This window comes from Streptomyces kanamyceticus (assembly GCF_008704495.1).
Classification (GTDB): domain Bacteria; phylum Actinomycetota; class Actinomycetes; order Streptomycetales; family Streptomycetaceae; genus Streptomyces; species Streptomyces kanamyceticus.
The window spans coordinates 6391578-6448114 of sequence record NZ_CP023699.1 but is presented as its reverse complement, the minus strand read 5'-3'; the positions used below and the strand labels follow the sequence as shown (position 1 = coordinate 6448114).

Genomic DNA, 56537 nt, shown 5'->3' with positions numbered 1-56537 from the left:
ACGACCGCCAGCTGACCCACCCGCTGCAGCGCATCCAGGCCCTCGCCGAGTCGCTCGGCGCGGACGTGAAGTCCGACAAGGTCGTCAGGGCGAAGAAGCGCTTCGAGGCGGCGTCCGAGCGGCTGCGCAAGGTCGCCAAGGCGCACAAGGACATCAAGGTCCTCGTCGGCTCCGCGAGCCAGGACCTGTTCTACGTCTCCGGGTCGAACCTCTCGGTCGACCTGGAGTACTTCAAGGCGCTCGGCGTGAACCTCATCGAGCCGCCGGAGAAGGCGAAGAAGGAGTCCGGCGGCTGGTTCGAGAGCCTCAGCTGGGAGAACGTCGACCAGTACGACGCGGACCTCATCATGATGGACAACCGCACCTCGGCGCTCCAGCCCGCCGCCCTCGACAAGTCCAAGCCGACCTGGCAGAAGCTGCCCGCGGTCAAGGCCGGACAGGTCATCCCGCGTGTCGCGGAGCCCATCTTCTCGTACGACAAGTGCGCGCCGATCCTGGAGGACCTGGCGGACGCGATCGAGAAGGCGAAGAAGCTGAAGAAGTAGCCCGCCCGGCGCGAAACGAAGCAACTCGCCCGGCGCGAAGCGAAGTACGCGGCGCGAAACGGGGCAAGTCGCCCCGGCACAAACGGAGCCACCTCGTCCAAAACGGACCAGGTGGCTCCGTTTTTGTTACGCGGTGAGACCGAATGAACCCCCCGGGTTCAATGAAACGGATGCTTAGGTTAGGCTAACCTTAGTTTCACCGCGCCCTCGCCTCCCCTCATTCCTGTCCCCGAGGGCGCGGTTCTAGTCCCCTCAACTGGAGGACAGTTCATGCGCTCGCACCTGCTCAATGACACCACCGCGGAGCGATACCGCAGCTCCGTGACGGAAGGAGTCGAGCGGGTGGCGGCCCAACTCGCCACCACCACCCGTCCGTTCACCGGGATATCCGTCGACGACCTCGCGCCCCGCATCGCGGCCGTCGACCTGGACGAGCCCCTGCACGACACCGTCGCCGCGCTCGACGAGCTCGAAGAGCTCTATCTGCGCGACGCGGTCTACTTCCACCACCCCCGCTACCTCGCGCACCTCAACTGCCCGGTCGTCATCCCCGCCGTCCTGGGCGAGGCCGTGCTCTCCGCCGTCAACTCCTCCCTGGACACCTGGGACCAGTCGGCGGGCGGCACCCTCATCGAACGCCGCATCATCGACTGGACCACCGAGCGGATCGGCCTCGGCCCGGCCGCCGACGGCGTGTTCACCAGCGGCGGCACCCAGTCCAACCTCCAGGCGCTGCTGCTCGCCCGCGAGGAGGCCAAGGGCGAGGACCCCACCAGAATGCGGATCTTCGCCTCCGAGGTCGGTCACTTCAGCGTCCAGAAGGCGGCGAGGCTGCTCGGCCTCGGCGAGGACGCCGTCGTGGTCATCCCCACCGACCACAACAAGCGCATGCAGACCGTCGCCCTCGCCCGCGAACTGGAACGCTGCCGCCGCGACGACCTCTCCCCCATGGCCGTCGTCGCCACCGCGGGCACCACCGACTTCGGCTCCATCGACCCGCTGCCCGAGATCGCCGAACTGTGCGCGCAGTACGGCACCTGGATGCACGTCGACGCCGCGTACGGCTGCGGTCTGCTCGCCTCGCGCAAGAACCGGCACCTGCTCGACGGCATCGAGCACGCCGACTCGGTGACCGTGGACTACCACAAGTCCTTCTTCCAGCCGGTGAGTTCATCGGCCGTCCTGGTGCGCGACCGGAGCACCCTGTCCCACGCGACGTACCACGCCGAATACCTCAACCCGCGCCGCGCGGTGCAGGAGCGCATCCCCAACCAGGTCGACAAGTCCCTCCAGACGACCCGGCGCTTCGACGCGCTGAAACTGTGGATGACGCTGCGCGTGATGGGCGCCGACGGCATCGGCGCCCTCTTCGACGAGGTGTGCGACCTCGCCACGGAGGGCTGGCAGCTGCTCGCCGCCGACCCGCGCTACGACGTCGTGGTGGAGCCGCAGCTCTCCACGCTCGTCTTCCGCTACATCCCCTCGGCGATCTGCGACCCCGCCGCCATCGACCGCGCCAACCTCTACGCCCGCAAGGCCCTGTTCGCCTCCGGCGACGCGGTGGTGGCGGGCACCAAGGTGGGCGAGCGCCAGTTCCTGAAGTTCACCCTGCTCAACCCCGAGACCACCACCGACGACATCACCGCCGTCCTCGACCTGATCGCAGGACACGCCGAGCAGTACCTGGGAGACTCCCTTGACCGCGCTTCCTGAGCCCCTCGACTTCATCGGGATCGGCCTCGGCCCGTTCAACCTCGGCCTCGCCTGCCTGACCGAGCCGCTCGACGAACTGAACGGGCTCTTCCTGGAGTCCAAGCCGGACTTCGAGTGGCACTCCGGAATGTTCCTGGAGGGCGCCCACCTCCAGACCCCGTTCATGTCGGACCTGGTCACCCTCGCCGACCCCACGTCCCCGTACTCGTTCCTCAACTACCTGAAGGAATCGGGACGGTTGTACTCGTTCTACATCCGCGAGAACTTCTATCCACTGCGTACCGAGTACAACGACTACTGCCGCTGGGCCGCCGCGAAACTCTCCTCGATCCGCTTCGGCACGACGGTCGCCGAGGTGTCGTACGAGGACGAGAACGAGGTCTACGTCGTACGCACCACGGCCGGTGAGTTCCTCCGCGCCCGCCGCCTCGTCCTCGGCACCGGCACGCCGCCGCACCTGCCCGAGACCTGCGAAGGACTCGGCGGGGACGCGATCCACAACTCCCGCTATCTACAGAGCAAGCAGGAGCTGCAGAAGAAGGAGTCGATCACGCTGGTGGGCAGCGGCCAGTCCGCCGCCGAGATCTACTACGACCTGCTCGCCGAGATCGACGTGCACGGCTACCGGCTCAACTGGGTCACCCGCTCGCCGCGCTTCTTCCCGCTCGAATACACCAAACTGACGCTGGAGATGACCTCTCCGGACTACATCGACTACTTCCACGCGCTACCCGAGCCGACCCGCTACCGCCTGGAGACCCAGCAGAAGGGCCTCTTCAAGGGCATCGACGGCGCACTGATCGACTCGATCTTCGACCTGCTCTACCAGAAGAACCTCACCGGGCCCGTGCAGACCCGGCTGCTCACCAACACCGCGCTGAGCGACGCCAGTTACGACAGCGAGACCAGGACGTACACGCTCGGCCTGCGCCAGGAGGAGCAGGAGAAGGACTTCCGGCTCGACACCCAGGGCCTGATCCTCGCCACCGGCTACCGCTACCGCGTCCCGGACTTCCTCGCCCCGGTCCACGACCGCATCCGCTGGGACGGCCAGGGCCGCTTCGACGTCGCCCGCAACTACAGCATCGACACCACCGGGAACGGCATCTTCCTGCAGAACGCCTCGGTGCACACCCACTCGATCACGAGCCCCGACCTCGGTATGGGCGCGTATCGCAACGCGTACATCGTCGGCGAGCTGCTCGGCCGCGAGGCCTACCCGGTCGAGAAGTCCATCGCGTTCCAGGAGTTCGCCGCTCCGGAGGGGACCCTCGCATGACCGACTTCGCCTTCCGTCCGCTCGACCCCCTGACCGACGCCGAGCTCGTGCACGGCTGGGTGACCCACCCCAAGGCTGCCTTCTGGCTGATGCAGGAGGCCACGCTGCCCGAGGTCGAGCGCGAGTACATGTCGATCGCCGCCGCCGAGCACCACGACGCGTTCCTCGGCCTGCACAAGGGCGTGCCCGCCTTCCTGATGGAGCGCTACGACCCCGCGCACGTCGAACTCGTCGGCCTGTACGAGCCGTTGCCCGGCGACGTCGGCATGCACTTCCTCACCGCGCCCACCGACGTCCGCATCCCCGGCTTCACGCGCGGCGTGATCACGGCGGTTATGCGGGAGCTCTTCGCCGACCCGGCGACCGAGCGGGTCGTGGTCGAACCCGACGTACGCAACACCGCCGTGCACGCCCTCAACGAAGCCGTCGGGTTCCGGCCCGAGGGCGTCATCCAGAAGCCGGAGAAGGAAGCGCTGCTGAGCTTCTGCACCCGCGAACAGTTCGAAGCAGCCGTACGTGAAGCTGCGGCAAGCGAAAGGGAATTGGCGATATGACCCTGTCCGACACCGTGGCGCACCTGTCCCCGGAGCGCTGGGCCGCGGCCAACCGCCTGCTCATCCGCAAAGCACTCGCCGAATTCGCCCACGAACGCCTCCTCGCCCCCGAGCCACTGGGCGACGGCGCCTACGCCGTCCGCAGCGACGACGCCCTCACCCGCTACCGGTTCACCGCCCGGGTCCTGCGCCTCGACCACTGGCAGATCGACGCGGAGTCGATCACCCGCCACCGCGACGGCGGCGAACTCCCCCTCAACGCCCTGGAGTTCTTCACCGAGCTGCGCGGCGCGCTCGGCCTGAGCGACACGATCCTGCCGGTCTACCTGGAGGAGATCTCCTCCACCCTCTCCGGCACCTGCTACAAACTCACCAAGCCCGCGATCCCGGCCGCCGAGCTCTCCCGCTCCGGCTTCCAGGAGATCGAGACGGGCATGACCGAGGGCCACCCCTGCTTCGTCGCCAACAACGGACGGCTCGGCTTCGGCGTGCACGAGTACCTCTCGTACGCCCCCGAGACCGCGAGCCCGGTACGCCTGGTGTGGCTGGCGGCCCGCAAGGACCGCGCGGCGTTCACGGCGGGCGCGGGAATCGACTACGAGTCGTTCCTCCTCGCCGAGCTCGGCGAGGACACCCTGGACCGCTTCGAGAGGATCCTGCGCGGTCAGGGCCTCGACCCCGCCGAGTACCTGCTGATCCCGGCCCACCCCTGGCAGTGGTGGAACAAACTGTCGGTGACCTTCGCCGCCGAGGTCGCCCAGCGCCACCTCGTCTGCCTCGGCGAGGGCGACGACGAGTACCTCGCGCAGCAGTCGATCCGCACCTTCTTCAACTCCACGACCCCCGCCAAGCACTATGTGAAGACGGCGCTCTCCGTCATCAACATGGGCTTCATGCGCGGCCTTTCGGCGGCGTACATGGAGGCGACCCCGGCGATCAACGACTGGCTCGCGGGGCTCATCGAGAACGACGCGACGCTGCGCGACACCGGCCTGACGATCATCCGCGAGCGCGCCGCGGTCGGCTACCGGCACCTGGAGTACGAGGCCGCCACCGACCGCTACTCCCCCTACCGCAAGATGCTCGCGGCGCTGTGGCGCGAGAGCCCCGTGGAGTCCATAGGCGAGGGCGAGCAACTGGCCACGATGGCGTCGCTGCTGCACGTCGACCGGGACGGCGGCACCTTCGCGGGCGCGTTGATCGAACGCTCGGGCCTCGCCCCCACCGAGTGGCTGCGCCGCTACCTGCACGCGTACCTGACGCCGCTCCTGCACAGCTTCTACGCGTACGACCTGGTCTTCATGCCGCACGGCGAGAACGTGATCCTGGTCCTGAAGGACGGCGTCGTACAGCGCGCGATCTTCAAGGACATCGCCGAGGAGATCGCGGTGATGGACCCGGACGCGGTCCTGCCGCCGATGGTCGAACGGATCCGCGTGGAGGTCCCCGAGGACAAGAAGCTCCTGTCGATCTTCACGGACGTCTTCGACTGCTTCTTCCGCTTCCTGGCGGCGAACCTCGTCTCCGAGGGCCTGGTCGACGAGGACACGTTCTGGCGGGCGGTCGCGGAGTGCGTGACCACCTACCAGGAGGCGACGCCCCAACTGGCGGACAAGTTCAAGCAGTACGACATGTTCGCCCCGGAGTTCTCGCTGTCCTGCCTCAACCGGCTCCAGCTGCGCAACAACGAGCAGATGGTGGACCTGTCCGACCCCTCGGGCGCGCTGCAGCTGATCGGGACGCTCAAGAACCCGATCGCATAAGGCCGCCCCACAGAACCGACGGGCGCCCCGGAGACGGTCCTCCGGGGCGCCCGTCCTCAGCTCACTTGCCGGGCCACGGCACCTGCGGCGACTTGTAGTAGCCGATGCCGAGTGCGTCCCAGCGCGGCGCCTGCGCGGCGAGCCGCACCTTGTACGCGTCCCAGTCGTGCGTGGCCGCGGGCGACCAGCCGAGCTCGGCGATCCCGGGAAGCCGCGGGAACGCCATGTAGTCGAGGTGCGCGGAGGTCGACAGGGTCTCCGTCCACAGCGGCGCCTCGACGCCCATCACCGAGTCGGCGGGCGCGCCCTGGAGGTAGGTCCCCGGGTCCCAGTCGTAGGACCGTTCGACCTCGACGTAGCCCGCCCAGGACAGGCCGAGCGGGGTGTCCTTGGTGTACTTGTGGTCGATGTAGGCACGGTCGGCCGGCGAGAGGACCAGCTTGGTGCCGTTCTTCGCGGCGTTCACGACCTCCTCGCGCTCGGCGGCGCCGGTCTTGTCGTAGCCCCAGTACTGCGCGACGGCCCCCTTGACGGGCTTGGCACCGGCCAGCTGGTGCCAGCCCATGACCTTCTTGCCGTACTTGGCGACCACCGGCTGCACCTTCTCCATGAACGCCACGAAGTCCTCGTGGCTGGTGGAGTGCGCCTCGTCGCCGCCGATGTGGATGTACTCGCCGGGCGTCAGGGCGGCCAGCTCGCGGATGACGTCGTCCACGAAGTCGTACGTGACGTCCTTCTTCACGCACAGCGAGCTGAAGCCGACCTCGGTGCCGGTGTAGAGCGGCGGCGCGACGCCGTTGCAGTTCAGCTCGGCGTACGAGGCGAGGGCCGCGTTGGTGTGCCCCGGCATGTCGATCTCCGGGATGACCTCCAGATGGCGCGAGGCGGCGTACGCGACGATCTCCTTGTACTGCGCCTTCGTGTAGTAGCCGCCCTTGCCGCCGCCGACCTGCGTGGATCCGCCGTACGTCGCCAGGCGCGGCCAGGAGTCGATGGCGATGCGCCAGCCCTGGTCGTCGCTGAGGTGCAGGTGCAGCTTGTTCATCTTGTAGAGCGCCGCCTGGTCGATGTAGCGCTTGACCTGGTCGACGGTGAAGAAGTGCCGCGAGACGTCGAGCATGGTGCCGCGATAGGCGTAGCGCGGGCTGTCCTCGATGGTGCCGCCCGCGATCCGCCACGGGCCGCGCTGCTTGGTCTTCTTCTCCAGGGCCGCGGGCAGCTGCTGGCGCACCGTCTGGATGCCGTGGAAGAGCCCGGCGTCCGACCAGGAGGTGATGGTGAGCGAGCCGCGCGTGGAGATGACCCGGTAGCCCTCGGCGCCGAGGGCCTTGTTCGCGGGATCGGCGCTGATGCGCAGGCGGATGCCGTCACTGCCGCCGCTGTCGGTGACGGGCAGCTTGTAGCCGGTGGCGGGACGCAGCACGCCCGCGAGGTACTCACCGGCCCGGCGCTCCGCCGGATTGCCGCTGTCGACGCGGATCCGGGTCTTGGCGGTGATCTCGAAGCCGGGCCCGCCCGGCACGGCCTTCAGGGGCGCGGGCACGATCTGGCCGAGTGGGGTGACCGCGGGGCGCTCGGCCTTCCCGGCGGGCGCCGCGGCGAACGAGGAGATTCCGGCGGCCGCCACGAGCAGCAGCGAGCCGAGTATGCGGGTCGTGCGGGTCGTCTTTCCGTGCGATCTCACAAGCGGTTCCCTTCGACGGGCGGGCGCCGCGATGGGGCACGAGTGCGGCGCGCGTCTGTGGTGGCGCAACTGTGGTGCATCGCAATCGAACGGTCCCCATTGGTAACCCGGTCACTACAAGGGGTCAAGGGTGTAGACCTTTTCTCCAAGGGGTCGGTGCGAGAATCCACGCATGGCGGAAATCATCCAGCGGGACGGGACCTGGACCTTCGACGGCGAGGCGTTGCGCCTCGTGCCGGGACACGACAAGAGCGTGTCCCTGCTGCGCAAGACGCTGGGAGAACTGACGGTCCCACTGGGGGCGTTGGCGGGCATCGCCTTCGAACAGGGCAAGAAGTCGGGCCGGTTGAGGCTACGACTGCGCGACGGCTCCGACCCGCTGCTCCATGCCACGGGCGGCAAGCTCACGGACTCCGCGGACCCGTATCAGCTGGTCGTGGAGCCGGACCGGTACGGCGTCGCGGAGTATCTGGTCGACGAGGTGCGCAACGCCCTCCTGATCGAACAGGTCCCCACGACCGCCTGCCCGGCCTACCTTCTCGCGGGCCCCGCCGTACCCCTGTCGGTCTCGGCGGGAGACGGCACGGCGAGCTTCGACGGGGAGCGCGTGCGCCTGGAGTGGAACTGGAAGACGGAGGACGCCAAGTCCGCATCGGGCACCCGTTCGATCGCGCTCGACGACATCGCCGCGGTGGACTGGCAGCCCTCGGGCGGCCTGGAGAACGGCCACCTCCGCTTCACCGTCAAGAACGCGCCGACCAAGGCCCCGCCGAAGTACGACCCGAACGCGGTCGAGCTGTGGGGCTTCAAGAAGGACCCGCTGATGGCGCTGGTCGCCGCGGCGGTGCAGGCCCGCCTGCCGCACCCGTCCGGCGCCGCTCCCCTCGCGGTGGAGCAGGCACCGGCCACCCCGGCGCCCGCTGCCGCACAGGCGCCGGTCGAGGACCACGACGCGCTCCTGCGGCGGCTGCGGGAGCTCGGTGAGCTGCACCAGGCCGGGATCCTCACGGACGAGGAGTTCAGCACGGCGAAGCAGGCGGTTCTGAAGCGAATGTGAGCCCGCGTGGCCCGATCCGACACGAGCCTGCCCGATTCCGGGCAGGATTCTTGCGAAAGGGCATGCGATACCCCAGGATCATCGAATGCACGACGACCTGGTGGACCACCTCACCCGCAGCACCCCGCTCCAGCGGGGCGAAGCGCTGCGGGTCATCCAGGACGTGCTCGCCTACTTCGACGAGACGACCGAAGCGTTCGTCCGTCGCCGCCACCGCGAACTGCAGGGTCAGGGCCTGCTGAACGCGGCGATCTTCCAGCAGATCTCGGCGGATCTCGAATACCGCGCGGTCGCGCCGCCCGAGCTCACCCTTCGGCAGCTGCGCCGCATCGTCTACGGCTAGGACACCCTTTTATGTGCGGAATCGTCGGATACATCGGCAAGCGTGACGTCGCCCCGCTCCTCCTCGAAGGACTCCAGCGCCTGGAGTACCGCGGCTACGACTCGGCGGGCATCGCCGTCACCAGCCCCAAGGCCGCGGGCCTGAAGACCGTCAAGGCCAAGGGTCGTGTGCGCGACCTGGAGGCCAAGGTCCCGGCCCGCTTCAAGGGCACCACCGGCATCGCCCACACCCGCTGGGCCACCCACGGCGCCCCCTCCGACGAGAACGCGCACCCCCACCTGTCCCAGGACAACAAGGTGGCCGTCGTCCACAACGGCATCATCGACAACGCCTCCGAGCTGCGCGCCAAGCTGACCGCCGACGGCGTCGAGTTCCTCTCCGAGACGGACACCGAGGTCCTCACCCACCTCATCGCCCGCGCCCAGGCCGACACCCTGGAGGAGAAGGTCCGCGAGGCCCTGCGCCACATCGAGGGCACCTACGGCATCGCCGTCCTGCACGCCGACTTCAACGACCGCATCGTGGTCGCCCGCAACGGCTCCCCGGTCGTCCTCGGCATCGGCGAGAAGGAGATGTTCGTCGCCTCGGACGTCGCCGCGCTCGTCTCGCACACCCGCCAGGTCGTCACCCTCGACGACGGCGAGATGGCCACCATCAAGGCCGACGACTACCGCACGTACACCACCGAGGGCTCGCGTACGACGGCGTCGCCGACCACCGTGGAGTGGGAGGCCGAGTCGTACGACATGGGCGGCCACGACACGTACATGCACAAGGAGATCTTCGAGCAGCCCGAGGCCGTGGACCGCGTCCTGCGCGGCCGCATCGACGACCGCTTCTCCACCGTGCACCTCGGCGGCCTCAACCTCGACGCGCACGACGCCCGCAAGGTGCGCCGCGTCAAGATCCTCGGCTGCGGCACCTCGTACCACGCGGGCATGATCGGCGCCCAGATGATCGAGGAGCTGGCCCGCATCCCCGCCGACGCGGAGCCCGCGTCCGAGTTCCGCTACCGCAACCCGGTCGTGGACCCCGACACCCTCTACATCGCGGTCTCCCAGTCCGGCGAGACCTACGACGTGCTCGCCGCGGTCCAGGAGCTCAAGCGCAAGGGCGCCCGCGTCCTCGGCGTGGTGAACGTGGTCGGCTCGGCGATCGCCCGCGAGGCCGACGCGGGCGTCTACGTCCACGCGGGCCCCGAGGTCTGCGTCGTCTCCACCAAGTGCTTCACCAACACCACGGTCGCCTTCGCGCTGCTCGCCCTGCACCTGGGCCGCATCCGTGACCTGTCGGTCTCCGACGGCAAGCGGATCATCGAGGGCCTGCGCAAGCTCCCCGGCCAGATCTCGGAGGTCCTCAAGCAGGAGGACGAGATCAAGAAGATCGCCAAGCAGTACGCGGACGCCCGCTCGATGCTCTTCATCGGACGCGTACGCGGCTACCCCGTCGCCCGCGAGGCCTCCCTCAAGCTCAAGGAGGTCTCGTACATCCACGCCGAGGCGTACCCTGCCTCCGAGCTCAAGCACGGCCCGCTCGCGCTCATCGAGCCCGCGCTCCCCACGGTCGCGATCGTCCCGAACGACGACCTCCTGGAGAAGAACCGCGCCGCTCTGGAGGAGATCAAGGCCCGCAGCGGCAAGATCCTCGCGGTCGCGCACCAGGAACAGGAGAAGGCCGACCAGACGATCGTCGTCCCCAAGAACGAGAACGAGCTGGACCCGATCCTGATGGGCATCCCGCTCCAACTCCTCGCGTACCACACGGCGTTGGCACTGGGCAGGGACATCGACAAGCCGCGGAACCTCGCCAAGTCCGTGACGGTGGAGTAGAGGCACCCCGATCAGGGGCGCCCCGTAAGGGGCGCGGGGAACTGCGCGATCAGCCCCCACGCCCCCGCAGGAAGCAGACAAACGGGACGGGCCCCATGCGTGCCACCAGCACATGGAACCCGTCCCCCAGAGGGCCGGGGTCGCCCATTACCCCGGCCCGCGCCCAGCGCCCGCTCAGCCGGCGACCGTCACCCCCCGGCCCGCGGGGCGCCCCGGAAGGGCCGTGGGCCAGTTCGCGAGGGCGGCCGTCGCGCCGTACCAGGCCAGGAGCCCGCCGGCCGCGGCGAACCAGCCGCCCGCCTTGCCCAGGCCCGCGCTGTCGCCGAACCGCGCGAGGGCGAGCAGGAGCAGCGCCACGAAGAGCAGCCCGTACGTCCCGCGCGTGAGCGCTCCCGCACCCGCCGCCCCGAGGGTCAGGCTGAGCGCGACGAGCGCGAAGAGCAGCAGGAAGAGGCCCGCCGCGTTCGCCGAGACCGGCGCGTCGGCCGCGGTGCCCCAGGTGAACCAGAGAGCGCCGAGCGCGGTGAAGGCCGTGCCCGTGGCCGCGTCCTTGTCGCGGAACGCGAAGAGACCGGCGGCGAACAGGGCGACGCCGCCGACGTAGGTGGCGAGGGAGACGGCGTCCGCCGCCGTCACGCCGTCGATCACTTGGGTATGACCGAGGCCGAAGGCCAACAGCGTGAGTCCCAGGGCGAGGTGGCCGAGAGTCGAGGTGGTGCTTCCCGCAGAGACGTCCTTGTCCACGGCGGGCTCCCTTCCTGTGCGGTGGAGCGATGGTGCGGTGGTGCCGCGCGATGCCGGTCCCGCACTCCGTCTCCGTAGAACGGGTGCGCCAGCGACCTTTATGTACCCTTCACAAGGGAGCAAACCACCTCTACGCGCGAGTAGATTTATCTACTCGTGCCACCACCCACCGGGCCTCCCCGAAAAAGGAGTTGAAGACTCGACTTCGCCACCCCACCTGCCGCGAGGGCCCGTTACGGAATGTCCCCGTTACGGAATGACGATGACGGGACGCTGCGCCCGCCGCGCGAGCCGCCCCGCGACGGAGCCGAAGATCCGGCCCACGATGCCGTGCGTGGAGCCGACGACGATCGCGTCCGCGCTGTACTCGCGGCCGACCTCCTCCAGCTCGTGGCAGATGTCGCCGCCGCGCTCGACCAGGATCCAGGGCACCTCGGACAGATAGTCCGCACAGGCCAGTTCGAGTCCGAGCACCTCGGTGCGATGGTCCGGCACGTCGACGAAGACCGGTGGCTCGCAGCCCGCCCACACCGTGGTGGGCAGCCGGTTGGCGACATGCACGATGATCAGGCCCGAGCCCGAACGGTGGGCCATGCCGATCGCGTACGAGAGCGCCCGCTCACTGGACGTCGAGCCGTCGAAGCCGACGACGACGCCATGTCGGAATGCGGGATCGCAGGAATGACGTGTTTCTTCCGCCGCCAGGGGGGTCGCTGTCGGATCGGCGACCTGCCGCTTGCGGTCCGCGGGTTCGGAGAATTCGTGACCGGCCATCGGTGTCTCGGCGAAGGAGTCCTCTGTGGGAGGGTCGGCTTGTTCGGGTGGTACGAAGGTCGTGGTACGAAAGGTTCTGGTACGAAGGTTCAGTACCTGGAAGGTCGTCCGGGAATCATCTTCCCAACCCCATACCCCCAAGGGTACGGCGACACTCCTCTCCTGCCCAGAGCCTGCGAAGACCCCCGTACGGGCGTCTCCTGCCGGGCCGCGCAGGGGCCTCCGGCGTTCACCGGAGCATGCATGAGCCTCGCCCGTATGGCAATGGTTGCTGCCCCGTACAGGCGGTTTGCGCACCCGTCCGGGCCCTTCTGCCGCACGACCCGTGACCCTGGCGACTCCCGGCCGCGCGACGTCCCGGCGCGCGCATCCGGCGGCACGGCAGTGACCGGCCGGACGACCGCGCGTTGAACCTCCGTACGCCACCGCCACAGGGAGCACGCCGTGCCTGGACCCTCGACCGCGTCCCCACCCTCCCCCACGCTCACTCCTTCACCCGAGCAAGGGGCACACTCCGCGACGCACAGCCGTCGGCGCCCGCCGGAGGGCGCGCCCGAGCGCCGCGCGTCGCGGGTGCCCACGCCCCGCGCCCAGGAGCCGGGGGACGCGCCCGCGCAGGACTCGGCGAGCGACGTGGTCCGCTGGGCCGCGTTCAGCTGCGTCCTGGTTCCCGTAGTCCTCGTCGGCTACGGAACATCGCTGGCGGGCGCCGCGGGCGCGGCGCTCGGCCTGGTGGCCGTCACCGGGGTCTGCCGGGTGCTCCTGCGCCAGTCCGAACGGGGCGCCGCGCGACTGCTTGCAGAACAGAACGCGGGGCACCGCGGACGGCACGGCAGGACGGCCCCGGGGGCGCACCGGGGGACCCGCCACAGCGTCGATGGCGCACCGGTCGACTGACCGATTCGCACGCACGCTCCCGTAGCTTTTCAGCCAACTTCCTACAGGCACGCATTCCTTGGCCGAACGGGCCCCCAACCCCCGTCCGAGCAGGGCTGAAAGGTGCCTTGAAGCCGCGCGCACCCTGCGGGGACCGGCCATGGCGACGAGGCGCACTTCCCAGCACGGCCCTTGAGTGCAACGCTTCGTGATCGAAAGCTTCACGCCAAGTTGCCATGTCGACAATCTGCCGGGTGCTGAACTGGTCACCCCGGTAGCACGGGACACAGTAGATTCGATCTTGACTGTATTACGGCGGGGGACTGGTGGAGGACCGAGGGGAAACGTGCAGGAGCGACAGGCCCAACAAGCACGTCAAGAACAGGGAGCCGAGACGCCCGAGGGGGGTTTAGCGCCATGAGCCACGACTCCACTGCCGCGCCGGAGACCACGGCCCGGAAGCTGTCCGGACGCCGCCGCCGGGAGATCGTAGCGGTGCTGCTGTTCAGCGGTGGCCCCATCTTCGAGAGCTCCATACCGCTCTCGGTGTTCGGCATCGACCGGCAGGACGCCGGCGTCCCCCGCTACCGGCTGCTCGTATGCGCCGGTGAGGAGGGGCCGCTGCGGACCACCGGCGGTCTTGAACTGACCGCGCCTCACGGCCTGGAGGCGATCGGCCGCGCGGGCACCGTGGTGGTGCCGGCCTGGCGGTCGATCACGTCGCCGCCGCCGCCGGAGGCTTTGGACGCGCTGCGCCGCGCACACGAGGAGGGCGCCCGCATCGTCGGGCTCTGCACCGGGGCGTTCGTCCTGGCCGCCGCCGGACTCCTCGACGGGCGCCCGGCGACCACGCACTGGATGTACGCGCCGACGCTCGCCAAGCGCTACCCGTCGGTCCACGTGGACCCGCGCGAGCTCTTCGTGGACGACGGCGACGTGCTGACGAGCGCGGGCACCGCGGCCGGAATTGATCTCTGTCTGCACATCGTGCGCACGGACCACGGCAACGAGGCGGCGGGCGCGCTCGCCCGCAGGCTCGTGGTGCCGCCGCGCCGGGCCGGCGGCCAGGAGCGCTATCTCGACAGGTCTTTACCTGAGGAGATCGGCGCCGACCCGCTGGCCGAGGTCGTCGCCTGGGCGCTGGAGCACCTCCACGAGCAGTTCGACGTGGAGACGCTGGCCGCGCGCGCGTACATGAGCAGGCGGACCTTCGACCGCAGGTTCCGTTCGCTGACCGGCAGCGCGCCGCTGCAGTGGCTGATCACCCAGCGGGTGCTGCAGGCACAGCGGCTCCTGGAGACCTCCGACTACTCCGTCGACGAGGTCGCGGGCCGCTGCGGCTTCCGCTCACCGGTGGCGCTCCGGGGCCACTTCCGGCGCCAGCTGGGCTCGTCCCCCGCCGCCTACCGGGCCGCCTACCGCGCCCGCAGGCCACAGGGCGAGCGCGCGCTGGACCCGGTGCCGGTCACGCCGCAGGCCGTACCCGTCCTGGAGGCGGGCCCGGTCCCGACGCAGACCCGGCGTACGGCGGCCGCGAGCGCGATCGGTCCTTCGTCGGCCTCCGTGCCCGCGTCGGATCCCGGCAAGCCGCACTCGGACGCGTACGCGCCAGGCCGTCCGCCTCTGCCCGGGCAGAGGAGCGCGCCGTAGGGTAAGACGCATGAACGATCGCATGGTGTGGATCGACTGCGAGATGACCGGGCTCTCGCTGACGGATGACGCACTTATCGAGGTGGCCGCACTGGTCACCGACTCGGAACTGAACGTGCTCGGCGAAGGGGTGGACATCGTGATCCGCCCGCCGGACGCGGCGCTGGAGACCATGCCCGAGGTGGTGCGCACCATGCACACCGCCTCGGGTCTCCTCGACGAGCTGCCCGGCGGAACCACGCTGGCGGACGCCGAGGAGCAGGTCCTGGCGTATGTACGTGAGCACGTCAAGGAGCCGCGGAAGGCTCCGCTGTGCGGAAACTCGGTCGGCACCGACCGCGGCTTCCTGCTCCGCGACATGGGGACCCTGGAGGAGTACCTCCACTACCGCATCGTCGACGTCTCCTCCATCAAGGAACTGGCCCGGCGCTGGTACCCGCGGGCGTACTTCAACAGCCCGGACAAGAACGGCAACCACCGCGCGCTCGCCGACATCCGCGAGTCCATCGCCGAGCTCCGCTACTACCGCGAGGCGATCTTCGTCCCGCAGCCGGGGCCGGACTCGGACACCGCGAAGTCGATCGCGGCGAAGCACGTCCTGCCTGCGGAGTAGCCCCGCGGAGCCCCTGTGTACAGGGTCTGGAAAACGTGTGCGCGAGCACCCCTTCGGACCCTGTACACTTTTTCTCGGCCGGTCGGAAGAAAGACAAACGACCGGACATGGTGGGTGTAGCTCAGTTGGTAGAGCACCTGGTTGTGGTCCAGGTGGCCGCGGGTTCAAGTCCCGTCACTCACCCTGATCGGCGAAGGCCCGGTCCGCGCAAGCGGGCCGGGCCTTCTTCGTGCGGTGTCTCCCCACGGACCTACTGGGCCGACCCGGGCAGCCGGAGCGTCCGCGCGAAGTCGTCCAGGGGCTCCACGGCCGCGGCGATCACCTCAGGGTCGTCGTGGTGCCCGCGGAGGCAGACGTCGGGGATGCCGGGCGGGGTGTGCCAGTGATACGTCACCGAGGTCATCATGATGGTGCTGTCCGCGGGATAGGAACGGGTGACGCGGACCCCGTCCTCGCCCAGGTGCGGCGAGGCGAAACCAATGCTTCCGGTTCGTTGCTGCCACTCGGGGATGTCCGGGTGCGGCACGGTGAGCGCGGCGACTCCCTCGCAGGAGGCCGCGTCAGGGGCCTCGCAGTGGAAGCGGGTGGCGTGCATCACCAAGGGCATGCAGGTCAGCGGAACGGGGTGGTAGACGAACGCCTCGTCGGCCTGGACCTTGTCCCTGAGCGTGACCAGCGTCCGCTCGTAGAAGTCCTTGTGGAATCGGCGGAGCTTCCGCGTGAGTTCGATGTTGTGGATGGCGGCGAGGCCGGTCAAAGACTCGTTCAGCCACTCCTTGAAGGTCTTCTTGTCCGTCTGGAGCCAGAGATAGCCCCAGAGGCCTTGGTTGGCATCCGTATCGATGTGGAGCGCACCGAGGTCGGTGCTCCACAGGGGGCTGTCGGACATGGGTGATCTCTTTCGTCGGGGCGCGACGGACGGGAGCCGTCGCTCAATAGCTCCATCGGAAGGTGCTCATGACGGCGTCGAACAGTTCCACGAGAGTGTCGTAGAAGGCGGGGTCGGAGTCGGGCGCGATCACGGCGCTGAAGGAGAAGGTGAGGTACAGGTCGGGGGCGCTGTCCGGGATCGGCACGAAGTACTCGACCTGGCGGTGAGCGAAGTCGATGCCCTGGGCGGCATCGTCGGGGACGTCTCGCTCCGAGCGCAGCGCCGCGGTGTCGTCGAGTTCCCGCATCTCGGCTCCCGGAGTCTCGGAAGCGAGCGCGAGCAGGACGGCTTCTGGGCCGCGGTCGGGCGTGACCCTCGGAATTTCGATCGGCTCGGCGGCGACGATCGAGACGGGCAGCGCGACGCCGTGGAGGCGTTCGGTGGGGAGGTAGAGAGTCATCCCCCCTTTGGCCCTGGCCCGGCGGACGACCTTCTTCATCTCCTGGGTGAGCTTCAGCCGGGCCTTCGGGATGTCGTCCTTGGGAAAGCCGACGGGCAACTGCGCGACGGCCCTGCGGACGATCCGGTCCATCGCCTCGTCGGTCCCCGTATGCAGCGGAATCACGTCCCAGCCGGGCGGCGGCACCAGGTTGAAGCCGGTGGGGGCCCGGCGGTGCTCAGCGGTGGCCACGGTGCTCCCGCATCTCTTCCACGGCATAGGCGACGCCGACGAACAGCGCCCACGCCGGGGCGGCGATGATGCCCGGCCAGAAGCCGAGCATCAACGAGGGCAGGAAGAAGCCGCCGCCCATGGCGAGATCCCGGGTGAGGTAGGGCGGACGGCCCGCGTACCGGGGGTACTTCACGAAGACCCAGACGTAGTGCAGGAGGCAGCCGATGATCCCGGCTTCGTAGGCGATGAGAACGTCGTTCCTCAGGAACTTCGGCACCAGGATCATGATCCCGATCACCGGAAAGACCAACGGCATTCCGATGAACAGGGTCAGCCGGAGCCGCCGGTTGGGGCCGGTGCCGAGTCCGGTGCGTGCGGCTTCCGCCTCGGTGATGCGTTGTGCCGAGTGCAGGTCCATGATCGTTCCTCAGGGCTGAAGTGCGGACGAGGCATCGGGATACGTTGTGCCAGGTGATCCGCCGCGCTACCAGTGGGTATCGGGGGCGGGCTTCAGAGTGTTGTCCTTCCAGTCGGAGTACCCCTGGTTGTACGGCTTCTCGCCGGACCCGAGGTTCTCGTGCGTCCAGCTTGTCAGGTCGCTCTTGCCCAGCGTCTTGTCCGCGACGTCCATCCCCATGCCGGTCCAGGCGATACCCAGGCCCGCCTGGTAGGACTTGTACGCCTTGTCCGCGGCGGCCCCTGCGGCCGCCGGGAAGGTGGCCTTGTTCGCCTGCAGCATCTTCGCCATGCCCGCCATCTCCTTGTCGCCGAGATGCACCAGCGTCGACAGCGGGCTGACCCTCAGCGGCGCCTTGACCACCTGGCCGACGTTCTGGGAGATGGACTTACGGATGGAGTTGCGGCTCGTCGCGACGACCTGCCGTCCTGGCCCTTGCGGCATTTTCGACATGGCCCGCCCCATGTCGTCCATGACGCCCTTGACCCCGCGGAGCCCTCTACTCAGGCCGGCGGTCCGGGCGGTCTGAGCGGCCCCCACGGTGGCCTTGGCGCCGCTGGCGAGCTTCGCGGCGGCCCCGAGGCCGCCGACGACGAGCAGCCCGCCCACGACGTCGAAGATGACATCCGTCCAGGTGGCATCGCCGGATGCCACCAAGAGGAGTCTGAGTCCGATCGTGAGCGCGGCGATGCCCAGGACGAGCAGGTTCAGGCCGGGAATGGCTAGCGCCAAGAAGCCTGCGAAGGTCGCCACCCAGCCGAGAACGTCGATGAAGGCCTTGATCAGATCGGCATTGTCATGGGCCCAGCCCTTGACGTTGTCCCACCACGAGTCCTCGATGATGTCGTCGATCTCATCGTTGATTTTGCTAGCGCAGTGGTTGGAGTCACTGTCGCGGTCCCCGGTGACGGTGCCCAGCCGGGTTCTGTACGTCTGCAGCGGATCGTCATCGGCCCCGCCGCTCGCCGACGGTTTCGGCTTCTTGTCCCCGTCCGCCTTCTCGGCGTCCTTGGCCTTCTCCCGCTCGACCTCCGCCTGCTTCTCCTTGGCCTCACGCAGAATCCGGTCGGCGTCGCCCTGGTGGTCCTCCAGTTTGTTCGCCCACGTGGTGAGGTGCCCGTGGACCCGCTCGTAACGGGAGGCCACCTCCCGCATGTGCTTCTCCAGCGTCCCGGAGTCTTCGCGCAGACGTTTAACGTACTTCCCCTTGAGCCTGTCCTCGTCCGAGATGGCTTTGAGGTTTGCCGCCTGCTTACGCAGCTTCTCGGCGACCGAGACCATGTGCCGGACCTCTGCCCGGATCTCTGCCGGGTCGCCGGGTACCGGGTCCTTCTCGCACAGCGGCTCCCAGTCGGCGGGGCGACGCTTCGACACAGCGGTGCTCACTGGCCCTTGCCCTTGCCCTTGCCGTCGCCCTTGCCCTGCTTGGCGAGCTCGTGGTCCAGGGACTCGAACGACTTCTTCGTCTCGGCGACGAGTTTGCCCGTCGATTCCAGGCCCTCGACAAGCCTGGTGCGGTAGTCGTCCCAGTTGTCGACGAAGTCGTCCATGGCGTCCGCGATGTTCCCGGCGCCCCAGTGCTTCTCCATGTCGTCCCGACGGTTCTCGATGTTCTTGAACGTCGTGCGCAGGTTGCCGAGTTGACGTTCGCAATCGTTCAAGAACTCATAGTCGACCGTGAGATCGCTATCGGACACGGCTCTCCCTCCCGTGGCCTGACCACTGTGCTCGGCAGGCCGCAGCGCATGTTCGGTACATGAGGCGGGTCACCCACACCATCCGGACCAGTACCGGCGAAACTCCGGGGGATAGTAGCCGACACGGCTGGTCCGATCATCTGCGGCAGCCCGTCGACCGAGCCGGAGAGGTCTGAGCTGCCACGAGCCACCGGGGCACCTTCGCAACTTTGCGCGAGCACTCACCCTCGGGCGGACGTCAGCCGCGTGTTCAAGAAGTGTGGCGGCGTCGGTAGCGGCGGGCCGACCACGTGCCCGCGGCGAGCCCCGGCACCAGGCCGCCGAGGACGTTGATCGAACCGCCTCGATCCGCCACCGCCCAGGCCGCCGCCACCAGGACCAGTGCGGTACAGGTGAGGGTAACCAGGGTGCCGAGCAGGATCTCGGTCCACCAGTTGCGAGGGGTGTACGCCGTTTTCACGGGTCAACACCTAGCAGGATCGGTTCCATCTTGCACATCTCGTACATCTTGCCCCCACCCTCCCCCCCGGGGGGGGGTGGTCAGGACGACGCCCGCGTCACCAGTTCCGTGGGCAGCACGATCTGTGGGCGGTACAGGCGGCGCACCCCCGCCGGGCGGTCGTCGGCTATTTCCGCGAGGAGGACGGCCGTCATGGTGCGGCCCATCTCCGCGATCGGCTGGCGCACGCTCGTCAGGGGCGGGTCCATGTGGCGGGCGATCGCCGAGTCGTCGAAGCCGACCAGGGCCACGTCGTCGGGTATGCGGCGGCCCGCCGTGCGCAGGACCTGGCGGGCGCCCGCCGCCATCACGTCCGAGCCCGCGAAGACCGCGTCCAGGGCGGGGGCCCGCGCCAGGAGCTCGGTCATCGCGCGGCGGCCGCCCTCCTCGGTGAAGTCGCCCCGGGCGATCAGCGCCTCGTCGACCTGGTGGCCCGCCTCGGTGAGGGCGTCGCGGTATCCGTCCAGGCGGCGCTGGGCGCCGTAGACGTCGAGGCGGCCGGTGATCGTCGCTACGGTGCGGCGGCCGCGGGCGACGAGGTGTCCGACGGCCGCCCTGGCCCCCGCGAAGTTGTCCGAGTCGACCGAGGCCAGGGTCTCGTCCGCCGATCTGCGGCCGCTGATCACCGCGGGGATGTCCAGCTGCTCCAGGAGGTCGGGCAGGGGGTCGTCGGCGTGCACCGAGACGAGCAGGACGCCGTCCACGCGGTGCGCCGCCAGGTACTGGGCGAGCCGCCTGCGCTCCCGGTCGCCGCCCGCGAACGCCAGCAGGAGCTGCATGTCGGTGTCGGCGAGGGCCGCGCCCACGCCGTGGATGATGTCCGAGAAGTACGGCTCCGCGAAGAAGCGCGACTCCGGCTCGGGGACGACGACCGCGATCGAGTCCGTACGGTTGGCGGCAAGGGCCCGTGCCGCCGTGTTCGGGACGTAGCCGAGCTCGGCCACCGCCTCCTCGACGGCGGCGCGCGTGCGCTCGCTCACCCGGGGCGAACCGTTGATCACCCGGGACACGGTGCCGCGGCCCACCCCGGCGCGGGCCGCCACCTCCTCAAGGGTGGGACGCCCCCCGCTCCGCCCCTTGGGCTGACGAGTCCCCATCTCTGCCTCCCGACGACGCGAAACGACGCGAATCTAACAGCAGGGCACACGAACGGCTCCGGATGCCTACAACTCTTGGCGTCCGCCGCCTTGACACCCCCGCAGCGAGCCGCGACTCTTCAAGACATCACACATGGGAGCGCTCCCACCGTACCTGGCTCTTACACGACCCGCACGTTCCCCGCCCGAGTTGATTTTCCCCAACTCGCAGTCCCAACACCCCAGTTGACCGAGGGCGGTCGGCACGTTCAGGGCACGAGGAGGACGCAATGCGCTACAGGACTCGCACGTATCGCAAGGTGACGGTCCTCGCGGCCGTCGCCGCCCTGGCCGGGGGCCTGCTGGCAGGCTGCGCCGAGGACAAGGAGGATCCGGGCGCCTCCTCGGGCGGCGGCGGAGGTGACGGCGGAGGCGGGAAGACCACCCTGACGGTCGGCGTCTTCGGGGCCTTCGGTCTGCAAGAGGCCGGTCTCTACAAGGAGTACGAGAAGCTCCACCCGGACATCTCCATCAAGCAGAACTCCGTCCAGCGCAACGAGAACTACTGGCCCGCGCTGCTCACCCACCTCAGCAGCGGCAGCGGCCTCTCCGACATCCAGGCCGTCGAGGTCGGCAACATCGCCGAACTGACCACCTCGCACGCGGACAAGCTGGTCGACCTCGGCAAGGCCGACGGCGTCGACAAGAACGACTTCCTGGACTGGAAGTGGCGGCAGGGCACCAGCAAGGGCGGAAAGACGATCGGGCTCGGCACCGACATCGGACCGACCGGCATCTGCTATCGCAAGGACCTGTTCGAGAAGGCCGGTCTGCCCACCGACCGCGAGGCGGTCGGCAAGCTGTGGGCCGGTGACTGGCAGAAGTACCTCGCGGCGGGCAAGCGCTACCAGAAGAAGGCCCCCGACGGCACCTCCTTCGTGGACGGGGCGACCGGCGTGATGGCCGCCGTGCACGCCTCGGGCAAGGAGAAGTTCTACGACAAGGGCGGGGAGCTGATCTACAAGGACAGCCCCACGGTCAAGGAGGGCTGGGACCTCGCCGCCCAGTTCGCCGAGTCCGGTCTGAGCGCCAAGCTCCAGCAGTTCCAGCCCAGTTGGGACCAGGCGATCTCCAACGGCTCGTTCGCCACGCTCACTTGCCCGCCCTGGATGCTCGGCTACATCAAGGACAAGGCGGGCGACAAGGGCGAGGACAAGTGGGACGTCGCCGCGTCGCCGAAGCCCGGCAACTGGGGCGGCTCCTTCCTGACCGTGCCCGAGGCGGGCAAGAACAAGGAGGAGGCGACCAAGCTCGCCGCCTGGCTGACCGAGCCCGAGCAGCTCGCCAAGCTCTTCGACGAGCGGGCCAGCTTCCCGAGCGCCGACGCCGCGTACGCCCTGCCCGAGGTCAAGGACGCCAAGAACCCCTACTTCGGCAACGCACCCGTGGGCAAGATCTTCTCCAAGGCCGCCGAGGGCGTGCCGGTCCAGCCGATCGGCCCCAAGGACGGAATCATCTCCCAGTACCTGGCCGACACCGGGATGCTCGGCGTCGACCAGAAGGGAACCGCTCCCGACGAGGCCTGGAACAAGGCCGTGAAGACGATCGACAACGCTTTGGACCAGTGACCGGGATGACGAGCGACGCCACCGCCGCGCCCTCCCAGGAGGAGGGCGCGGCCCCCCACGACCGGGCCGCCGACCGGTCCGCCGACGAGCGCCGCCGGGCCCGGCGCAGCCGCCGCTACCGCTGGGACGTCAAGTGGAGTCCCTACGCGTTCATCGCCCCCTTCTTCCTCTTCTTCGTCGCCTTCGGGCTCTTCCCGCTGCTCTACACGGGGTGGGCCTCGCTGCACCGCGTGGAGCTCGGCGCCCCCACCGACATGGAGTGGGTGGGGCTGCGCAACTTCTCCCGGCTGCTCGACGACGAGTTCTTCTGGAACGCGCTGCGCAACACCTTCACCATCGGGCTCCTCTCCACCGTGCCGCAGCTCCTGATGGCGCTCGGCCTCGCCCACCTCCTCAACTACCGGCTGCGCGGCTCGATGTTCTTCCGGGTCGCGATCCTCACTCCGTACGCCACGTCCGTGGCCGCGGCGACGCTGGTCTTCGTCCTGATGTTCAGCCGCACCGACCACGGGATGATCAACTGGGCGCTCGGGCTCGTCGGGGTCGACGCGGTCGACTGGCAGAACGGGGACTGGACCGCCCAGTTCGCCGTCTCCTCCATCGTGATCTGGCGGTGGACCGGCTACAACGCGCTGATCTACCTCGCCGCGATGCAGGCCATCCCGCACGATCTGTACGAGTCGGCCGCCCTGGACGGCGCGAGCCGCTGGCAGCAGTTCCGGCACGTCACCATCCCCTCGCTGCGGCCGACGATCCTGTTCACCTGTGTCGTGTCGACGATCGGGGCGACCCAACTCTTCGGCGAGCCGCTCCTGTTCAGCCAGGGCGCGAGCCCCACCGGCGGCTCCGACCACCAGTTCCAGACGCTCGGCCTCTATCTCTACGAGCAGGGCTGGTTCAACCAGCACCTGGGCCGGTCCTCGGCGATCGCCTGGACGATGTTCCTGATTCTCGTGCTGATCGGCCTCGTCAACTGGGTCATCAGCCGCCGGATCCGCAAGAGCGCGTGAGGGGATGACGTGACGACCACTGTGCCCACCAGGCCGCGCAAGCGAGGCGCCGGGCGCCAGCTGCACGGCGGCAAGGTGACCTACGCCGTACTGATCCTCTTCACCGTCGGCTCGCTCTTCCCGCTGGTGTGGACGGCGATCGCGGCCTCCCGGAACAACACCCGGCTCGCCGAGACCCCTCCTCCCTTCTGGTTCGGCGGCAATCTCTTCAAGAACCTGGAGATCGCCTGGACCGACGCCAACATGGGCACGGCCCTGCTCAACACCCTGGTGGTGGCGGGCACCATCACCGTCGGCACCGTCCTCTTCTCCACCCTCGCGGGCTTCGCCTTCGCCAAACTCCGCTTCCGCTTCCGGGGGTTCCTGCTGCTGCTGGTGATCGGCACGATGATGGTGCCGCCCCAGCTCAGCGTCGTCCCCCTGTTCATGGTGGTGGCCAAGCTCGGCTGGACCGATCAGCTGCAGTCCGTCGTCCTGCCCACCCTGGTCAGCGCCTTCGGGGTGTTCTTCATGCGGCAGTACCTCAAGGAGGCGCTGCCCACCGAGCTGATCGAGGCCGCCCGGGTGGACGGCGCGAGCAGCCTGCGGGTGATCTGGCACGTGGTCTTCCCCGCCGCGCGCCCCGCGATGGCGGTCCTGGCCATGCTCACCTTCGTCATGGCGTGGAACGACTTCTTCTGGCCGATCATCGCCCTGACCCAGGAGGGCTCACCGACCGTGCAGGTGGCGCTCGCCGGGCTCGGCCGCGGGAACATCCCCGATCAGTCCGTGATCATGGCGGGCGCGCTGCTCGGGACGCTGCCGCTGCTCATCGCGTTCGTGCTGTTCGGCAAGCAGATCGTGGGCGGGATCATGCAGGGCGCGGTCAAGGGCTGAGCCCCCTCCCGTCCGGCTGATCCGACTGATCCGTCAACTCCCCCTTTCCGTACGACTCATGGGAGCGCTCCTATGTCTTCGTCCACCGTGCACTCGACCTTTCCCGCGGGCTTTCTGTGGGGCTCGGCGACCGCCGCGTACCAGATCGAGGGGGCCGTGCGGGAGGACGGCCGGACCCCCTCCATCTGGGACACGTTCAGCCATACGCCGGGCAAGGTGCTCGGCGGGGACACGGGGGACGTCGCCGTCGACCACTACCACCGGTGGCGCGATGACGTGCGGCTCATGGCGGACCTGGGTCTTTCCGCCTACCGCTTCTCGGTCTCCTGGTCGCGGGTGCAGCCCACCGGGCGCGGGCCCGCCGTGCAGCGCGGGCTCGACTTCTACCGGGCGCTCGTGGACGAGCTGCTCGCGCACGGCATCCGGCCGATGGTCACCCTCTACCACTGGGACCTGCCGCAGGAGTTGGAGGACGCCTTCCCCAGCGGTTCTTCGGCGGGCGGCGGGTGGCCCGAGCGGGACACCGCGTACCGCTTCGGGGAGTACGCGGGGATCGTCGCCGACGCGCTCGGGGACCGCGTGGAGATGTGGTCGACGCTCAACGAGCCCTGGTGCAGCGCCTTCCTCGGCTACGGCTCGGGGGTGCACGCCCCGGGCCGCGCCGATCCGGTGGCCGCCCTGCGCGCGGCTCACCACCTCAACCTCGCGCACGGCCTCGGCGTCCAGGCGCTGCGCGAGCGGCTGCCCGCGCGGGCGCGGATCGGGGTCAGTCTCAACCCGAGCGCCGTACGCCCCCTGACCGCGTCCGCCGCCGACCAGGACGCGCGGCGCCGGATCGACGCGCTGGCCAACCGCGTCTTCACCGGGCCGATGCTGCGCGGCGTGTACGACGACGATCTGCTCGCGGACACCGCGCGCATCACGGACTGGGCCTTCGTCCAGGACGGCGATCTGCGCATCGCCCGCCAGCCGCTCGACTTCCTCGGCATCAACTACTACTCCCCCGCTGTCGTGTCGGCCGCCGAGGACACCCAAGCCTCCGAGGCCGACGGATCCAGCGCTCCGCGCCCGGACGGGCACGGAGCCAGCGCGCACTCCCCCTGGCCGGGCGCCGACGACCACGTCTCCTTCCACCGCGCGCCCGGTGAGCTCACCGCCATGGACTGGCCGGTGGACCCGACCGGTCTGAAGGACCTTCTCCTTGAGTACACCGCTCAGGCCCCCGGGGTTCCGCTCTACGTGACGGAAAACGGCGCGGCCTACGACGACCGGCCCGGCACGGGCGGCCAGGTCCACGACCCCGAGCGCATCCGCTATCTGCACGGGCACCTCGCCGCCGTGCACGAGGCGATCGTGGCGGGCGCCGACGTGCGCGGCTACTACCTCTGGTCGCTCCTGGACAACTTCGAATGGGCGTACGGCTACAGCAAGCGCTTCGGTGCGGTCCACGTCGACTACGCGACGCAGGTCAGGACCCCGAAGTCCAGTGCCCACTGGTACGCGAAGGTCGCCGCCTCCGGGGAGCTGCCAGGGGAACCCGCGACGGACTGAGTCCCACGGCGCGGTGGCGGACGGAGCCGAGTGGCACGGACCCACTCGGCTCCCTAGTTTGCGGATATGCCATATCCCATACATTCCGCCACAGAACGGGCACGGTGAGTGCCCGTGGGAGTCCTCCGAGACCATCCCGAGCTGGTGCTCTTCCTCTGTCTCGCCCTCGGCTACCTGGTGGGCAAGCTGCGCGTCGGGCCCATCACCCTGGGCGGCATCTGCGGCACGCTGATCGTCTCGCTGCTGCTCGGCGCCTGGACCAAGGTCACCGTCTCCGACGACGTCAAAACGATCTTCTTCGCGCTCTTCATCTTCGCCCTCGGCTACATGGCGGGGCCGCAGTTCTTCGCCAACCTCAACCGCAAGAGCCTGCGCTTCTTCGCGCTCTGCGGAATCGAACTGGTCTGCGTCCTGGCCATCGCGTTCGGCTTGGCCAAGGCGTTCGACCTGGACGTGGGCACCGCGTCCGGCATCCTGGCAGGGGCCGCCACCGAGTCCGCCGTGGTCGGCACGGCCACCGAGTCCATCGGCAAGCTGAGCGACCTCACCCAGGCGCAGATCACCGAGTACCAGGGCCACGTCGCCACCGCGTACACCGTCTGCTACCTCTTCGGCCTGATCACCATCGTGATCTACACCAGCCAGATCATGCCGATGATGCTGCGCATCAACCTCAGGGACGCCTCGCGCGAGCTGTGGGAGAAGATGCGCGGGGGCGGCGGCCTTGAATCCGACGAGCGCCAGGCGCTGCCCGGCATGGTCGGCCGCACCTATCTGGTGACGGCGGGCGACGGCAGGACCGTCGGCGCCCTGGAGAGCGAGCTCGAAGGACGGATCACCGTGGAGGCCGTCAAGCGCGGCAGCAAGCTCCTCACCCCCGCGCCCGGCCTCGAACTGACCCTCTCCGACCTGGTCCTGCTGGTCGGGCGGCGCGCCAACGTCATCGAGGCGGGCCGCCTCATCGGCCCCGAGACCCCCGGCATCCCCGGCGTCGACACCCCGCTGGCGACCAGCCAGGTGGCCGTGACCGACAAGGCGACCGAGGGCAGGACCGTCGACCAGCTCCAGCAGGCGCACCCCGAGTTCATCAAGGACGGCGTGTACGTCACCGACGTACTCCGCGGCGACCAGCACCTGCCCGCCACCGCCGACACCGCGCTGCACCGCGGCGACGTGCTCACCCTGGTCGGCGCGCGCTCAGGGCTGAACAAGCTGGTCGCGAAGATCGGCGCGGTCGTCAAGAACGACGCCACCGACTTCATCTACCTGGGGCTCGGCATCGCGGCGGGCTCGCTGCTCGGGCAGGTCGTCGTGAAGTTCGGCGACGTCCCGCTGTCGCTCGGCACCGGCGGCGGCTGTCTGATCTCCGGCCTTCTCTTCGGCTGGTTCCGCTCCCGCAAGCAGACCTTCGGCGCCTTCCCGCCGCAGGCCGCGGGGACCATCAAGGACATGGGCCTGGCGGTCTTCATCGCCTGTACGGGCCTGGTGTCGGGGCCGCAGGCCTGGCCCCTGCTCAAGGAGTACGGGGCGCTGCTGCCCTTCGCGGGGATCGCCATGGTCCTCGTACCCGCGACGCTCTCCCTGGTCATCGGCCACAAGCTGCTGAAGATCGAGAAGCCGCTGCTGATCGGCGCCATCGCGGGCCAGCAGTGCTCGACGCCCGCGATCACCTCGGTCACCCAGGTGGCCCAGAGCTCCGTACCGATGTTCGGCTACACGATCACGTACGCGCTCTCGAACTTCCTGCTGCCCCTGACAGGGCCGATCCTCGTCGGCGTACTGGGAGCGTGAGCAATGATCGACTTCCTCAACCGGAACATCTTCCAGCCCCATCCCGAGCTGCTCGTCTTCATCACGGTGGCGCTCGGCTTCCTCGTCGGCAAGGTCCGCTACAAGGCCATCGCGTTCGGCGCCGTCACCGGCTGTCTCGTGATGGGCCTGCTGCTCGGCGCGCAGTTCAAGGTGACGATCGACGGAACCGTGAAGAACCTCTTCTTCACGATGTTCCTGTTCGCCCTCGGCTACAAGGTCGGCCCGCAGTTCTTCCGCGGGCTGCGCAAGGACGGGCTGCCGCAGGTCGTCAACGCCGTCGTGGTCTGTGTGACGGGCCTGCTCGTCTGCTGGGGCTTCGCGGCCATGCTCGGCTACGGACCAGGGCTCTCGGCGGGGCTGCTCGGCGGCGCGCTCACCCAGTCCGCCGTGATCGGCGTCGCCCAGGACGCCATCGGCAATCTGCCGGGCCTCTCGTCGGGCCAGGTCAAGGAGCAGGAGAACCTCGTCGCCATCGGGTACGCCGTCTGCTATCCGCTCGGCACGATCCTGTGCGCGATGCTCCTCGCGAACGTCCTGCCCCGGCTCTACCGCAGGGACCTGGCCGCCGAATCCCTCGCGCTCGCCAAGGAGTTGGACGCCCCGGCCGACAACCCCGACCTGAGCGAGGGCTACTACGAGGTCGTCCTGCGCGCCTACAAGGTGGAGCGGCCCGACATCGTGGGCCGCACCATCGACGACTTTGAGAACCAGCAGCGAGAGCTGGGCCGCCGCCTCTACATCACCGGCGTGCGGCGCGCGGGCACGGTCCTGCCGCACGACCAGCAGACGACGCTGCGCGAGGGTGACGTGGTGGCGATGAGCGCGATCCGCGGCGACCTCGTCACCTATGACGCGCGCACCCACATCGGCGGCGAGGCCGACGACGTCGAACTGCTCGGCTATCAGACCGAGAGCCTGCACGTCGTCGCCTCCGAGAAGGCCCAACTCGGCAAGACCATCGGCGAGTTGCGCGCCGAGCCGTTCATGGTCGGGGTCTACGTGGACAAGGTGTACCGCGCCGGATCCGAGTTCCCCTACCGGCTCGCCACCAAGGTGGAGCGCGGCGACACCCTGGTCCTGACCGGGCCCAAGCGCCTGGTGGACCCGGCGGGCGCCGAGATCGGCAAGCCCGTGCCGACGTCGTTCGCCACCGACATGGTCTGGGTGGGCCTCGGCATCTTCCTCGGCGGCTGCATCGGCATCCCCGCGCTGACCGCGGGCGGCGTGCCGATCTCGCTCTCCACCTCGGGCGGCGCGCTCATCATGGGCCTCGTCTTCGGCTGGATCCGCGGCAAGTACCCGACGTACGGCAACGTCCCGCCGGGCGCCCAGTGGTTCATGGACACGCTCGGGCTCTGCCTGTTCGTCGCGGTCGTCGGCATCAACGCGGGGCCGAGCTTCACCAGAGGCCTCTCGACGGCCGGTTGGGGGCTCCTCGTCTTCGGGGCCGTCGCCACCGTGATCCCGCTGCTCGTCGGCTTCGCCGTCGGCCACTACATCCAGAAGATCCGCTTCCCGATCCTGATGGGCGTCCTGGCGGGCGGCCAGACCACCACGGCGGCGATCGGCGCCATCAACGAAGAGTCCAAGTCCCAGGTGCCGACGCTCGGTTACACGATTCCGTACGCCGTGGCCAACGTCCTCCTGACGATCTGGGGCGCCGTCATCGTCCTCCTCCACCACTGACGTCCACACCGTCCGTCCGTACGTAAGAAGGAAGCACCGTGCCGAAGACCACGTTCACCCGCGAGGAAATCCAGTCCTTCGCCCAGCTGAGCCCCTTCGAGCTGAAGGACAAGTTCATCCAGATCGCGCAGGCGGTACAGGAGGACAAGCCGGGGCAGAAGGAGAAGTCGAGCGCGCAGATGCTCAACGCGGGCCGCGGCAACCCGAACTGGACCGCGACGGGCCCCCGCGAGGCCTTCTACGCGCTCGGCTACTTCGCCCTCTCCGAGTCGCGCCGGGTGTGGACCGCGGACGACCTCGGCGGCATGCCGGAGAAGGCGGGCTCCGCGGAGCGCTTCGACACCTTCGTGCGCCGCCACCCCGACCTGCCCGGCATCGAACTCCTGGAGAAGTGCGTCGCGTACGCCGTCGAGCGCTTCGGCTTCGACCGTGACGAGTTCGTCCACGAACTGACCGACAGCTCCATCGGCGACAACTACCCCGTACCCGACCGGATGTTGACGCACACCGAGCGGATCGTGCGCGGTTACCTCGCCGACGAGATGTTCGCCAAGAAGCCGCCGCGGGACAATCTCTCGCTGTTCGCGACCGAGGGCGGCACGGCGGCGATGTGCTACATCTTCGACTCGCTGATGAAGAACGGCATCCTGAAGAAGGGCGACAAGATCGCCCTGATGGTGCCGGTGTTCACGCCGTACATCGAGATCCCCGAGCTCGACACCTACGAGTTCGACGTCGTGAACGTCGAGGCGAGCCTGTTCACCGAGACCGGCGTGCGCGAGTGGCGCTACCCCGAGGAGGAGGTCGCCAAGCTCGCGGACCCCGCGGTGAAGCTGGTCTGCATCGTCAACCCGTCCAACCCGCCTTCGCTGGCGCTCAGTCAGCGCGTCGCGGACCAGATCAAGGACATTGTCGCCAACGAGAACCCGAACCTGCTGCTCGTCACCGACGACGTGTACGGCACGTTCGTGGAGGGCTTCCGCTCGATCGCCGCCGACCTGCCCCGCAACACGCTGCTGGTGTACTCGTACTCCAAGCACTACGGCTGTACGGGCTGGCGGCTCGGCGTCATCGGCCTGCACGACGACAACGTCATCGACAAGATGATCGCGGAGCTGCCGGACGCCGAGAAGGACAAGCTCAACAAGCGGTACGGGACGCTCTCGCTGGAACCCGAGAAGATCAGGTTCATCGATCGCCTGGTCGCCGACTCGCGTCAGGTCGCGCTCAACCACACGGCGGGCCTCTCGCTCCCCCAGCAGGTGATGATGACGCTCTTCTCGCTCTTCGACATGCTGGAGGAGGGCCAGGCGTACAAGGAACGCATCCGCGCGATCGTGCAGCAGCGACTCGGCCTGCTCCTCGAAGGCGCCCAGATGAAGATCTCCGACGATCCGAAGCGGGCCGCGTACTACATCGAACTCGACCTGCTCGCGGAGGCGGAACGCGTCCACGGCAAGGACTTCGCCGACTTCCTGGAGAAGAACTACGAGCCGGTGGACCCGCTGTTCCGCCTCGCCGAACAGACCCACGTGGTGCTGCTCAACGGCGGCGGCTTCGACGGCCCGCAGTGGTCGGTGCGGGTCTCGCTCGCCAACCTCGACGACCTCGACTACCTGAAGATCGGGCACCATCTGCGGGGCATCTTCAACGACTACGCGCAGGAGTGGCGGGCCGCCACGTCCTGACCTCGACAGGGTGATGCCCCGGCCGAGTGGGGGGAACCGGCCGGGGCATCCGCGGGGGTGGCTACTTGTACGCGGCGAACGCCTTGGTGAACGCCAGGGGCTGCTGTTCGATCGAACTGCACGTCGGCTGCGCGGAGTTGGTGGCGCCGCCGGGGCAGGCCTTGTCGCGGGTCGAGGACCACATCGACAGCCAGCCCATGCCCTTGGACTCGGCGAACTTCACGAGCTCGGCGGCGTCCTCGGTCTTGAAGACCTCGGTCGCGACGTCGTTGACACCGATCATCGGCGTGACGGCGACGGCCTTCCAGGCGGCCTTGTCGGAGAGGCCGAGCGCGGTCTTGAGCTGCTTCTGCGTGGCGGTCGCGGCCTGGGTCGCGTACGCGCCCATGTCGCCGCTGTAGGAGGGCCCGTAGTCCATCGCCATGATGTTGACGGCGGAGATCTTCACGCCGTTCTTCTTGGCGTTGGCGAGCAGGTCGACGCCGGGCCGAGTGAGCCCCTCGGGCATCACCGGAAGCGTGAACGAGACGTCCAGGCCGGGGTGTTGCTTCTGCAGCTGGGCCATCGCCTGGGCGCGTCGGGTGTTGGCCGCGGTGTCCGGCAGGGCGGCGCCCTCGATGTCGAAGTCGACCTTGGTCAGCTTGTACGCGTCGACGACCTTGCCGTACGCCTTGGCGAGCGAGCCCGCGCTGTCGCACTTCAGCCCCAGCTCGGAGCCCGCGGCACCGCCGAAGGAGACGCGGACGTCGCCGCCCTTGGCGCGCAGGTCGCCGATCTGCGCGGCCACCTTGTCGTCGCCGAGCGCGGTGACACCGCCCCAGAGGGGCTCGCAGCCGCCGCCCGAGGTGATGAAGGCGAGGTTGAACTCCTTGACGCCGGTCTTCGCCGCGGTGTCGACGAGGTCGTAGGCGGGGGCGAGGGAGGTGTCCACGAAGGGGGCGAACCTGGCGGGGGCCTTGGCGGTTTCGGCGGTCTTGGTGGGGCTCTTCTTGGCCGGGGCCTTGGTCGCGAGGGCGGTACCGGAGAGGAGGAAGGCTCCGCCGCCGACGAGGGAGGCGGCGAGGAGCCCTCCGATGACCTTGGAATGGGTGGGGAGCGTGCGGCGGTGGGTGCGGGTCATGGGGTGCGCCTGCCTTTGGCTGTGCGGGTGGGGGTGTGTGCACGCTAGCCGCGTGCTGGGCGACAAATGGGGTAAGCCTGGCCCGGGTTGGGGATCTTAGGGTTCGCTTAAGGGAGGGATCGGGGCGGATTAAAGGTGCGGGTTCCCTGCGGGTGCGTGGCGGCTCCTCGCGCAGTTCCCCGCGCCCCTCAACCAGCCACCCGCCGTCACTCACCCGCGGACCGTCGTGGTTGCTCGCGCAGTTCCCCGCGCCCCTAACCACCCCACCCTGAGCGCCCCGCCAAAGGCACAGGCCACCCGTCAGGGGCGCGGGGAGCGGCGCAGGTGGGCCCCGCTAGGGGCGCGGGGAACTGCGCGAGCAACCACGACGCGCCCGCAGGCGAAGAGCGGCACAGGTGAGCCCGTCAGGGGCGCGGGGAACGACGCAGGTGGGCCCCGTCAGGGGCGCGGGGAACTGCGCGAGCAACCACGACGCGCCCGCAGGCGAAGAGCGGCACAGGTGAGCCCGTCAGGGGCGTGGGGAACGGCGCAGGTGGGCCCCGCTAGGGGCGCGGGGAACTGCGCGAGCGGCCAGCGCGCGCCCGCAGGCGAAGAGCCGCGCGGCGGGAGCCAAGAACGCTCAGCCCGGCGCAGACGTGCGCCTCCGGCGGCGTACGGCGGCGCCCCTGTGCCCCCTACGCCCCACCGCAGTCCCCCCATCCCGCTGAATCCAGATCCGCACCTCCGCCCCACCAAGCACAGAGCTCCCGATCCGCACGTCCCCGCCCGTCGACTCCGCGAGGCGCCGCACGATGTCGAGGCCTAGGCCCGTCGACCCGGCCTCGCCCGAACCCGCCCCGCGGGCCACCGCCGTCTCGGGGTCGGCGATGCCCGCCCCCGCGTCGGAGACGAGGACGATCACCGCGTCCTCGCCGCTGTGCACGTCCACCGAGAAGGCCGTGCCCTCACCGGTGTGCCGGAAGACGTTGCCGAGCAACGCGTCGAGCGCGGCGGCCAGTTCGGCCCGCGCCACCGGTATCCGTACCGGCCTGTCGACGCCCGCGACGCGCACCTCGCGCCCCTCGTCCTCGGCGAGCGCCGACCAGAAGGCCATCCGCTCCCTGATCACCTCAGCGGCGTCGCAGCCCGCTCCGGGGCCGACCGTCGCGGTCTGCGGCTTGGCGTCGCGCGCGGTGCGGATGATCGTGTCGACCTCGCGCTCCAGCGTCTCGACGGCCGTACGGGTCTGCTCGGCCACGGGCCCGTCGCCGAGGGACGCCGCGTTCAGCCGCAGGACGGTGAGTGGCGTACGCAGGCGGTGGGAGAGATCCGCCGCCAACTCCCTTTCGTTCGCCAGCAGTTGGACGACCTGGTCCGCCATCGAGTTGAACGCCACCGCCGCCAGGCGCAGTTCGGTCGGCCCCTCCTCGGGCACCCGCGCCCCCAGCTTCCCCTCGCCGAGGTCGTGCGCGGCGCCCACCAGGCGTTTGGCGGGCTGGACCATGCGTACGCCCAGGCGGTCCGCGACCGCCACCGAGCCGATGACGAGCGCGATGCCGACGCCCGCGAGCACCACCCACGCCGTGGTCACGCCGTTGCTGACCTCCGCCTCGGGCACGAAGATCTCCACGACGGCCGTGCCCGAGCTGAGCGCGGTGGGCTGGAGCACCACGAACCCGCCGGGCACCCCGGCGGTCCTGGCCCGGCCCTCCTTGCGGGTGGCCTCCACGGCGCGCGCCCCGGCCCGCGGGTCGCCGACCTCGAAGGCGGCCCTGTCGTCGATGGCGGGCACGTACACGGCCATCCGCCCGTCACCGCCCGCCTCGGACGTGGCGACGGCCCGGGTGAGCTCCCCGCGGTCGGTGGTGATGGAGAGCGTGGGGCCCATGCCGGCGCCGTGCCGCTCCGCGTTCGAGATGGCGCGGTCCCGTGCCATCTCCTTGATGACGAGGCCGAGCGGCACCGCGAAGGCCACCACGACCATCGTCGTGACGGCCAGGCACACCTTGACGAGTGCCCACCTCACAGGGGTTGCCCCGACAGCGGTGGCTCCAGCTTCACGCCGACCCCGCGCAGGGTGTGCAGATAGCGGGGCCGCGCGGCCGTCTCGCCCAACTTCCGCCGCAGCCACGACAGATGTACGTCGATGGTCTGGTCGTCCCCGTAACTCTGCTGCCACACCTCGGCGAGCAGCTCCTTGCGGGGGACGACGACGCCCGGCCGTCCGGCGAGGAAGGCGAGCAGGTCGAACTCGCGCCGGGTCAGGTCGAGCCGCGCCCCGTCCAGCTCGGCCTGGCGCCGCAGCGGGTCGATCGCGAGCCCGCCGACCCTGAGCACGTCGCTGGGCGGCACGTCGCCCGCGGGGACGCGCGCGCGGCGCAGCACGGCGGCCATCCGCGCGGACAGGTGCTCGACGGAGAAGGGCTTGATCAGGTAGTCGTCGGCGCCGTCGTTCAGGAGCCGGACGATCTCCGCCTCGTCGTCCCGCGCGGTGGCGATGATCACGGGTACGTCCGTGATGCCGCGCAGCATCTTCAGCGCCTCCGACCCGTCGAGGTCGGGCAGGCCGAGGTCCAGGATCACCACGTCGAAGCGGAAATGGGCGACCTCGCGCAGCGCCTCCAGGGCCGTGCCGACGCTGCGCACGGTGTGCGTCGCCTCGGTCAGGTGCCGGATGAGCGCGGAGCGTACGAACTGGTCATCCTCGACGACGAGCACACTTGCCATGGGCGGCACCGTACGCCATACGAGGGAACCCGGTCGCCCCTGGGAGTGCGCTCCCCCACGGGACACACGTGCGGCTCGTGGTGCAGTATGGCCCGCGATGCGCAGAGGACTCATACACGGAATCGCCTGGTCGCTCGCCACCGGCGCGGCGGTCACGCTGTCCTGGTGGGGCGTCCACACGGTGATGTCCGGCACCGTGTACGACCCGCCGCGCGCCCTGCCGCTCGCGGGCGACGACGGCGGCGCGGACGGCGGCACCGAGCCGATCTCCTCCTCGACGCACCGCCCCGAGTCCTCCCCTACGGGCAAGCCCTCGAAGTCCCCGGAACCGACGAAGCCCCCGGGCACCACCAAACCCTCCGAGAGCGGGACGAGCCCCCCGAAGGCGCCGCCGCCCACGCGGTCCGGCACGGGCGCGGTGAAGGGCTACAACACTCCGGGCGGCCGGGTCGTGTTCGACATCGGCGACGACTCGGCGACGCTGGTCTCGGCCACCCCTGCGGCGGGCTGGTCGGTGCAGACGTGGAAGCAGGACAAATGGATTCGTGTGGAGTTCACGGCGGGCGCGGCCAAGGTCTCGGTCTTCTGCACCTGGCACGACACCGCGCCGCGGGTCGACATCAATAAGTACTGAGGCCCTGAAGTGCTGAACTCCTGAAGCGCCGAATCGCTGGTGGGGGTTCCGTCACCTGAAGACCGAGGGCGGCGGCGCGGGCGACGCGACCGCGTTCGCGTCGGTGACGGCGGCCGCGCCCCCGCTGAAGTCCCGCAGCCCGCGCCCGTGTTCGACCCTGCCGGGGTGCGGGTCGCCCGCGCTGCGCCGGGTCAGTTCGGCGATGGGCAGTGCGTGGTCGGAGCCGAGGAGCACCGCGTTGCCGAACCGCTTGCCGCGCAGGACGGTGGGGTCGGCGACGAGCGCGAGTTCGGGGAAGAGCGCGGCGGCAGTGGCGAGCTGGCCGCGCAGATGCGCGAGGGGCGGCCCGTCGGCGAGGTTGGCGGCGTAGTACCCGCCGGGCTTGATGACCCTGCGTACGTCGGTGAGGAATTCCGTACTGGTGAGGTGCCCTGGCGTACGGGCCCCGCTGAAGACGTCGGCGATGACGAGGTCGGCCCAGCCGTCCGCGATCTTCGCGAGCCCTTCGCGGGCGTCGACGGCGCGCACCCTGACCCGGGCACCCGGGTCCAACGGCAGTTCGCGGCGGACGAGTTGGATGAGCGCCGCGTCGCGTTCGACGATCTGCTGGGTGGAGCGGGGGCGGGTCGCGGCTATGTAGCGGGCGAGGGTGAAGGCGCCGCCGCCAAGGTGCAGGGCGTGGATCGGCTTGCCGGGCGGGGCGACCAGGTCGGCGATGTGGCCGATCCTGCGCTGGTACTCGAAGGCGAGGTGCGCGGGGTCGTCGAGGTCGACGTGGGACTGCGGGGCGCCGTCCACGAGCAGCGTCCAGGCGCGCGGCCTGTCCCGGTCCGGCATGAGCTCGGCGAGTCCGCCGTCCACCTTTTCGACGACGGCTTCCCGCGCTTCCCGGGTCCGCTTGTTCCTTGCCATCGGACCATTATCGACGCCCGGTGACGAAGCGGCCCGGCGGCGGTGCGAGGGACCGATCAGCGGCAGTTGTCCGCGGCCTCGATCGTGCGGGCGGCCTGGCCGAGCGCGGCCCGCAGGACGGCCGGGTCGGTGATCGGGTCGGCCTCGCCTGGCGGCAGCAGCCAGCCGGTGCCCGCGACGGGCGGCTCGGGCACGACGGGTCCCGGATCCGGGTCCGCGTACACACTCATGCCGCGCCCGAACGTCTGCGTACAGGCACTGCCCGGCAGGTCCCAGCCGTCGGCGGTGCCGGGCGGCACCAGGAAGCCGAGGGTGTCGCAGCCCCCGTCGTGCAGCACGGGCCCGATGGTGTCGCCCGCGCCGCGGCGCAGGATGTCGACCGCTTCGAGTCCCTGTCTGGCCGGGACCGTGACCAGGTCGCAGCATTCGTCGTCGCAGGACTCGGCGGGGCCCGGCAGCGCACTGCCCTCCTGGGTGGGCCGGTGCCGTGCCGTCGTCAGTGATGCCGGGGACACGCCGCCCGCCGCACCGGAGACGCTGTTCTCCATGCCGACCTCCAACAAGGGAACCCCTCCTCGCCAGTAGTGGAAGCCGCGTAGCCCCCACTCCGCATGGTTCAACGCGAGTCGGCGTCAACAGGCACTGCGGCGCGCCGCCACAAAGGATGGCAGTTCATGGCGGATCCCGGGTGAGATATCCGGTTTGTAGCCAAACTCCGCGTGCCCGACCCCTCGGGGCCTGTACGTTCGTGCTCCGCCGGAACAGGGGCAGCCACGCGAGCATCGCAGGAGCGCGGGGGCGTGCGCGGTCCGGCACGATCCGCACCATGAGGGTCACGATCCGTACGAGAGGGTCCGGCCATGGCGTCGTCACCGATGGCATCGTCAACTCAGTCCCCGCGACCGAACCTTGTCTTCCGCCAGCTGCGCGGGCCGCGCTCACCGGGCGAGTTCGCCGCGGCGGTCCGCCGGGCCGCCCGTGAGATCGGCGAGCGGGTCAGCTGCGACGCGCGCTACGTAGGGCGCGTCGAGGCAGGCGAGATCCGTTGCCCCAACTACGCCTACGAGCGCGTGTTCCTGCACATGTTCCCCGGCAGGACGCTGACGGACATGGGCTTCACGCCGCGCTCGCAGGTGCGCGGCCGGGGGGCGCGCGACAGCATCGGCGCGCCCCTGCCGCACACCACGATCCAGCCAGAGCCCACGATCCAGTTCTACGAGTCCCATCCGACCGGGTCCGACCCCCGCGCCTGCGACCCGTACGCGATCCAGATCCACGAGGAGAGCGACGTGGAACGTCGCGCGTTCATGACCGGCTCCACGGCCACCGTGGCCGCGGCCCTGGGGCCCATCGGGCTCTCCCTGGGCGGCCAGGCCTGGGCCGCGGGGCCGCGGGGCCGCCGGGCCGACGCGGCCGACGCCTGCGCGGTCGAGGAGGCCGTACGCAGGATCAGGCTGCTCGACGACCGGCACGGGGCCGACGGCCTCTACCGGCGCGCGGCCGCCCCCCTGCGGGCCGCCTACACCCTGCTCGACGCGAGCACCACCCGTCAGTCGACCTCCGACCGGCTGCACGCGGGCGCCGGTGAACTGGCCATCTCCGTGGGCTGGCTGGCGCACGACTCGGGCCGCTTCGACGACGCGCGCTCGCACTACGCGGAGGCCCTCGCCACCGCGCGGATGTCCGGCGACCACGGGGTCGAGGCGCACGCCTTCTGCAACTCCGCGTTCCTCGCGCGCGACGCGGGGCGCCCCCGCGAAGCGGTGCGGGCCGCGCAGGCCGCCACCGGGGCGGCCCGGCACCTCGGCTCGCACCGGCTGCTCTCCCTCGTCGCGCTGCGCGAGGCGGGCGGCTGGGCGGGGCTCGGCGACCGGGCGGGCTGCGAGCAGTCGCTGACCCGCGCGCACGCCCTCTTCGACCGGGGGGCGACGGAGCGTGACCCGGAGTGGATGAGCTTCTACGGACCCGCCGAGCTGGAGGGCCTGGAGGCGCAGTGCTGGTCCGCGCTCGGCGACTGGGAGCGGGCGGCCAGGCACGCGCGGCTCGCGGCGGTCACCGCCTCGTCCCAGACCCCGCAGTTCACCAGGAACATCGCGCTCTACACCGCCGAGCTCGCCGACGACCTGGCCCGCGCGGGCCGCCCCGACGAGGCGGCGACGGCGGGCCTGCGGGTCCTTTCGCTCCTGGGCGAGGTGCAGTCGTCGCGCATCCAGTCGATGCTCGCGACGACGGCGCGGGTGCTGCTCCCGCACCGCAGGGCGTCCGGCGTGAGCGGCTTCCTGGAGCGGCACGCCTCGCTGCCCCGGGTGGGATAGCTCCCCGGGCGGGACAGCTCCCGCGCCCGTCCGTCAGGACAGGTGTCCCGTCTCGTTCCACGACTCGATGGCGGGCTCTCCGTAGGCCCAGCCCAAGGTGGAGAGGGACGTCGGGTTGAGGCGGATGCGGGCGGCGAAATCGATGCCGAGGCCCAGCCAGCGCGCGCCGATGACCCGAAGGATGTGGCCGTGCGCGAAGACCAGGACGTCACGGTCGGCGGAGCGCGCCCACGCCACCACCTCGTCCGCCCGCGCGGCGACCTGCTCCAGCGTCTCGCCCCTGGGGACGCCGTCCCGCCAGATGAACCAGCCGGGGCGGACCGCCTGGATGTCCGCGGGGGTCATCCCGTCGTACGCCCCGTAGTCGAACTCCATCAGCGCGTCCCAGGTGGTGGCCCGGTCGCCGAACCCGGCGATCTCGCAGGTCTCCCGCGCGCGGGAGAGCGGGCTCGTGCGCACCTCGACGTCGGGCAGGCCGTCGTAGGGGGCGCGGTGCAGCCGCTCGCCCAGGAGCTTCGCGCCGCGGCGCCCCTCTTCGAGGAGCGGGATATCCGTCCTGCCGGTGTGCTTCCCGGACAGTGACCATTCCGTCTGTCCGTGCCGGGCCAGCAGGATGCGGGGTGCCATGGGGGGACCTCTTCGAGTGGACTTTTACTGCTTTGTGCAGATTTGTACGGACAGGGAGTGTCCGCCCTCTCCATCATCACCCACCCGAGATCAGCCGCTCGCCCGGGCTGGCAACCCACTCGCCGATCTCTGCGTCTAAGACCACCGGGGGACGCCTCGGCGCCCCTCGCGTACGCCGTAAGGTGATGCGGCGGCGTACGCCGCGTGAACAGAGACGAGTGGGGGACCGACCGGATGCCGAAGATCGACGCGCCGGGCGCCGAAGGCATACCCGAACACCGGCTTCGCTGGTACACGGAGCTGCCACTGATCGTTCTGGTGTACGCCCTGTACTCGGCGGGCCGGCTGGTCGTCCGCGGTGACGTGGCGAGCGCCGTCGACCACGGCATCCAGATCCTCAGAGCCGAGCAGTACCTGCGGCTCAACGCGGAACACCCGCTGAACCGTCTCTTCACCGAACACGCCTGGATCGGCGTCCCCGCCGACTTCTGGTACGCCTCGCTGCACTATCTCGTCACGCCCGCCATCCTGATCTGGCTGTTCCGCAGCCGGGCGGTGCACTACCGCGCGGCACGCGCGTGGCTGATGATCTCCACCATGATCGGCCTGGTCGGCTTCACCCTGCTGCCCACCTGCCCGCCGCGGCTGCTCAGCGCGGGCCACGGCTTCGTCGACACCATGGCGCAGTACAGCGACTACGGCTGGTGGGGCGGCGAGGCGAGCGCGCCGCGCGGGCTCGGCGGCATGACCAACCAGTACGCGGCGATGCCCAGCCTGCACGTCGGGTGGGCGCTGTGGTGCGGCGTGATGCTCTGGAAGTACGGGCACACCCCGCTGGCCAAGGCGGCCGGTGTCGCCTACCCGCTGATCACCACCATCGTCGTGATGGGCACCGCGAACCACTACTTCCTCGACGCGGTGGCGGGCGCCGCCGTGATGGGCGTGGGCCTGCTGCTCGTGCGGCCCGTGCGACGGCTCACCGACCCCCTGATGACCCGGCTGCGTACGCTCTTCGCGCGCACTCCCGCGGCCCCTTCCGCCACTGGGCCCTCGATTGTCAGTGCCGGGTGCCAGACTTCGGCAGGTGAGCGAATTCCCCGACAGCGCAAGCAGAGTGCCGACCCCGGCGCCGAGCCGAGTGCCAGCCCCGCCGAAGCGGGGGACGGCGCTCCGGCACCAGCTCGCTGAGCTGCGCGGCCCCGACGTTCCACCGCGCCCCCTCGACGCCCGCGCGCTGGCCGCGCTCGCGGCCAACCCCGGGTGCGGACGGCGCGCCCTCCTGGACGGCGCGGGCGTGGACAAGGCGGCGCTCGCCGAGTCGCTCGGCTCGCCCTCCGGCTTCGGCCAGTCCCAGTTCGCCTTCATGCGGGGCAATGCCTTCGAGGCGCGGGTCAAGGCCGACGGCGGCGCGGAGCTGCTGCGGCTCACGCACGGGCGCCTGGGCGGCGGGCCCGAGCCCGTGCCGGGCGAGTCCGCCGTGCCCGACCTCTCGGCGGCGGGCCCCGAGGGCCGCGCGGCCCGCACCGCGCTCGCGCTGCGCGAGGCCACGGAATCCGGCGGCTGGACGCTCCTCGACCACCCCATGCTGGCCCTGGACGTCGCGGGGACGCCCGCCTTCCTCGAACCGGACGCCGTGGTCGTCCACCCCGACGGCCGTTGGACGGTCGTCGAGATCAAGTCCTTCCCGATGATCGACGGTTCGGCGGACGCCGCGAAGGTGGGCGCGGCCGCCCGGCAGGCCGCGGTGTACGCACTGGCCCTGGAGCGGGTCGCCGCGCGCATGGAGGACCCGCCGCGGGTGCGTCACCACGTCCTGCTCGTCTGCCCCAAGGACTTCTCGAACTTCGCCACGGCGTCCGCCGTCGACGTGCGCAAACAGCTCTCGGTGACGCGCCGCCAGCTGGAGCGCCTCACCCGCGTCGAGGACATCGCGGCCGGGCTCCCCGAGGGCACGACGTTCGACGTGCGGCGCCCGGCCGCCGAGCTGACGGCGGCGGTCGAGGCGGTCCCGGCGTCGTACGCACCCGAGTGCCTGGCCGCCTGTGAGCTGGCCTTCCACTGCCGGGACCGGGCCAGGGACGAGGGCGAGGTGACGTCGCTCGGCCGCTCGATCCGCGGCGAGCTCGGCGGCCTGACGACGATCGGCGAGATCCTCTCCGCGGCCCTCGGCACGAGCGGCGACCCGGACGACCCGGCGGTGGCGACCCTGCGCAGAGCGGCGGGCCTGCGGGCCGAGGCGCTCGCCGGCGCGGGCGCCTCGGGCGGGGGTTCGGGATGCTGAGGCACGGCGGCGTACGGAATCACGGCGGTGCGCGGGGTCCCAGGGCCCCGCGGCCGGAGAAGGGACGCATGTGTCACTGATCGACAACCTCGCCCGCCTGGAAGCCGTGGACACCGGCCGCGCACAGCCCCGCGCGACCGTGCGCCACCGGCACCTCTCCCAGCGGCCCCTCGTCCTGGTCCCGCTCACCACCGCGGGCGAGGCGGGCGCCCCGCTCGGCGCCCTCGTCGGGACGGAGCGCACCTCGCCGCGGCTCCTCGTCGTCCCCCAGCCCCGCGACCGCGACCTGCGCTTCGCCTTCCTCGGGGAGCTCGCCGAGATCGTCCTGCCGTACGTCGACGGGTTCGCGGCCGACGTCGAGGCGGCCGAGCGGAACGAGACCGACCCCGAGACGGGCAAGCGGGTCAAGGTCGAGGTCGAACTGTGCGCGGACGCGCCGCAGTTGATCGTGCCGAGCCGCGCGGGCATCGAGTTCGTCCGGCTCCTGGGCCGTTCCATGCGCTTTCGCAGGACCGCCGAGCAGGACCCCGAGACGCCGTATCCCGCCCCGCCCCGCGTCCCGCTGCTCGGCCGCTGGCTCACGCACTTCGGTGAGCGCGCCCGGGTCCCGGGATCGGCCCTGCTCACGGCCATGACCGAGCTGCTCTCGCGGCACTGGGCCACCGGCCAGTCCAGCCTGGAGGACCAGCATCTGGGCGCCCTGCTCGCCTGGATCGAGGCCCCCGGGGGCACCTCGGGCGCCGACGCCGCGCGCCGCGCCGAGCTGGCCCGCGACAAGGAAGGACAGCTGCTCTGCCCGCCCGCGGGCCCGGCCACCGACCCGGCCTTCGACAACGACCTGCTCGCCCCCGCCATGGAGCGCTACGACCGCGCCCGCACCGCGCTCGCCGCCGCCGAGGACGGCGTCGAGGCGGACGTCAGGCTGGCCGCGCTGACCGCGGCGGAGCGGGAGATCCAGGCCTTGGTCGCGAGCAGGACCCGCCCCACCTGGGACGCCGTGTGGCGCGGCCTCGACGCCCTGTGCACGCTCCCGGTGGCCGCGCACGCCGCCGACCGGTGGACCCGCGACCGCTGGTCGTTCACCGGCCACCGGGACCGCGTCACGGCGGGCGAACCCCCGCAGCCCCGCGTCGACGACGCGATCACCGCGGCGAACAAACTGGCCACGCGCGAGCGCGAACAGGCCCGCCTCGACGCCCAGGAGGCCCTCGACGACCCACTGGTGATGGCGGGCCGACGGCTCGCGGGCGAGGCGTTCACCGGAGAGGTGACCGAGGTCGTCATGGCGTACAGCGAGAGCAAGAACCCGCGCCCGCGCCCCCTGGTCACCGTCCGCACGGACGACCACCCCCACCTCGGCGAGCGCACGAAGGTGTACCGCTCCCTCGGGGGCAAGCCGCAGACCGCCGAGTTCGTGGGCCATGAGGAAGGAGGCTCGGTCGTCCTGCGCCTCACCGACAAGATGGGCCGCGGCAAGGAACCCGACGAAGGCTCCGTGCCGGTCAAGGGCGACCGCCTCTGCTGGACGCTCTTCGAGCACGAGCAGCGCGGCGGCCCCAAGCTGCCGGAGCCGGAAGCCACCCCGTGGACCCACGGCGGCCCGCCGTCGGACGCCGCGGAGAGCCCCGACCCCGTGACCGCGGAGGACACCCTGTGATGCGGCTCGCGCCGCCCGCGGGCGGCACCTTCGACCCCGGCGCCGAGGCGACGCGCGCCACCGACGCGATCCTCCACGACACGCTGCACGGCACGCACCGCGGCGTCGTGGTCGACTCGCCGCCCGGCGCGGGCAAGTCGACGCTCGTGGTCCGCGCGGCTCGCGAACTGGCCGCGGCGGGACGCCCCCTGATGGTGATCGCGCAGACGAACGCGCAGGTGGACGACCTGGTCCTGCGGCTCGCCGAGAAGGACCCCGAGCTGCCGGTCGGCCGTTTGCACAGCAGCGATCCCGATCCGTACGACAAGGCGCTCGACGACCTGGCGAACGTCCGCAAGTCGACCAAGGCGGGTGACCTCGCGGGCCTGGACGTCGTCATCTCGACGGCCGCGAAGTGGGCGCACGTCAAGGTCGACCAGCTGGACGCGCCGTGGGGGCACGCCATCGTCGACGAGGCGTACCAGATGCGGTCGGACGCGCTGCTCGCCGTGGCCGGACTCTTCGAGCGGGCGCTGTTCGTGGGCGATCCCGGCCAGCTCGACCCGTTCTCGATCGTCGGCGCGGAGCAATGGGCCGGGCTTTCGTACGACCCGTCGGCCTCGGCCGTCAGCACGCTCCTCGCGCACAACCCGGAGCTGCCCCAGCACCGCCTCCCGGTGTCCTGGCGCCTGCCCGCCTCCGCGGCCCCGCTCGTCTCGGACGCCTTCTACCCGTACACGCCGTTCCGCAGCGGCACGGGACACGACGACCGGGCGCTCACCTTCGGGGTGCCGTCGGACGGTTCGGGCCCCGACCAGGTGATCGACGAGGCGGCGCGGGCGGGCTGGGGCCTGCTGGAGCTGCCCGCGAGGAACACTCCGCGCACGGACCCGGAGGCGGTGCGCGCGGTGGCCCTGGTCGTCCGCCGCCTCCTGGACCGGGGCGGCGCGGCCACCTCGGAGCGCGATCCCGACCCGACGCCGCTCACGGCCGACCGCATCGCCGTCGGCACCGCGCACCGCGACCAGGCGGCGGCGGTGCGGGCGGCCCTCGCGGACCTGGGCGTCACGGACGTCACGGTGGACACCGCGAACCGGCTCCAGGGCCGGGAGTACGACGTGACGGTCGTCCTGCACCCGCTCTCCGGGCGCCCGGACGCCACGGCGTTCCACTTGGAGACGGGCCGGCTGTGCGTGCTCGCGTCGCGCCACCGGCACGCCTGCATCGTGGTCTGCCGCGCGGGCGTCTCCGACCTCCTGGACGACCACCCGTCCACGGAGCCGGTCCAGCTGGGCGTCACCGTCAAGTTCCCCGACGGCTGGGAGGCGAACCACGCGGTGCTGGCGCGGCTGTCGGAGCATCGGGTGACGTGGCCCCGTTAGGCGCGGCCTGTTCGTGGTTGCGCGCGCGGTTCCCCGCGCCCCTTACGGGGCCCTGCCCACTTGCGGCGCAAGGGACAATGGGAGGCGGCCGGACGCCGGACGGGCGGCCCGCACCGTACGAGGAGGACAAGCCATGGCGGAGCCCCAGCGGCCCCGGTCCGAACAGCGCATGCGCCCCGCGCCGCTGCTCTTCGAACCGGCCGAGGCCGGTGCCGACCCGGAGCACTTCTTCGACCTGGAGTCGATCGAGGACCCGCGCGAGCTCCTGGACCGGGCGACGGAGCTGACCCACGCGTTCCGTGCCGCGACGGACCGGTCCGTCGAGTTCCAGGCCATCGCGGCGGCCCAGCTCGCCGACCCGCGCCGGTTCGACCGGCTGACGACCGCGCTGATCGCGGAGCGCGCGGAGTGGACCGAGGACTACGCGGAGAAGATGGTCGAGTTCGGGCGGGACCTGCTGCGCGGGGGCGTCGAGCGCCGGGACTGATCGCGCCCGAAAGGATCAGTTGGCATATGCCAGGGAGGCAAGGTACTCCACCCGACCCCTTGTTGTCCCGATTTCTAACAACTCTCAGAAATGGAATGCTCACTACCGGTAAATCTGTCTGCCATGAGCACCCCCTCGCGTCCCGCCCGCGACGCCTGTGACGTGACCGCCGACGGAGCCGCCTGGCTCGCCTCCGCCGAAACGTATCCGCGCAGCGCCCTCGCGCACTGGCGCAGCCGCCCCTGCGCCCCCGCGGTACTCCCCTGCGGCTCCGCCTTCGACGTGATCAGCGCGCCCGCCGTCTTCGGACGGCGGATGCTCGACCGGTTATGGGAGGAAGGCCCGGGATCGGGCCCCGTCGCCGCGCACCGCGGCCGCGTGCTGCTCTTCACGGCGCCCGGCACCGCCCAGCGGCTGCCCAGCCTGCTGGCCTGGGAGGAGTGGGGCCGCACCGTCCCCTCCGTGCTCTGCCACGGCACCGGCGACGCGGTCACCGTGCCGCCGCCCTCCGCGGGCGCCCCCGACACCGCCCCCGCCGCCCGCCTGGAATCGCGCTGGCTGGTCGCCCCCGACACCCGGCACCCCTGGCTGCCCGGCCCCGAGGTGATGCTCTGGGCCTGCGTCCGCGCGGCCCGCTCCGCCGTCTCGTCCGCGGTACGCATATCGATTTTTCCTGGCGGCGATCAGGATGCTAAGGTCTACGACGTCAGCAGGCGCCGCTAGCTCAGTTGGTTAGAGCAGCTGACTCTTAATCAGCGGGTCCGGGGTTCGAGTCCCTGGCGGCGCACAGACAGCAAGAAGCCCCTCGCGCGAGCGGGGGGCTTCTTGCGTATGCGGGGGGAACTTCTTGCGTATGCGGGGGACTTCCTCGCGTACGCGGGGGCTTCCGGCGTACGCGCGCACCCCGCCCCTCACCTCAGTCCGCCGTGACCTGCACCGTCCACGCCCCCGACGCCGTCCGCCCCGCCACCTCGACGCGCACGTCCTCGCCGGGCACCGTGAAGCTCTCGCCCGCCCGCACCGGGGCGTCCGCCAGCTGCGGGTACACCGAGTCGCCCCAGCAGGACTCCGACTCCGGATGTGCGTCGACCACCTCGATGGGGCCGCCGCCCGACGCCGTACCGCCCCGCACCTGGTAGACGAGCACGCCCTCGGTGCACGTCGCGTGGTCGTTGCCCGCGGCGCCCCGTGCCTCGATGGCGATCGCCGTCTCGCGCCCCGTGCGGACCACCGCGAGCTTGGTGCCGCCGAGGGCGCCGCGCGCCGGGACCGCCGACAGCGGTTCGAGGGTCAGCCGCTCCGTGCCGCCCGTCACGCACCGCACCTGCCGCGGCTCCAGCCAGCCCAGCTTCCACTTGTGCCAGCCGAAGAGGTCGGGGGCGAGGCCGAACTGGCTGCCCATGACGTCCCAGTCACCGACGTAGGTGTCCCAGTCGCCCTTGCCGTCGGTGGGCCGGTGGTAGAGGTCGGGCAGGTCGAAGACGTGGCCCGTCTCGTGGGCGAGCACGTTGCGGTCCGGCGGGTGCCGCTCGAAGACCGTGACGATGCGACGGATGTCCGTGCCGTCGGCCCGCATCGGATGGTCGAAGTTCACGACCTTCGTGGCGTCCGAGTCGACGCCGGGGGCGTCCGGGTCGGCGACGAAGTAGACGACGTCGTACCGCGAGAAGTCGACGTGCGGATCGGCCGCGGCCACCGCGTCGCGCAGATAGGCGCTGCGCCGCTTGGCGTTCCAGTCGCGCTGTATGGCGTACGACATGGAGTTCTCCGGCATCTCCACCCACTCGCGCCGGGGGTGCGGACGCAGGGCGAACTTGCCGTACGAGGCGTGCTCGAAGAACCGACTCGTGGCCGGGAAGTAGTCGGCGGCGAGCTCTTGGGGGGTGGTCTGCGGCGGCGAGTCGGGGAAGGACAGGAAGACCATCACCGCGTTCAGGGTCCTGGCCGGGCGCGGATAGGAGCTGTTCCAGGTGTCGAGGCCCTCCGAGTGGTGGGCGGGGGTGCGGCGCAGGGCGCACGGGCCGGCCGCCGATTCGGCGATGGCCGGGCCCGCGACCAGCGAGGTCGCGGCCAGCGCGGTCAGCGAGGTGAGCAGGGCCGCGGTGGTGCGCAGGGCGGATTTCTCCCCTCCACGAGTGAGTCCCCAAGGGGGGAGCTGACGCGGCACGTCGACCTCCGGGTGCGGAATGCGGGACACCCCACCCACCCTGTGATGTTTTGTTGAAGTACGCCCTGTTTGTCTGGCCCTTCCGAGTGAGCGACGAGTGCGCGGGCGACACTCGGACGCTCACAGAACGTCACAAGCGATCGGCTCACAAAGGAACCAGTGCAGTGCCGAGCAGAAACGATCTGCCGTGGGCGATGGGCCGTGCCCCACCCCGCGGCGCCGCTGGAAAGGGCTTCTGGCCTGCCTCTATGATCGGCACACTTTCCTGCGCGGGCCCGGGTTCCAGGCCCAGGACCGCCAGCTGCCCGCCGCCCGACGAGACCTGTTCGAGAACAACTGCACTGCGGGAGCAAGCGGTGAACGGAACGTCAGAAGGGCCCCCGCCCACGGCGGTCACGGCGCCCGGTCGCGCCAGGTCCGCCAGGTCCGCCGTCACTCAGCGTCGCCCCCCGGATCCGGCCGACTACCGCGCCGCCTTCACCGGCGCCCCGCTCCCCCTCGCCGTCGTCGACCCCGACGGCCTCGTCGTCTGCGCCAACGACGCCCTCGCCGAGCTGCTCGGCACCGCCGCCGACGCGCTGGCCGGACGCGTCGCCGCCGACCTGGTCGACCTGGCCTCCGACGCCCGCGCCTGGCACGCCTACCGCGAGGTGCTCCGGGGCAGGCAGGCCAAGCTGCGCTGCACCCGCCGCCTGAAGCACCCCGACGGGCACTCCCTGTGGGTGCAGGTCACGGTGCAGCCGATGCCGGATTCCCAGCGCGGGGACGGCGGCGAAGGCGACCGCGCCGTGCTGCTCTCCGCCGCCGACATCAGCGCGCGCCGCGAACTCCAGGCCAGGCTGCGCCACGTCCAGATGCACGACCCGGTGACCCGGCTGCCCAACCGCAACCTCTTCTTCGAGCGGCTCGCCTCCGCGCTCGAAGCGGGCGCCTACGACGACACGAGCACCGGCCGGATCGGCCTGTGCTACCTCGACCTCGACGGGTTCAAGGCGGTCAACGACACCCTCGGCCACCGGATCGGCGACCGGCTGCTCGCGGCCGTCGCCAAACGCCTCACGCACTGCGCCGACGAGGCCGGGTACGGCAGGGTGTCGGCGCCCCTGGTGGCGCGCCTGGGCGGCGACGAGTTCGCGCTGCTCGTCGAGGAGTCGACCGGCACGGACCAGCTCGCGGACCTCGCCGACGCGGTCCTGAAGGCGCTGCAGGAACCATTCGACCTCTCGGGGCAGCGGCTCTCCGTCTCCGCGTCCATCGGCGTCGTCGAGCGGCGCGCGGCGGGCACCACCACGACCGGGCTCATGCAGGCCGCCGACACCACGCTGTACTGGGCCAAGACCGACGGCAAGGCCCGCTGGACGCTCTTCGACCCGGAGCGCAACGCCCACCGCATGACCCGCCAGACACTGGCCAGTTCACTGCGTCCGGCCGTCGAGCGGGGCGAATTCGTCCTGGAGTACCAGCCGTTGGTGGGCCTCGCGGACGAGGACGTACGCGGGGTGGAGGCGCTGGTGCGCTGGCGGCACCCGCAGTTCGGGCTGCTCACGCCGAATCGGTTCATCCAACTGGCCGAGGAGGACGGGTCGATCGTGCAGCTGGGCCGGTGGGTCCTGCGGACGGCCTGTCGGCAGGCGCGGCGCTGGCAGTTGGCGCATCCGGAGCGGGATCCGGTGTTCGTGAGCGTCAACGTCGCGGTGCGCCAGGTGTGGGACTCGGACCTGGTCGCCGATGTCGCGGAGATCCTCGCCGAGACCGGACTCCCCGCGGAACTCCTCCAGTTGGAGCTCACCGAGTCCGCCGTCATGGGCTCCGCGGGGCGGCCGCTGCAGGCCCTTCAGGCGCTCAGCGACATGGGGGTGCAGATCGCCATCGACGACTTCGGCACCGGGTACTCGAACCTGGCGTACCTGAGCCGCCTCCCGGTCTCCGTACTGAAGCTCGACGGGTCGTTCGTGCGGGGCTTCCAGTACGAGGAGGGGGAGACGCATCTGAACCCCGCCGACGAGATCATCGTCGAGGCCCTGGTACAGCTCGCGCACCGGCTCGGGATCACGGTCACCGCGGAGTGCGTGGAGACCGCGTCTCAGGCTGGGCGGCTTCGGCGGATCGGGTGTGACACGGGGCAGGGGTGGCTCTACTCGCGGGCGGTGCCGCCGGATCGTATCTCCGCGCTTTTGCGGGGCGCTTTGTAGCGGGTGTCCCGTAGCTGAGCGCCCCGTAAGGGGCGCGGGGAACTGCGCGCTCAGCGCGCGACAAGCCGCGGTCGCGTCTGCCAGGTAACTCGGCAGACGCGACCGCGGCTTTTCCGTGGTTGCTCGCGCAGTTCCCCGCGCCCCTTACGGGGCGCACCCTCGGCGCCGCTTCTACGCCGTAGGCAACCCGTACGCGTCCGCGATCAACTCGTAAGAACGCAAGCGCACCTCGCCACTGTGCGCGTTACCCGTGATCATCAGCTCGTCCGCGCCGGTGCGCTTGGCGAGGTCGTCGAGGCCGGTGCGGACCTCCTCGGCGGCGCCGTGGATGACGTTGGAGTTCCAGTTGGTGATGAACTCCTGCTCCATGGGGCTGAATTCGTGCGTCTCCGCCTCCTCGGGGGTGGGCACGAGGCCGGGGCGGCCGGTGCGCAGGCGGACCATGTTCAAGGCCGCGGCCCGCACCTGGCGGCGGGCCTCGTTCTCCTCGTCGGTGGCCAGCGCCGAGACGCCGATGAGGGCGTACGGGGCGTCGAGCACCGCGGAGGGCTTGAACGACTCCCGGTAGAGGTCGAGGGCCGGGATGGTGTTCTGCGCGGAGAAGTGGTGCGCGAAGGCGAACGGCAGGCCGAGGACGCCCGCGAGCCGGGCGCTGAAGCCGGAGGAGCCGAGCAGCCAGATCGGCGGGCGGTGGGTGGACTGCACACCGCCGGGCGAGGTCGCCTGGATGGGTCCCGGCACCGCGTGGATGCGCCCGTACGGGTGACCGTCGGGGAAGTCGTCGTCCAGGAACCGGGTGAGTTCGGCGAGTTGCTGGGGGAAGTCGTCGGCGCCCTCGTTGAGGCGCTCGGCGCGGCGCAGGGCCGCGGCGGTGGCGCCGTCGGTGCCGGGGGCCCGGCCCAGGCCCAGGTCGACGCGGCCGGGGGCCATCGCCTCCAGGGTGCCGAACTGCTCGGCGATGACGAGCGGCGCGTGGTTGGGCAGCATCACGCCGCCGGAGCCGAGCCGGATGCGGCCGGTGTGGGCGGCGAGGTGGGCGAGGATCACGGCCGGGGACGAGGAGGCGACGCCCGGCATGGAGTGGTGCTCGGCCACCCAGTAGCGGTGGTAGCCGCGGCCCTCCGCGAGCTTGGCGATCTCGACGCTGGTGCGCAGCGCGTCGGTGGCGGTGCGCCCCGCGCCGACGGTCACCAGGTCGAGTACGGACAGGGGTACGGGCGCGGTGCCGAGCCGCTCCCCGCGGATACCGTCCTCGCGGATGCCGTCGTCACGGGTGCCGTCACCGGTCGGGTCCACTGTCACTGGGGGTGCCTCCTGCACTGCGTACATACGTCACGTGGGTACGGGACAGCCAACAGGAGGGGGTCTCCGTTTATTCCCGCCCTGTCCCGCGTTCCCCGCCGGGGCCGTGCGGGAAGCACCGGACTAACGTGACAGGTGCGACGGATCCCATCCACGGAGACTGACCATGGCCGAGCCACTCAAAACCCTCGTCGACGGGGTCGAGGTCGAGGTGCCCAACACCATCCCCGACATCCGTGCCGCGCTGCCCGAGGAGCGGCGCGCGGAGTTCGACCGGGCCATCAACGCGGCCGGGGTCGACGAGATCCACGCCGTGATGCGGCACTGGATGCTGGAGGCCGTGCCCGACCCCGACGCCGAGGCGCGGCTGGCCAGGCTCGCCTCCGACGAGGCGGAGAGGCGGGGCGTCGCTTGAGCGCCCGCCACCGCCGCGGCCACCGCGTGACCTACGCGCCGCCCGCCGACGACACCCTCGCCAAGATGGGCGACGCCGACGCCTTCCGGGCCGCGCTGACGCGCACCGTGGGCCGTGACCCCTACGGCCACGGCTCCACGCCCGTGCGGGAGGACCCCGACCGCAGGGAGGCGACGGTGAACGGCGCCATCGTCCTCTACTACGTGTCGGGGTCGGTCCAGACCCTGACGGTGGTCCGGCTGATCCTCAGCCCATGACGGCTGGCCCTCAGCCCTTGACCTGCACCAGCGGCTCCTTGGTGAACAGGGAGCCGAGCGTCGGGGCGTTCACGCGCCGCGACGCGAGCCGCAGGGCCTCCCAGACCGTGACCTGGTTGGCCGTCAGGACCGGCTTGCCGATGGCCTCCTCGACCTCACGGACGTACGCCGCGGTGTGCAGCGCCGTGTCGGGCAGGAGCAGCGCCTGGGCGTCCGCGTGGTCGCCCTCGCGGGCCAGCGCGAGCACCTCGTCGCGGCCCCAGGTGCCGACCTCGGCGGCCGTGATGATGCCGCTGCCGCGCACCGAGACGACCTCGGCGCCCGCGTCCTTCAGGAAGGCGGAGAAGTGCCCCGCCACGTCCTCCGGGTAGGTCGCCGCGATCGCCACGCGGACCGCGCCCACCTCCCTGAGGGCATGGGCGAAGGCGAACGACGTCGAGGAAGCGGGCAGCCCCGCCGCGCGGGCGAGGCCGCGCACCTGTTCGTGCGCGCCCTCCCAGCCGAAGACGAAGCTGGCGCTGGTGCACGCCCAGACCACCGCCTCGGCGCCGGAGAGCCTGAGCTCCTCGACCCCGGCGGCGAGCCGGTCGGCCGAGCCCATCTCCAGGAGCGCGTCGACCCGGTGGGCGTCCTCGCCGATGTCCGTGTGGACGACCTGTAGCCGGACGTCGCTGCCGAGCATCTGCTCCATGCGGGGGTAGTCGTCCTCTGCCGAGTGCCCCGGGTAGAGAAATCCGAGTGCCGTCACGTCCAGCCTCCTCCTTCTGCGGGTGGCCCCGCGGGCGGTCCTTCCGGCAGGCCGTGGCCCTGTGGCGGCGCCGGCGGGTTCAGCGGACTCGCGCCCGGCCTGGCCGCGGGGTTGATCAGTGCCTGATAGGGCCCTACCGCACCCGTACCCAGCCTGCGCAACGCGGACCACATCGTCACCTGGTTCGCCGAGAGCACCGGCATGCGCAGCTCCGCTTCCAGCTGCGGGATGACGTCGTACGTCGGCAGGTTGGTGCAGCTGATGAAGAGGGCGTCGACCCCGGCCGTGACCGCGCGCCGCGCCATGTCGGCGACGTCCCGGTAGGGGACCTTCCAGATGTGCCGGGTGAGGCCGAGGTAGGCGCGGCCCGTCACGTGGACCCCGGCCTCGGCCAGGTACTGCTCCAGGGCCTGGGTGACCGACCAGGTGTAGGGCGTGACCAGCGCGATGCGCCGTGCGCCCAGTACGTCGAGGGCTTCCAGGAGCGCGCCCGACGTGGTCACCGAGACGACCGTGCCCTCGCGGGTCATGGCCTCGCACATGGCCCGTTCGCCCGCGATGCCGCCGACGAAGCTGCCCGAGGTGCAGGCGTAGGCGAGGACTTCGGGTTCGGCGGCGCTGAGCGCGCGTACCGCCTCCCCCAGCGTCTCGTGCTCGCTGACCAGGCGCGCCAGGTCCAGGCTGACCTCGACGGGCACGTAGGGAGTGCGGGTCAGATGAAGGGAGACCTCGTCGGGGATCCACCGCCACAGTTCGCGGTCGAGGGCGAAGTCGAAGGGGGCGACGACACCGACACCGCGTTGCGGCTGTGGTCCGCCGAGAAAGGAGACGTCCATGAGCAGGCCCCACGTTCGTGCGTGATGTTCAGGGACCGGCCGGGGGCCGGGGACGAGCGAAACCGGCGACGCGCCGGGACGTCGGGACGGGGATGCCTGTGCGGCGGACCGCACAGAGAGTGCGAGCGGATGCGCGGACAGTACTCGGTTCCTGAGGCGGCTGCACGACAGTGCCTCTGTTGACGAAGGTAGGTTCGGGTGCCAGCGTGGTCAATCCGCACATCTCAGACGGCCGAGCCATACCTCTTCAGGGAAGCGGAACCTCATTGCGAAACGGTTTCCCCTCGATGTCCGAATCAACCGTTCTTGTCCTTGACGCCGAGCCTCCGGAGCCACCGCCCCGGCTCGGCAGACTCACCGGGCGGGCCCGGATCCTGCACGCGGACGAGTCGAACCTGGCCGAGCAACTGCCGCTGGCCGACGTCTTGTTGGTGTGGAACTTCAGCTCGCACGCGGTGCGCGGCGCCTGGCCGGGCGAGGGCCCGAGGCCCCGCTGGGTGCATACGGCGAGCGCGGGCGTGGACCATCTGATGTGCCCGGAGCTCGCGGCGTCCGACACGGTGGTCACCAACGCCCGCGGCGTCTTCGACCAGCCCATCGCCGAGTACGTCGCGGCGCTCGTGCTCGCCCTGGCCAAGGACCTGCCGCGCACCCTCGACCTGCAGCGCGAGCGCGCCTGGGAGCACCGCGAGACCCGCCGGGTCGGGGGCACCCGTGCCTGTGTGGTGGGGACGGGACCGATCGGGCGGGCGATCGCCGACACGCTGAAGGCGCTCGGCGTCACCACCGCCCTGGTGGGCCGCACCGCGCGGGCCGGGGTGCACGGGCCCGACGACCTCGACCGGCTGCTCACCCGCGCCGACTGGGTGGTGTGCGCGGCGCCGCTGACCGACGACACGCGGGGCATGTTCGACGCGCGGCGGTTCGGCGTGATGCAGCCGTCGGCGCGGTTCATCAACATCGGGCGCGGCGCGCTCGTCGTCGAGGACGACCTGGTGGAGGCCCTGGCCAAGCGGTGGATCGCGGGCGCGGCGCTCGACGTGTTCGAGCGGGAGCCGCTGCCGAGCGACAGCCCGCTGTGGACGACGCCCGGGCTGCTCGTCTCCCCGCACATGAGCGGCGACACGGTCGGTTGGCGCGACGAACTGGGCGCGCAGTTCGTCGAGTTGTACGAACAGTGGGCGACGGGACAGCCGCTGGCGAACGTGGTCGACAAGAAACGTGGGTATGTCCCAGGACATTGATCACCCCCCGACCGCCTCCTGAGGAGCGTGCATGACCGAGCTCACGGATCTCACCGCCGTACAACTCGTCGACGGCTACCGCAAGGGTGAATTCAGTCCGCTCGAAGCGACCCGTGCCGTGCTGCGGCGGGCCGAGGAGAGCCAGGGCGCGGTGAACGCGTTCGTGCGGATCGCGGCGGAGGAGGCGATCGCGCAGGCCGGGGCCAGTACGGAGCGGTGGCGCAGGGGCGAGCCGCAGGGCCTGGTCGACGGCGTCCCGGTGTCGGTGAAGGACCTGCTCCTGCTGCGCGGCGGGCCGACCCTGCGCGGCTCCAAAACGACGCGTGCGGAGGGCAAGTGGAACGAGGACGCGCCCTCGGTCGCCCGGCTGCGCGAGCACGGCGCGGTCTTCGTCGGCCGCACCACCACACCGGAGTTCGGCTGGAAGGGCGTCACGGACGGGCCGCAGAGCGGGATCACCCGAAATCCGTACGACACGTCGCGCACCTCGGGCGGCTCCAGCGGGGGCAGCGCGGCCGCGGTGGCGGTCGGCGCGGGCCCCCTGTCGCTCGGTACGGACGGCGGCGGTTCGGTGCGGATCCCCGCGGCGTTCTGCGGGATCTTCGCGCTGAAGCCGACGTACGGCAGGGTGCCGCTGTATCCCGCGAGCCCCTTCGGCACGCTCGCCCACGTGGGTCCGATGACGCGGAACGCGGCGGACGCGGCGCTGATGATGGACGTCATCACCGGGCCCGACGCCCGCGACTGGTCCCAACTGGGCCCGGTGGCGGGCAGTTTCCGCACCGGCGCCGAGGGCGGCGTGCGCGGGCTGCGCGTCGCCTACTCCCCCTCGTTCGGCGGCCAGGTCGCGGTGCGGCCCCGGGTCGCCGCCGCGGTGCGCCGCGCGGTGGAGTCGCTCGCCGCGCAGGGTGCGTACGTCGAGGAGGCCGACCCCGACTTCTCGGACCCGGTGGAGGCGTTCCACACCCTGTGGTTCAGCGGGGCCGCGCGCGTGGTGCAGCACCTGTCGCCCGCCCAGCGGGAGTTGCTCGACCCGGGGCTGCGGGAGGTCTGCGCGCGCGGTGCCCGGTACAGCGCGCTCGACTACCTCGCCGCCGTCGACACCCGGATGGACCTCGGCCGCCGGATGGGCCGCTTCCACTCGACGTACGACCTGCTGGTCACGCCGACGCTGCCGATCACCGCGTTCGAGGCGGGGGTGGAGGTGCCCAAGGGCTCCGGCCACCGGCGCTGGACGGGGTGGACGCCGTTCACGTACCCCTTCAACCTGACGCAGCAGCCCGCGGGGACGGTGCCCTGTGGCCTGGACGAGGACGGACTGCCCGTCGGGGTGCAGATCGTGGCCGCGCGCCATGCCGACGCGGTGGTGCTTCGTGCGGCGCACGCGTTGTACGAGGCGGGGGCCGGGGGGATCGCTCCTCCCACTGTGGGCTGATGTCTCGGGGGCTTCGCCCCCGGGCCCCCAGTCCTCAATCGCCGGACGGGCTTGTTTTGTCGCCGGACGGCTTTATTGCCTGCGGAAGTTCAGCGTCTCCCCCTGCGCGCCCGCGCGCCACAGGTCGTTGCAGGCCTCGGCCATTCGGTCGAGGCCGTCGACGATCTGGCCCCAGACGATGCCGGGCACCCAGCCGACGTCGCCGTTCAGGAGCAGGTTGTTGCGTTCGTAGAAGAGGGCGAGGTCGACGACGGTGGTGCCCGCCTTCACGTCTGCCCCGGCCTCGTAGCCGTATGCCTGGGTCCCCAATTCCGTACCGGAAAAGGAGAAATAGCAGAGATCTCCCGGGATGGGAGTGACTGTCGGGTTCTCCAGAGGCGGCTCGCGGTCCGCGAAAGCCGGAAAGAGGGCGTAGATCTCATTGCGCGCGTATTTCGCGTGATAGACGTCCGAGCCGAGCGGAAGCGCCTCCCACACCGCCGCGCAGGTCACCGGGGCCCGGTCGTCGAGCAGCTTTGCCGTGCACTGAACTCCCCGCTTGGCGAGGGAGACTTCGATGAATCGGTCTGCCATGTGTCCCATGCTCCTCCCTGGGTCAAGACCACCACGATGGCATCGGCGACCGAAATTCATCGGCATATCTCGCGTCGAGTCGGGTAGCCGCGCGCCCATGGCTCCACCACTTGGGAACAACAAGGGATTCACAGGCAGAGCGGTACGCCGCCGCGCCCTGCTCACCGGAGCGGGCGGGGCGGCCATGGCCGCGTTCGGGCTCTCGGCATGCAGCCGGGTGCCCGAGGAAGGGAAGGTCGAGGGGGGCGATCTGCTGGACCGGCTGCGCGACAGCGGCACGGTCAGGATCGGTGTCGCAGGCGAGGTCCCGTTCGGATACA

General features: G+C 70.7%; 53 protein-coding genes and 2 tRNA genes (2 of these 55 cut by a window edge). 34 read left to right on the top strand and 21 right to left on the bottom strand.

Annotated elements, in window-relative coordinates:
- From CP970_RS27815 to CP970_RS27795, 5 genes are all read left to right on the top strand, one after another.
- Positions 1 to 545: the 3' portion of an ABC transporter substrate-binding protein gene (locus CP970_RS27815; protein ID WP_055551878.1), read on the top strand. 520 nt of this gene lie to the left of the window's left edge; the window shows 545 of its 1065 coding nt (coding positions 521–1065); its start codon lies beyond the left edge, outside the window; the stop codon is at positions 543 to 545.
- A gap of 270 nt (positions 546 to 815) precedes the next feature.
- Positions 816 to 2258 (top strand): lysine decarboxylase DesA, encoded by a 1443-nt coding sequence (desA, locus tag CP970_RS27810; RefSeq protein WP_055551876.1) that lies wholly within the window; start codon positions 816 to 818, stop codon positions 2256 to 2258.
- On the top strand, positions 2242 to 3537 hold the full coding sequence (locus tag CP970_RS27805) for a lysine N(6)-hydroxylase/L-ornithine N(5)-oxygenase family protein (RefSeq protein WP_055551869.1): 1296 nt from the start codon (positions 2242 to 2244) through the stop codon (positions 3535 to 3537). The genes desA and CP970_RS27805 overlap by 17 nt, the downstream gene beginning before the upstream one ends.
- A complete protein-coding gene (locus tag CP970_RS27800; RefSeq protein ID WP_055551867.1) occupies positions 3534 to 4091 on the top strand; it encodes a GNAT family N-acetyltransferase in 558 nt (185 codons plus the stop codon). The genes CP970_RS27805 and CP970_RS27800 overlap by 4 nt, the downstream gene beginning before the upstream one ends.
- Positions 4088 to 5854 carry an IucA/IucC family protein gene (locus CP970_RS27795; protein WP_055551864.1) on the top strand — a complete coding sequence of 589 codons (1767 nt, stop codon included), beginning with the start codon at positions 4088 to 4090 and terminating at the stop codon, positions 5852 to 5854. Before CP970_RS27800 ends, CP970_RS27795 begins: the two co-directional genes overlap by 4 nt.
- 61 nt (positions 5855 to 5915) lie before the next feature.
- Here the strand turns inward: CP970_RS27795 and CP970_RS27790 are convergent, their stop codons facing one another.
- The gene (locus tag CP970_RS27790; RefSeq protein ID WP_157877766.1) at positions 5916 to 7538 is read right to left on the bottom strand and encodes a beta-N-acetylhexosaminidase; all 1623 of its coding nucleotides are present in this window, start codon (positions 7536 to 7538) and stop codon (positions 5916 to 5918) included.
- Positions 7539 to 7710: 172 nt separating this feature from the next.
- Between CP970_RS27790 and CP970_RS27785 the strand changes: the two genes are divergently transcribed.
- The 3 genes from CP970_RS27785 (at position 7711) to glmS (ending at position 10767) form a co-directional block, all read left to right on the top strand.
- Positions 7711 to 8595, top strand: a complete 885-nt coding sequence (locus tag CP970_RS27785; RefSeq protein ID WP_055551862.1) for a DUF4429 domain-containing protein — start codon at positions 7711 to 7713, stop codon at positions 8593 to 8595.
- A gap of 85 nt (positions 8596 to 8680) precedes the next feature.
- A complete protein-coding gene (locus tag CP970_RS27780; protein ID WP_055551860.1) occupies positions 8681 to 8938 on the top strand; it encodes a hypothetical protein in 258 nt (85 codons plus the stop codon).
- An 11-nt stretch (positions 8939 to 8949) separates the two neighbouring features.
- Positions 8950 to 10767, top strand: a complete 1818-nt coding sequence (gene glmS, locus CP970_RS27775) for a glutamine--fructose-6-phosphate transaminase (isomerizing) (protein WP_055551858.1) — start codon at positions 8950 to 8952, stop codon at positions 10765 to 10767.
- A 174-nt stretch (positions 10768 to 10941) separates the two neighbouring features.
- On the opposite strand, the gene CP970_RS27770 is transcribed toward glmS, so the two are convergent.
- Positions 10942 to 11511: a GPR1/FUN34/YaaH family transporter gene (locus CP970_RS27770; protein WP_055551857.1), complete on the bottom strand. Its 570-nt coding sequence runs from the start codon at positions 11509 to 11511 to the stop codon at positions 10942 to 10944.
- Positions 11512 to 11760: 249 nt separating this feature from the next.
- Positions 11761 to 12285: a universal stress protein gene (locus CP970_RS27765; RefSeq protein WP_055551855.1), complete on the bottom strand. Its 525-nt coding sequence runs from the start codon at positions 12283 to 12285 to the stop codon at positions 11761 to 11763.
- A gap of 573 nt (positions 12286 to 12858) precedes the next feature.
- Between CP970_RS27765 and CP970_RS27760 the strand changes: the two genes are divergently transcribed.
- From CP970_RS27760 to CP970_RS27745, 4 genes are all read left to right on the top strand, one after another.
- The gene (locus tag CP970_RS27760; RefSeq protein ID WP_055551852.1) at positions 12859 to 13182 is read left to right on the top strand and encodes a hypothetical protein; all 324 of its coding nucleotides are present in this window, start codon (positions 12859 to 12861) and stop codon (positions 13180 to 13182) included.
- 396 nt (positions 13183 to 13578) lie between these two features.
- Positions 13579 to 14811: a GlxA family transcriptional regulator gene (locus CP970_RS27755; RefSeq protein WP_150494066.1), complete on the top strand. Its 1233-nt coding sequence runs from the start codon at positions 13579 to 13581 to the stop codon at positions 14809 to 14811.
- A 10-nt stretch (positions 14812 to 14821) separates the two neighbouring features.
- Positions 14822 to 15424 (top strand): oligoribonuclease, encoded by a 603-nt coding sequence (orn, locus tag CP970_RS27750; RefSeq protein ID WP_055551848.1) that lies wholly within the window; start codon positions 14822 to 14824, stop codon positions 15422 to 15424.
- A gap of 110 nt (positions 15425 to 15534) precedes the next feature.
- A tRNA-His gene (locus CP970_RS27745) sits at positions 15535 to 15607 on the top strand.
- 67 nt (positions 15608 to 15674) lie between these two features.
- On the opposite strand, the gene CP970_RS27740 is transcribed toward CP970_RS27745, so the two are convergent.
- The 7 genes from CP970_RS27740 to CP970_RS27710 all read right to left on the bottom strand — a co-directional run bounded on the left by CP970_RS27740 (position 15675) and on the right by CP970_RS27710 (position 20718).
- On the bottom strand, positions 15675 to 16313 hold the full coding sequence (locus CP970_RS27740) for a hypothetical protein (protein ID WP_055551846.1): 639 nt from the start codon (positions 16311 to 16313) through the stop codon (positions 15675 to 15677).
- 43 nt (positions 16314 to 16356) lie between these two features.
- On the bottom strand, positions 16357 to 16986 hold the full coding sequence (locus CP970_RS27735; RefSeq protein ID WP_224058754.1) for a hypothetical protein: 630 nt from the start codon (positions 16984 to 16986) through the stop codon (positions 16357 to 16359).
- A complete protein-coding gene (locus CP970_RS27730; protein ID WP_055551844.1) occupies positions 16973 to 17386 on the bottom strand; it encodes a hypothetical protein in 414 nt (137 codons plus the stop codon). The genes CP970_RS27735 and CP970_RS27730 overlap by 14 nt, the downstream gene beginning before the upstream one ends.
- 66 nt (positions 17387 to 17452) lie before the next feature.
- A complete protein-coding gene (locus CP970_RS27725) occupies positions 17453 to 18706 on the bottom strand; it encodes a hypothetical protein (protein WP_055551899.1) in 1254 nt (417 codons plus the stop codon).
- Between the two features lie 101 nt (positions 18707 to 18807).
- Positions 18808 to 19122 (bottom strand): WXG100 family type VII secretion target, encoded by a 315-nt coding sequence (locus CP970_RS27720; protein ID WP_055551843.1) that lies wholly within the window; start codon positions 19120 to 19122, stop codon positions 18808 to 18810.
- Positions 19123 to 19372: 250 nt separating this feature from the next.
- Complete coding sequence (locus tag CP970_RS27715; protein ID WP_055551840.1) at positions 19373 to 19582, bottom strand: hypothetical protein; 210 nt, start codon at positions 19580 to 19582, stop codon at positions 19373 to 19375.
- Positions 19583 to 19662: 80 nt separating this feature from the next.
- Positions 19663 to 20718: a LacI family DNA-binding transcriptional regulator gene (locus CP970_RS27710; protein WP_055551838.1), complete on the bottom strand. Its 1056-nt coding sequence runs from the start codon at positions 20716 to 20718 to the stop codon at positions 19663 to 19665.
- A gap of 269 nt (positions 20719 to 20987) precedes the next feature.
- Here CP970_RS27710 and CP970_RS27705 point away from each other — a divergent pair, with 269 nt between their 5' ends.
- From CP970_RS27705 to CP970_RS27675, 7 genes are all read left to right on the top strand, one after another.
- A complete protein-coding gene (locus CP970_RS27705; RefSeq protein ID WP_055551836.1) occupies positions 20988 to 22325 on the top strand; it encodes an ABC transporter substrate-binding protein in 1338 nt (445 codons plus the stop codon).
- Between the two features lie 5 nt (positions 22326 to 22330).
- Positions 22331 to 23335: a carbohydrate ABC transporter permease gene (locus CP970_RS27700; protein ID WP_107099032.1), complete on the top strand. Its 1005-nt coding sequence runs from the start codon at positions 22331 to 22333 to the stop codon at positions 23333 to 23335.
- Between the two features lie 9 nt (positions 23336 to 23344).
- Positions 23345 to 24211 carry a carbohydrate ABC transporter permease gene (locus CP970_RS27695; RefSeq protein ID WP_055551832.1) on the top strand — a complete coding sequence of 289 codons (867 nt, stop codon included), beginning with the start codon at positions 23345 to 23347 and terminating at the stop codon, positions 24209 to 24211.
- Between the two features lie 72 nt (positions 24212 to 24283).
- Positions 24284 to 25762, top strand: coding sequence for a glycoside hydrolase family 1 protein (locus CP970_RS27690; RefSeq protein WP_055551830.1), 1479 nt, complete (start codon positions 24284 to 24286; stop codon positions 25760 to 25762).
- A gap of 114 nt (positions 25763 to 25876) precedes the next feature.
- Positions 25877 to 27553 carry an aspartate-alanine antiporter gene (gene aspT / locus CP970_RS27685; protein WP_055551828.1) on the top strand — a complete coding sequence of 559 codons (1677 nt, stop codon included), beginning with the start codon at positions 25877 to 25879 and terminating at the stop codon, positions 27551 to 27553.
- A 3-nt stretch (positions 27554 to 27556) separates the two neighbouring features.
- The gene (gene aspT, locus CP970_RS27680) at positions 27557 to 29260 is read left to right on the top strand and encodes an aspartate-alanine antiporter (protein WP_055551826.1); all 1704 of its coding nucleotides are present in this window, start codon (positions 27557 to 27559) and stop codon (positions 29258 to 29260) included.
- Positions 29261 to 29298: 38 nt separating this feature from the next.
- Positions 29299 to 30948: a bifunctional aspartate transaminase/aspartate 4-decarboxylase gene (locus CP970_RS27675; protein ID WP_055551824.1), complete on the top strand. Its 1650-nt coding sequence runs from the start codon at positions 29299 to 29301 to the stop codon at positions 30946 to 30948.
- A gap of 61 nt (positions 30949 to 31009) precedes the next feature.
- Here the strand turns inward: CP970_RS27675 and CP970_RS27670 are convergent, their stop codons facing one another.
- The 3 genes from CP970_RS27670 to CP970_RS27660 form a co-directional block, all read right to left on the bottom strand.
- Positions 31010 to 32068 (bottom strand): chitinase, encoded by a 1059-nt coding sequence (locus CP970_RS27670; RefSeq protein WP_107099030.1) that lies wholly within the window; start codon positions 32066 to 32068, stop codon positions 31010 to 31012.
- 619 nt (positions 32069 to 32687) lie between these two features.
- Positions 32688 to 34073, bottom strand: a complete 1386-nt coding sequence (locus CP970_RS27665) for a sensor histidine kinase (RefSeq protein WP_150494061.1) — start codon at positions 34071 to 34073, stop codon at positions 32688 to 32690.
- The gene (locus tag CP970_RS27660) at positions 34070 to 34774 is read right to left on the bottom strand and encodes a response regulator transcription factor (protein WP_055550788.1); all 705 of its coding nucleotides are present in this window, start codon (positions 34772 to 34774) and stop codon (positions 34070 to 34072) included. The genes CP970_RS27665 and CP970_RS27660 overlap by 4 nt, the downstream gene beginning before the upstream one ends.
- Before the next feature lie 97 nt (positions 34775 to 34871).
- On the opposite strand from CP970_RS27660, the gene CP970_RS27655 reads away from it, so the two are divergent.
- Positions 34872 to 35408: a hypothetical protein gene (locus CP970_RS27655; protein ID WP_055550786.1), complete on the top strand. Its 537-nt coding sequence runs from the start codon at positions 34872 to 34874 to the stop codon at positions 35406 to 35408.
- A 51-nt stretch (positions 35409 to 35459) separates the two neighbouring features.
- Here CP970_RS27655 and CP970_RS27650 read toward each other — a convergent pair whose 3' ends face one another.
- Positions 35460 to 36320, bottom strand: a complete 861-nt coding sequence (locus CP970_RS27650; RefSeq protein ID WP_055550784.1) for a spermidine synthase — start codon at positions 36318 to 36320, stop codon at positions 35460 to 35462.
- 56 nt (positions 36321 to 36376) lie between these two features.
- A complete protein-coding gene (locus tag CP970_RS27645) occupies positions 36377 to 36868 on the bottom strand; it encodes a hypothetical protein (protein WP_224058752.1) in 492 nt (163 codons plus the stop codon).
- Between the two features lie 312 nt (positions 36869 to 37180).
- Between CP970_RS27645 and CP970_RS27640 the strand changes: the two genes are divergently transcribed.
- Positions 37181 to 38635 carry a tetratricopeptide repeat protein gene (locus CP970_RS27640; RefSeq protein ID WP_055550782.1) on the top strand — a complete coding sequence of 485 codons (1455 nt, stop codon included), beginning with the start codon at positions 37181 to 37183 and terminating at the stop codon, positions 38633 to 38635.
- A gap of 33 nt (positions 38636 to 38668) precedes the next feature.
- Here CP970_RS27640 and CP970_RS27635 read toward each other — a convergent pair whose 3' ends face one another.
- Positions 38669 to 39262: a histidine phosphatase family protein gene (locus CP970_RS27635; RefSeq protein ID WP_055550780.1), complete on the bottom strand. Its 594-nt coding sequence runs from the start codon at positions 39260 to 39262 to the stop codon at positions 38669 to 38671.
- 234 nt (positions 39263 to 39496) lie between these two features.
- Between CP970_RS27635 and CP970_RS27630 the strand changes: the two genes are divergently transcribed.
- From CP970_RS27630 to CP970_RS27600, 7 genes are all read left to right on the top strand, one after another.
- On the top strand, positions 39497 to 40450 hold the full coding sequence (locus tag CP970_RS27630; RefSeq protein ID WP_055550778.1) for a phosphatase PAP2 family protein: 954 nt from the start codon (positions 39497 to 39499) through the stop codon (positions 40448 to 40450).
- Positions 40401 to 41543 carry a hypothetical protein gene (locus CP970_RS27625; RefSeq protein ID WP_055550776.1) on the top strand — a complete coding sequence of 381 codons (1143 nt, stop codon included), beginning with the start codon at positions 40401 to 40403 and terminating at the stop codon, positions 41541 to 41543. Before CP970_RS27630 ends, CP970_RS27625 begins: the two co-directional genes overlap by 50 nt.
- A 70-nt stretch (positions 41544 to 41613) precedes the next feature.
- Positions 41614 to 43200 (top strand): hypothetical protein, encoded by a 1587-nt coding sequence (locus CP970_RS27620; protein ID WP_055550773.1) that lies wholly within the window; start codon positions 41614 to 41616, stop codon positions 43198 to 43200.
- On the top strand, positions 43200 to 44561 hold the full coding sequence (locus CP970_RS27615; protein WP_055550771.1) for an AAA domain-containing protein: 1362 nt from the start codon (positions 43200 to 43202) through the stop codon (positions 44559 to 44561). The genes CP970_RS27620 and CP970_RS27615 overlap by 1 nt, the downstream gene beginning before the upstream one ends.
- Before the next feature lie 133 nt (positions 44562 to 44694).
- Complete coding sequence (locus tag CP970_RS27610) at positions 44695 to 45048, top strand: hypothetical protein (RefSeq protein ID WP_055550769.1); 354 nt, start codon at positions 44695 to 44697, stop codon at positions 45046 to 45048.
- 123 nt (positions 45049 to 45171) lie between these two features.
- Entirely contained in the window at positions 45172 to 45771 is a 600-nt protein-coding gene (locus CP970_RS27605) for a bifunctional DNA primase/polymerase (protein ID WP_150494059.1), read from the top strand.
- Positions 45762 to 45835: transfer RNA gene (locus CP970_RS27600), tRNA-Lys, on the top strand. The genes CP970_RS27605 and CP970_RS27600 overlap by 10 nt, the downstream gene beginning before the upstream one ends.
- A gap of 129 nt (positions 45836 to 45964) precedes the next feature.
- On the opposite strand, the gene CP970_RS27595 is transcribed toward CP970_RS27600, so the two are convergent.
- Entirely contained in the window at positions 45965 to 47245 is a 1281-nt protein-coding gene (locus CP970_RS27595; RefSeq protein ID WP_055547968.1) for a M6 family metalloprotease domain-containing protein, read from the bottom strand.
- A 326-nt stretch (positions 47246 to 47571) separates the two neighbouring features.
- On the opposite strand from CP970_RS27595, the gene CP970_RS27590 reads away from it, so the two are divergent.
- Complete coding sequence (locus CP970_RS27590; protein WP_055547966.1) at positions 47572 to 49407, top strand: putative bifunctional diguanylate cyclase/phosphodiesterase; 1836 nt, start codon at positions 47572 to 47574, stop codon at positions 49405 to 49407.
- A 171-nt stretch (positions 49408 to 49578) separates the two neighbouring features.
- Here CP970_RS27590 and CP970_RS27585 read toward each other — a convergent pair whose 3' ends face one another.
- Positions 49579 to 50667, bottom strand: coding sequence for an LLM class flavin-dependent oxidoreductase (locus tag CP970_RS27585; protein WP_055547972.1), 1089 nt, complete (start codon positions 50665 to 50667; stop codon positions 49579 to 49581).
- Positions 50668 to 50875: 208 nt separating this feature from the next.
- Between CP970_RS27585 and CP970_RS27580 the strand changes: the two genes are divergently transcribed.
- A complete protein-coding gene (locus CP970_RS27580; RefSeq protein ID WP_055547964.1) occupies positions 50876 to 51124 on the top strand; it encodes a hypothetical protein in 249 nt (82 codons plus the stop codon).
- A 65-nt stretch (positions 51125 to 51189) separates the two neighbouring features.
- Positions 51190 to 51381, top strand: coding sequence for a hypothetical protein (locus tag CP970_RS27575; RefSeq protein WP_055547970.1), 192 nt, complete (start codon positions 51190 to 51192; stop codon positions 51379 to 51381).
- Positions 51382 to 51391: 10 nt separating this feature from the next.
- On the opposite strand, the gene CP970_RS27570 is transcribed toward CP970_RS27575, so the two are convergent.
- Positions 51392 to 52129, bottom strand: coding sequence for a maleate cis-trans isomerase family protein (locus tag CP970_RS27570; protein WP_055547962.1), 738 nt, complete (start codon positions 52127 to 52129; stop codon positions 51392 to 51394).
- Positions 52126 to 52965 (bottom strand): maleate cis-trans isomerase family protein, encoded by an 840-nt coding sequence (locus tag CP970_RS27565; RefSeq protein WP_055547960.1) that lies wholly within the window; start codon positions 52963 to 52965, stop codon positions 52126 to 52128. The genes CP970_RS27570 and CP970_RS27565 overlap by 4 nt, the downstream gene beginning before the upstream one ends.
- A gap of 287 nt (positions 52966 to 53252) precedes the next feature.
- On the opposite strand from CP970_RS27565, the gene CP970_RS27560 reads away from it, so the two are divergent.
- Together CP970_RS27560 and CP970_RS27555 are read left to right on the top strand one after the other, a co-directional pair.
- Positions 53253 to 54209, top strand: coding sequence for a D-2-hydroxyacid dehydrogenase (locus CP970_RS27560; RefSeq protein ID WP_055547958.1), 957 nt, complete (start codon positions 53253 to 53255; stop codon positions 54207 to 54209).
- A gap of 31 nt (positions 54210 to 54240) precedes the next feature.
- Positions 54241 to 55644 (top strand): amidase, encoded by a 1404-nt coding sequence (locus CP970_RS27555; protein WP_055547956.1) that lies wholly within the window; start codon positions 54241 to 54243, stop codon positions 55642 to 55644.
- Between the two features lie 72 nt (positions 55645 to 55716).
- Here CP970_RS27555 and CP970_RS27550 read toward each other — a convergent pair whose 3' ends face one another.
- Positions 55717 to 56217 (bottom strand): DUF3830 family protein, encoded by a 501-nt coding sequence (locus CP970_RS27550; RefSeq protein WP_055547954.1) that lies wholly within the window; start codon positions 56215 to 56217, stop codon positions 55717 to 55719.
- 97 nt (positions 56218 to 56314) lie between these two features.
- On the opposite strand from CP970_RS27550, the gene ehuB reads away from it, so the two are divergent.
- A protein-coding gene (ehuB, locus tag CP970_RS27545) for an ectoine/hydroxyectoine ABC transporter substrate-binding protein EhuB (protein WP_150494058.1) crosses the window boundary here: on the top strand, positions 56315 to 56537 show its 5' portion. 710 nt of this gene lie beyond the right edge of the window; only the first 223 of its 933 coding nucleotides appear in the window; the start codon lies at positions 56315 to 56317; the stop codon falls past the right edge of the window.

Excerpts from the sequence above, each read along its gene's own strand:
- desA (WP_055551876.1), top strand. The coding sequence starts at position 816 with ATGCGCTCGCACCTGCTCAATGACACCACCGCGGAGCGATACCGCAGC.
- CP970_RS27800 (WP_055551867.1), top strand. The coding sequence starts at position 3,534 with ATGACCGACTTCGCCTTCCGTCCGCTCGACCCCCTGACCGACGCCGAG.
- CP970_RS27795 (WP_055551864.1), top strand. The coding sequence starts at position 4,088 with ATGACCCTGTCCGACACCGTGGCGCACCTGTCCCCGGAGCGCTGGGCC.
- CP970_RS27785 (WP_055551862.1), top strand. The coding sequence starts at position 7,711 with ATGGCGGAAATCATCCAGCGGGACGGGACCTGGACCTTCGACGGCGAG.
- CP970_RS27780 (WP_055551860.1), top strand. The coding sequence starts at position 8,681 with ATGCACGACGACCTGGTGGACCACCTCACCCGCAGCACCCCGCTCCAG.
- glmS (WP_055551858.1), top strand. The coding sequence starts at position 8,950 with ATGTGCGGAATCGTCGGATACATCGGCAAGCGTGACGTCGCCCCGCTC.
- CP970_RS27765 (WP_055551855.1), bottom strand. The coding sequence starts at position 12,285 with ATGGCCGGTCACGAATTCTCCGAACCCGCGGACCGCAAGCGGCAGGTC.
- CP970_RS27755 (WP_150494066.1), top strand. The coding sequence starts at position 13,579 with ATGAGCCACGACTCCACTGCCGCGCCGGAGACCACGGCCCGGAAGCTG.
- orn (WP_055551848.1), top strand. The coding sequence starts at position 14,822 with ATGAACGATCGCATGGTGTGGATCGACTGCGAGATGACCGGGCTCTCG.
- CP970_RS27740 (WP_055551846.1), bottom strand. The coding sequence starts at position 16,313 with ATGTCCGACAGCCCCCTGTGGAGCACCGACCTCGGTGCGCTCCACATC.
- CP970_RS27730 (WP_055551844.1), bottom strand. The coding sequence starts at position 17,386 with ATGGACCTGCACTCGGCACAACGCATCACCGAGGCGGAAGCCGCACGC.
- CP970_RS27725 (WP_055551899.1), bottom strand. The coding sequence starts at position 18,706 with ATGGTCTCGGTCGCCGAGAAGCTGCGTAAGCAGGCGGCAAACCTCAAA.
- CP970_RS27710 (WP_055551838.1), bottom strand. The coding sequence starts at position 20,718 with ATGGGGACTCGTCAGCCCAAGGGGCGGAGCGGGGGGCGTCCCACCCTT.
- CP970_RS27705 (WP_055551836.1), top strand. The coding sequence starts at position 20,988 with ATGCGCTACAGGACTCGCACGTATCGCAAGGTGACGGTCCTCGCGGCC.
- CP970_RS27700 (WP_107099032.1), top strand. The coding sequence starts at position 22,331 with ATGACGAGCGACGCCACCGCCGCGCCCTCCCAGGAGGAGGGCGCGGCC.
- CP970_RS27690 (WP_055551830.1), top strand. The coding sequence starts at position 24,284 with ATGTCTTCGTCCACCGTGCACTCGACCTTTCCCGCGGGCTTTCTGTGG.
- aspT (WP_055551826.1), top strand. The coding sequence starts at position 27,557 with ATGATCGACTTCCTCAACCGGAACATCTTCCAGCCCCATCCCGAGCTG.
- CP970_RS27670 (WP_107099030.1), bottom strand. The coding sequence starts at position 32,068 with ATGACCCGCACCCACCGCCGCACGCTCCCCACCCATTCCAAGGTCATC.
- CP970_RS27660 (WP_055550788.1), bottom strand. The coding sequence starts at position 34,774 with ATGGCAAGTGTGCTCGTCGTCGAGGATGACCAGTTCGTACGCTCCGCG.
- CP970_RS27655 (WP_055550786.1), top strand. The coding sequence starts at position 34,872 with ATGCGCAGAGGACTCATACACGGAATCGCCTGGTCGCTCGCCACCGGC.
- CP970_RS27650 (WP_055550784.1), bottom strand. The coding sequence starts at position 36,320 with ATGGCAAGGAACAAGCGGACCCGGGAAGCGCGGGAAGCCGTCGTCGAA.
- CP970_RS27645 (WP_224058752.1), bottom strand. The coding sequence starts at position 36,868 with ATGGAGAACAGCGTCTCCGGTGCGGCGGGCGGCGTGTCCCCGGCATCA.
- CP970_RS27640 (WP_055550782.1), top strand. The coding sequence starts at position 37,181 with ATGGCGTCGTCACCGATGGCATCGTCAACTCAGTCCCCGCGACCGAAC.
- CP970_RS27635 (WP_055550780.1), bottom strand. The coding sequence starts at position 39,262 with ATGGCACCCCGCATCCTGCTGGCCCGGCACGGACAGACGGAATGGTCA.
- CP970_RS27630 (WP_055550778.1), top strand. The coding sequence starts at position 39,497 with ATGCCGAAGATCGACGCGCCGGGCGCCGAAGGCATACCCGAACACCGG.
- CP970_RS27615 (WP_055550771.1), top strand. The coding sequence starts at position 43,200 with ATGCGGCTCGCGCCGCCCGCGGGCGGCACCTTCGACCCCGGCGCCGAG.
- CP970_RS27610 (WP_055550769.1), top strand. The coding sequence starts at position 44,695 with ATGGCGGAGCCCCAGCGGCCCCGGTCCGAACAGCGCATGCGCCCCGCG.
- CP970_RS27605 (WP_150494059.1), top strand. The coding sequence starts at position 45,172 with ATGAGCACCCCCTCGCGTCCCGCCCGCGACGCCTGTGACGTGACCGCC.
- CP970_RS27580 (WP_055547964.1), top strand. The coding sequence starts at position 50,876 with ATGGCCGAGCCACTCAAAACCCTCGTCGACGGGGTCGAGGTCGAGGTG.
- CP970_RS27575 (WP_055547970.1), top strand. The coding sequence starts at position 51,190 with ATGGGCGACGCCGACGCCTTCCGGGCCGCGCTGACGCGCACCGTGGGC.
- CP970_RS27565 (WP_055547960.1), bottom strand. The coding sequence starts at position 52,965 with ATGGACGTCTCCTTTCTCGGCGGACCACAGCCGCAACGCGGTGTCGGT.
- CP970_RS27560 (WP_055547958.1), top strand. The coding sequence starts at position 53,253 with ATGTCCGAATCAACCGTTCTTGTCCTTGACGCCGAGCCTCCGGAGCCA.
- CP970_RS27555 (WP_055547956.1), top strand. The coding sequence starts at position 54,241 with ATGACCGAGCTCACGGATCTCACCGCCGTACAACTCGTCGACGGCTAC.
- CP970_RS27550 (WP_055547954.1), bottom strand. The coding sequence starts at position 56,217 with ATGGCAGACCGATTCATCGAAGTCTCCCTCGCCAAGCGGGGAGTTCAG.